General features: G+C 64.1%; 46 protein-coding genes (1 of these 46 running past the window's edge). 18 read left to right on the top strand and 28 right to left on the bottom strand.

All coding sequences use genetic code 11. The features are described 5' to 3' along the window. Window positions 1–190 precede the first annotated feature (190 nt). From ABIE24_RS13515 to speB, 6 genes are all read right to left on the bottom strand, one after another. Complete coding sequence (locus ABIE24_RS13515; protein WP_354500505.1) at window positions 191–388, bottom strand: hypothetical protein; 198 nt, start codon at window positions 386–388, stop codon at window positions 191–193. A 202-nt stretch (window positions 389–590) separates the two neighbouring features. Beyond that, window positions 591–836: a hypothetical protein gene (locus tag ABIE24_RS13520; protein WP_354500507.1), complete on the bottom strand. Its 246-nt coding sequence runs from the start codon at window positions 834–836 to the stop codon at window positions 591–593. A gap of 686 nt (window positions 837–1522) precedes the next feature. Then, window positions 1523–2188: a cyclase family protein gene (locus tag ABIE24_RS13525; protein WP_354500509.1), complete on the bottom strand. Its 666-nt coding sequence runs from the start codon at window positions 2186–2188 to the stop codon at window positions 1523–1525. Continuing rightward, window positions 2166–3563, bottom strand: a complete 1398-nt coding sequence (locus ABIE24_RS13530; protein ID WP_354500511.1) for a purine-cytosine permease family protein — start codon at window positions 3561–3563, stop codon at window positions 2166–2168. The genes ABIE24_RS13525 and ABIE24_RS13530 overlap by 23 nt, the downstream gene beginning before the upstream one ends. 25 nt (window positions 3564–3588) lie before the next feature. Then, complete coding sequence (locus ABIE24_RS13535; protein WP_354500513.1) at window positions 3589–3984, bottom strand: YybH family protein; 396 nt, start codon at window positions 3982–3984, stop codon at window positions 3589–3591. A 25-nt stretch (window positions 3985–4009) separates the two neighbouring features. Further along, on the bottom strand, window positions 4010–4972 hold the full coding sequence (gene speB, locus ABIE24_RS13540; protein WP_354500515.1) for an agmatinase: 963 nt from the start codon (window positions 4970–4972) through the stop codon (window positions 4010–4012). A gap of 100 nt (window positions 4973–5072) precedes the next feature. On the opposite strand from speB, the gene ABIE24_RS13545 reads away from it, so the two are divergent. Then, window positions 5073–5657, top strand: a complete 585-nt coding sequence (locus tag ABIE24_RS13545; protein ID WP_354500516.1) for a helix-turn-helix domain-containing protein — start codon at window positions 5073–5075, stop codon at window positions 5655–5657. 389 nt (window positions 5658–6046) lie between these two features. On the opposite strand, the gene ABIE24_RS13550 is transcribed toward ABIE24_RS13545, so the two are convergent. Together ABIE24_RS13550 and ABIE24_RS13555 are read right to left on the bottom strand one after the other, a co-directional pair. Then, on the bottom strand, window positions 6047–7426 hold the full coding sequence (locus tag ABIE24_RS13550) for an NAD-dependent succinate-semialdehyde dehydrogenase (protein WP_354500643.1): 1380 nt from the start codon (window positions 7424–7426) through the stop codon (window positions 6047–6049). Between the two features lie 262 nt (window positions 7427–7688). Further along, window positions 7689–7904, bottom strand: coding sequence for a hypothetical protein (locus tag ABIE24_RS13555; RefSeq protein WP_354500655.1), 216 nt, complete (start codon window positions 7902–7904; stop codon window positions 7689–7691). Window positions 7905–8483: 579 nt separating this feature from the next. Here ABIE24_RS13555 and ABIE24_RS13560 point away from each other — a divergent pair. Together ABIE24_RS13560 and ABIE24_RS13565 are read left to right on the top strand one after the other, a co-directional pair. Beyond that, window positions 8484–9080: a DUF1349 domain-containing protein gene (locus ABIE24_RS13560; protein ID WP_354500645.1), complete on the top strand. Its 597-nt coding sequence runs from the start codon at window positions 8484–8486 to the stop codon at window positions 9078–9080. 828 nt (window positions 9081–9908) lie between these two features. Next, the gene (locus ABIE24_RS13565) at window positions 9909–10205 is read left to right on the top strand and encodes a hypothetical protein (protein ID WP_354500518.1); all 297 of its coding nucleotides are present in this window, start codon (window positions 9909–9911) and stop codon (window positions 10203–10205) included. Window positions 10206–10653: 448 nt separating this feature from the next. Here the strand turns inward: ABIE24_RS13565 and ABIE24_RS13570 are convergent, their stop codons facing one another. Further along, complete coding sequence (locus ABIE24_RS13570) at window positions 10654–11592, bottom strand: hypothetical protein (protein ID WP_354500520.1); 939 nt, start codon at window positions 11590–11592, stop codon at window positions 10654–10656. A gap of 330 nt (window positions 11593–11922) precedes the next feature. On the opposite strand from ABIE24_RS13570, the gene ABIE24_RS13575 reads away from it, so the two are divergent. Then, complete coding sequence (locus tag ABIE24_RS13575; RefSeq protein ID WP_354500522.1) at window positions 11923–12129, top strand: hypothetical protein; 207 nt, start codon at window positions 11923–11925, stop codon at window positions 12127–12129. Between the two features lie 127 nt (window positions 12130–12256). Here ABIE24_RS13575 and ABIE24_RS13580 read toward each other — a convergent pair whose 3' ends face one another. After that, window positions 12257–13147: a helix-turn-helix transcriptional regulator gene (locus ABIE24_RS13580; protein ID WP_354500647.1), complete on the bottom strand. Its 891-nt coding sequence runs from the start codon at window positions 13145–13147 to the stop codon at window positions 12257–12259. 201 nt (window positions 13148–13348) lie between these two features. Here ABIE24_RS13580 and ABIE24_RS13585 point away from each other — a divergent pair, with 201 nt between their 5' ends. The 4 genes from ABIE24_RS13585 to ABIE24_RS13600 all read left to right on the top strand — a co-directional run bounded on the left by ABIE24_RS13585 (window position 13349) and on the right by ABIE24_RS13600 (window position 17101). Then, window positions 13349–14242, top strand: a complete 894-nt coding sequence (locus tag ABIE24_RS13585) for an aldo/keto reductase (protein ID WP_354500524.1) — start codon at window positions 13349–13351, stop codon at window positions 14240–14242. A gap of 22 nt (window positions 14243–14264) precedes the next feature. Further along, complete coding sequence (locus tag ABIE24_RS13590) at window positions 14265–15308, top strand: NAD(P)-dependent alcohol dehydrogenase (RefSeq protein WP_354500525.1); 1044 nt, start codon at window positions 14265–14267, stop codon at window positions 15306–15308. 14 nt (window positions 15309–15322) lie between these two features. Next, window positions 15323–16312, top strand: coding sequence for an aldo/keto reductase (locus ABIE24_RS13595; protein ID WP_354500527.1), 990 nt, complete (start codon window positions 15323–15325; stop codon window positions 16310–16312). Window positions 16313–16411: 99 nt separating this feature from the next. After that, entirely contained in the window at window positions 16412–17101 is a 690-nt protein-coding gene (locus tag ABIE24_RS13600) for an SDR family NAD(P)-dependent oxidoreductase (protein WP_354500528.1), read from the top strand. A 185-nt stretch (window positions 17102–17286) separates the two neighbouring features. On the opposite strand, the gene ABIE24_RS13605 is transcribed toward ABIE24_RS13600, so the two are convergent. From ABIE24_RS13605 to ABIE24_RS13625, 5 genes are all read right to left on the bottom strand, one after another. Then, complete coding sequence (locus ABIE24_RS13605) at window positions 17287–19470, bottom strand: glycosyl hydrolase 53 family protein (RefSeq protein WP_354500530.1); 2184 nt, start codon at window positions 19468–19470, stop codon at window positions 17287–17289. A gap of 314 nt (window positions 19471–19784) precedes the next feature. Next, window positions 19785–20801 (bottom strand): LacI family DNA-binding transcriptional regulator, encoded by a 1017-nt coding sequence (locus tag ABIE24_RS13610; protein WP_354500532.1) that lies wholly within the window; start codon window positions 20799–20801, stop codon window positions 19785–19787. Between the two features lie 26 nt (window positions 20802–20827). Then, entirely contained in the window at window positions 20828–21739 is a 912-nt protein-coding gene (locus ABIE24_RS13615) for a carbohydrate ABC transporter permease (RefSeq protein ID WP_354500533.1), read from the bottom strand. A gap of 1 nt (window position 21740) precedes the next feature. After that, window positions 21741–22727: a carbohydrate ABC transporter permease gene (locus ABIE24_RS13620; RefSeq protein ID WP_502916282.1), complete on the bottom strand. Its 987-nt coding sequence runs from the start codon at window positions 22725–22727 to the stop codon at window positions 21741–21743. 69 nt (window positions 22728–22796) lie between these two features. Then, window positions 22797–24107, bottom strand: coding sequence for an ABC transporter substrate-binding protein (locus tag ABIE24_RS13625; protein ID WP_354500535.1), 1311 nt, complete (start codon window positions 24105–24107; stop codon window positions 22797–22799). 200 nt (window positions 24108–24307) lie between these two features. Between ABIE24_RS13625 and ABIE24_RS13630 the strand changes: the two genes are divergently transcribed. After that, entirely contained in the window at window positions 24308–26344 is a 2037-nt protein-coding gene (locus tag ABIE24_RS13630; protein ID WP_354500537.1) for a beta-galactosidase, read from the top strand. A gap of 122 nt (window positions 26345–26466) precedes the next feature. Here the strand turns inward: ABIE24_RS13630 and ABIE24_RS13635 are convergent, their stop codons facing one another. Then, the gene (locus tag ABIE24_RS13635) at window positions 26467–28368 is read right to left on the bottom strand and encodes an ABC transporter ATP-binding protein (RefSeq protein WP_354500539.1); all 1902 of its coding nucleotides are present in this window, start codon (window positions 28366–28368) and stop codon (window positions 26467–26469) included. Between the two features lie 296 nt (window positions 28369–28664). On the opposite strand from ABIE24_RS13635, the gene ABIE24_RS13640 reads away from it, so the two are divergent. From ABIE24_RS13640 to ABIE24_RS13650, 3 genes are all read left to right on the top strand, one after another. Beyond that, complete coding sequence (locus ABIE24_RS13640; protein ID WP_354500540.1) at window positions 28665–28856, top strand: hypothetical protein; 192 nt, start codon at window positions 28665–28667, stop codon at window positions 28854–28856. Continuing rightward, window positions 28846–30132, top strand: coding sequence for a glycosyltransferase (locus ABIE24_RS13645; protein WP_354500542.1), 1287 nt, complete (start codon window positions 28846–28848; stop codon window positions 30130–30132). Before ABIE24_RS13640 ends, ABIE24_RS13645 begins: the two co-directional genes overlap by 11 nt. 331 nt (window positions 30133–30463) lie before the next feature. Further along, the gene (locus ABIE24_RS13650) at window positions 30464–31894 is read left to right on the top strand and encodes a PxKF domain-containing protein (protein ID WP_354500544.1); all 1431 of its coding nucleotides are present in this window, start codon (window positions 30464–30466) and stop codon (window positions 31892–31894) included. A gap of 206 nt (window positions 31895–32100) precedes the next feature. Here ABIE24_RS13650 and glgX read toward each other — a convergent pair whose 3' ends face one another. The 3 genes from glgX to ABIE24_RS13665 all read right to left on the bottom strand — a co-directional run bounded on the left by glgX (window position 32101) and on the right by ABIE24_RS13665 (window position 38401). Then, window positions 32101–34185, bottom strand: coding sequence for a glycogen debranching protein GlgX (glgX, locus tag ABIE24_RS13655; protein ID WP_354500546.1), 2085 nt, complete (start codon window positions 34183–34185; stop codon window positions 32101–32103). After that, complete coding sequence (locus ABIE24_RS13660) at window positions 34182–36935, bottom strand: MGH1-like glycoside hydrolase domain-containing protein (protein ID WP_354500548.1); 2754 nt, start codon at window positions 36933–36935, stop codon at window positions 34182–34184. Before ABIE24_RS13660 ends, glgX begins: the two co-directional genes overlap by 4 nt. A gap of 317 nt (window positions 36936–37252) precedes the next feature. Then, window positions 37253–38401, bottom strand: a complete 1149-nt coding sequence (locus ABIE24_RS13665; RefSeq protein WP_354500550.1) for a zinc-binding dehydrogenase — start codon at window positions 38399–38401, stop codon at window positions 37253–37255. A gap of 213 nt (window positions 38402–38614) precedes the next feature. Between ABIE24_RS13665 and ABIE24_RS13670 the strand changes: the two genes are divergently transcribed. Then, window positions 38615–39829, top strand: coding sequence for a hypothetical protein (locus ABIE24_RS13670; RefSeq protein WP_354500552.1), 1215 nt, complete (start codon window positions 38615–38617; stop codon window positions 39827–39829). A 521-nt stretch (window positions 39830–40350) separates the two neighbouring features. Here the strand turns inward: ABIE24_RS13670 and ABIE24_RS13675 are convergent. Next, the gene (locus tag ABIE24_RS13675) at window positions 40351–41277 is read right to left on the bottom strand and encodes a diacylglycerol/lipid kinase family protein (protein ID WP_354500554.1); all 927 of its coding nucleotides are present in this window, start codon (window positions 41275–41277) and stop codon (window positions 40351–40353) included. Further along, window positions 41274–42863: a glycerol-3-phosphate dehydrogenase/oxidase gene (locus ABIE24_RS13680; RefSeq protein WP_354500556.1), complete on the bottom strand. Its 1590-nt coding sequence runs from the start codon at window positions 42861–42863 to the stop codon at window positions 41274–41276. The genes ABIE24_RS13675 and ABIE24_RS13680 overlap by 4 nt, the downstream gene beginning before the upstream one ends. Before the next feature lie 63 nt (window positions 42864–42926). Here ABIE24_RS13680 and ABIE24_RS13685 point away from each other — a divergent pair, with 63 nt between their 5' ends. From ABIE24_RS13685 to ABIE24_RS13700, 4 genes are all read left to right on the top strand, one after another. Further along, entirely contained in the window at window positions 42927–44612 is a 1686-nt protein-coding gene (locus ABIE24_RS13685; RefSeq protein WP_354500558.1) for an FAD-binding oxidoreductase, read from the top strand. A gap of 176 nt (window positions 44613–44788) precedes the next feature. Then, window positions 44789–46558: a SulP family inorganic anion transporter gene (locus ABIE24_RS13690; RefSeq protein ID WP_354500560.1), complete on the top strand. Its 1770-nt coding sequence runs from the start codon at window positions 44789–44791 to the stop codon at window positions 46556–46558. A 259-nt stretch (window positions 46559–46817) separates the two neighbouring features. Beyond that, a complete protein-coding gene (locus ABIE24_RS13695; protein ID WP_354500562.1) occupies window positions 46818–47267 on the top strand; it encodes a hypothetical protein in 450 nt (149 codons plus the stop codon). Between the two features lie 542 nt (window positions 47268–47809). Further along, complete coding sequence (locus tag ABIE24_RS13700) at window positions 47810–48577, top strand: M23 family metallopeptidase (RefSeq protein ID WP_354500564.1); 768 nt, start codon at window positions 47810–47812, stop codon at window positions 48575–48577. A 467-nt stretch (window positions 48578–49044) separates the two neighbouring features. Here ABIE24_RS13700 and ABIE24_RS13705 read toward each other — a convergent pair whose 3' ends face one another. The 3 genes from ABIE24_RS13705 to ABIE24_RS13715 all read right to left on the bottom strand — a co-directional run bounded on the left by ABIE24_RS13705 (window position 49045) and on the right by ABIE24_RS13715 (window position 53495). After that, entirely contained in the window at window positions 49045–49524 is a 480-nt protein-coding gene (locus ABIE24_RS13705; protein ID WP_354500566.1) for a nuclear transport factor 2 family protein, read from the bottom strand. A 159-nt stretch (window positions 49525–49683) separates the two neighbouring features. Then, a complete protein-coding gene (locus ABIE24_RS13710) occupies window positions 49684–52149 on the bottom strand; it encodes a beta-glucosidase family protein (protein WP_354500568.1) in 2466 nt (821 codons plus the stop codon). Window positions 52150–52238: 89 nt separating this feature from the next. After that, window positions 52239–53495 (bottom strand): MFS transporter, encoded by a 1257-nt coding sequence (locus tag ABIE24_RS13715; RefSeq protein WP_354500570.1) that lies wholly within the window; start codon window positions 53493–53495, stop codon window positions 52239–52241. Between the two features lie 110 nt (window positions 53496–53605). Between ABIE24_RS13715 and ABIE24_RS13720 the strand changes: the two genes are divergently transcribed. Continuing rightward, window positions 53606–54316, top strand: a complete 711-nt coding sequence (locus ABIE24_RS13720; protein WP_354500572.1) for a TetR/AcrR family transcriptional regulator — start codon at window positions 53606–53608, stop codon at window positions 54314–54316. A gap of 10 nt (window positions 54317–54326) precedes the next feature. On the opposite strand, the gene ABIE24_RS13725 is transcribed toward ABIE24_RS13720, so the two are convergent. The 4 genes from ABIE24_RS13725 to ABIE24_RS13740 all read right to left on the bottom strand — a co-directional run. Continuing rightward, complete coding sequence (locus tag ABIE24_RS13725) at window positions 54327–54779, bottom strand: hypothetical protein (RefSeq protein WP_354500574.1); 453 nt, start codon at window positions 54777–54779, stop codon at window positions 54327–54329. Between the two features lie 29 nt (window positions 54780–54808). After that, a complete protein-coding gene (locus ABIE24_RS13730; RefSeq protein ID WP_354500576.1) occupies window positions 54809–55030 on the bottom strand; it encodes a hypothetical protein in 222 nt (73 codons plus the stop codon). 14 nt (window positions 55031–55044) lie between these two features. Continuing rightward, window positions 55045–56721 carry a S8 family peptidase gene (locus ABIE24_RS13735; protein WP_354500578.1) on the bottom strand — a complete coding sequence of 559 codons (1677 nt, stop codon included), beginning with the start codon at window positions 56719–56721 and terminating at the stop codon, window positions 55045–55047. A gap of 149 nt (window positions 56722–56870) precedes the next feature. Continuing rightward, window positions 56871–57671 carry the 3' portion of an MFS transporter gene (locus tag ABIE24_RS13740; RefSeq protein WP_354500580.1) on the bottom strand. It continues 786 nt past the right edge of the window, so only the last 801 of its 1587 coding nucleotides appear in the window; its start codon lies off the right edge, out of view — the gene reads right to left on this strand; its stop codon occupies window positions 56871–56873.

Below are 57671 nucleotides of genomic sequence, written 5' to 3' on the forward strand. Positions count from 1 at the left end.
ATGCACCATCGTGGCCGTGTCAACGATGTCTCGATACATGCCGCACGTCCTCGATGTCCCGACACATCTGTCAACGATGTCCTGAAACCAGACACTGTCAGCCCGACCGAATGTCCCGGAAACTCAAGGGTTTCCGGGACTTTTTAGGTTAAGCTGGCTCGGTCATGGTGTCATCATTCCGACCGTCAGGTCAGCTGACTCGCGTCTCGTCCGCTGGGTCGACCTCGTCGAGAGCCAGCGCCGTACGCAGCTTCCGGTCATCCGTGTAAGCGTTGAGGGCTCGCGTCGCTGCGAGCATCAGGCGGATGGCGACCACCGCGAGAGTGATTGCGAGAGCCAGGAGGAGGAGCGGGTAGAAGCTCCACAAGAGGTCGATTTCTAAGGGCATGCCCTGAAGCTATCGGAGAGCAATGGCGGGCACCATAGGTGCGGATGCCGGTCAGGGCGCGGCGGCTGCGGCCTCGAGCGGATAGCGCAGCGCGCGACCATCGGCGATGCCTGAGCGGTCCGAGGTCTCGTGACGGCTCGGTTCCATCGACCCATTGAGGCTTCGGCACCTCGGGCAGTGCTGTGCGCGCTCTGAGAACCTGTTACTCCTTCACCTTCGGTACACAGCTCAGCATCGGCATCTTCTCAGGGTCGATTCTGGCTTCGTTCGTCAGCTCTGCCACCGAATGGTCCGATGCCGCGTTGTCGTTGACGGAGAAAATCTTCCCCGCGAAAGGCTCCGCCGTCGGGTCTCCTTGGGTCGCGCAGACTCCGAAGACATCGTCACTGGCTGGATCGACGATGTCGATGTGACCGGCGACGTGCCACCATCCCGACTCTTCATCCATCCGCGCTCCGCCTGCTAAGACGGTCTCGCCTCGCCCCTTCGCGACAACCAGGTCGTTGAGCGCTGTGAGGAGGGAATCGGAAATCTCTGTGCACTCAGGCTTCACGGGTTTCGCCGGGCGTTCGGCTTCGGATTCGACCTCAGCGGCGGGTTCCGTCGGTTCATCAGAGCGATGTATCAGGTTGGCGAGTTGCCTTTCGCCTCAGGCACAGCAGAAATCCAGAACAACATATTGTCCTCGAGCCTGATCCCCATCCTGATCGTTTGGCGAGCGGTCTCGTCATTTTGTCGTGTGAACCGAAGTTCCTCTTCTAGGGGATCGCTTGCCAGCGCGGTGGAGTTATGCAGGACATCGTAGGAGTGGTCACAGCTAACCAGATGAAGCAATTCTTCAGCGATATCGACTTCACGAGGCGTAAATGAATCGTGAATCGCTCCAAGCGTCCGCTGGACTAACGATCAATGTCTTCGATGGCAGCAGTGGTCGTCCATCGCCGGTTAGCATTGGCCAAACCTGACCCGGAGGCGTTCCCGTTTTCCCACCAGAACCGGCCGCACGATGAGCGTAAGCAACTACGAGCACCCGCTTAGCGGTAGGTCGCGGCCGAACAACGATACGCGCCGCCTGATTGGGCAGCGCGATTCCACTACTGATGGGTCCAGCTGAAAGAACGTCCATCGGGGGCGCTACAGGAAGGCGACCGCACATACTGGAGCTCCGTCTCCGTTGAGGCGTAACGGGAAGAACCCGATGCTCACATGATCCGGGATCAGTTCCAGGCCGCGAATGTTCTCGACGATGAGCCCACCTCCCCCGAGGACGACTTCATGCACAGGGAAGGCTGAGTCAGTTTCTGTCGTAGGATCTGGGCTGAGCGTATCGACGGCAAGGATGCGCATTCCTCTTGCGCAGAGTTCCCGAGCTGCGGTCGGATCCAGCGCGGGATGACTCGTCGCTTGCGGGTCGCCGAACCACCTCGCCCACCCCGTGTCGATTACAACGATCGACGGCACGCGCGCGGGAACGGACGTGAGCGCGTTCAGCTCGTCCCAGCCGTAGCGTGAGCCCGCGTGCAGCTCCGGCATCCTGACCACCAGAGCATCACCCACAAGCTCGTCGAGCGTCACGTCAGCCATCGTCCGGCCGCCGACCACCGTGTGAGATGGGGCGTCGATGTGTGTTCCGGTGTGCGACCCGAGGCGCAGTCGTGTCACGGCTACGCCGTCGTGTTGAAGATCGAGAGCGGCGTCAATACGCACCGTCGGGTCGCCGGGGTAAACCGGCATCCCATCGGTGATCGGGTGACTCAGAGCGCAGAGCATCGAGACTTCATTGGGGGAACGCGGCGGCATCGGCGTTTTGCGTCGCGTCTGCGAGGTGCTTACTAGCCTCGAACGGTGTCCTGGCGCGCCGACCCCAGGAGACGGCGAGGTAGAGCACGAAAGTGAGGAGGAAGGCGGGGATGGTCGCCCCAAAGGGCAGCGGCCATACGTACGCCCACAGGTAAGCCGAAGCGGCGCCGATCGCCCAGGCGAGGACGGCGAGCCAGTTGATCCCGGCTGCGAACCAATATCGCCCGCCCCGCGCCTTAAGAATGTCGGCGTCGTAGCTCCGGCGCGCGATGATGTAGTAGTCGACGATCATGATCGCGAAGATCGGCGCGAACAGTGCTCCGATGGTGACGAGGAAGGTCGTGAACTGGGCGAGCAGGCCGAAGAATGTCGACCCGATGATCGCAATGAGTCCGAGCACGATCGCGGTCGGCAGGAACTTGACTCGGCGACCGGGAAGTGAGTTCACAACGGTGGTGACCATGCCGTAGACGACCATCGTATTGGTCGCCATGACGGACAGGAAGATCGCGACCGCGAACAGCGCCCCGAAGGGCTCGATGATGGTCACGGGATCGAACGGGATCGCTCCGCCTCCGCGCAGCACCACGTAGCCCATCGCTGTCGCGCCGAGTGACATCGAGATCACCGTGGACAGGGTGTAACCGATTCCAGAGCCGATCACTCCCCCGCGCGTTGAAGACGCGAAGCGATTGAAATCCGCGGAGAGGACCGTCCACGAGATGGCGGTGGCGACGACGACATCGAACGCCAACCCGGCCGAGTAGAAGGGCTCACTGGGCGGCGCGATCGTGCCGAAGTCCGCCGGTGCATACGTCGTGAACACCACGAAGAAGATGTACGCGGCGATCGCCAGAATGACCGCAGCGAACCACGGTTCCACCCGAGCAACGCCAGCATGGCCGAAGATGGCGAGAATCACGACAATCGTCTGGCAGAGTACGGCGAAGACGACGGGGCTCGAGAACCCGGTCGATGTCGCGACGATGTAGTTGAGGGCGATACCGGCGAGCATTGCCTGAACCCAGCTCCAACCCATGAGGATCACGACGTTCGCTGCGACGGGAAGCAGGCTGCCGCGGGTTCCAAAAGGGCCGCGGGTTAGAGCCATCGTCGGCAGCCCGGTACGGGTTCCTATTGCGCCAATCGTCACGAGAACCGCGGCGCCGACGGTCGTGCCGCCCACGATGAGCCCGATGACGAGGCCGAACGGCAGGTCCGGCACGAAGAGCGTGCCCGTGAGCAGGGTGGTCACCACCAGGTTCGCGGCCAGCCAGATCATGAGAATCCGACCCAGCGAGTAGGTTCCGCGGACAGGACCGGCGTCATCCGATTGGCTGTCCAGTCGGCGTTCGAGACGGGTGTAGAGCGACATCGTTGGGCTCCTAGGGAACTCGGGGTCAGGGTTGAGGTGAGAGGTGTTCGTGAATAGCAATGAGTCCATCCCTCTCGGCTCGGAAGACGATCGTCTCCCGCTCCCGGTAGGACTCGGGGCCGTCCGGTGTTTGGACGGAAGTGGAGACGGAGTGGGTGAAAACAGCACCACCGGCCAGGAGCTGAACGTGCTGTGCGCTCGACACGCACGACGTCACGCTCCAATCGCCAGCGACCCAATCCCGCCAGAGCCGCTCGTAGGAACTGCGATCATCCAGACGCTCGGGCTCGGTGTGGAAGATGAACGTCGCATCGGGCGCGAACAGTGAGAAATAGCGATCGCCATCCGTCGCCGCAAAGGCGTCGACGATCGCGGATGCTGCGGCGAGGACGTCCTTCTCGCTGGGGGTAGTCGAGATCATTGCTTCCTCCGTCGGATGCGTTCGCTCACCGAGGCGCCATGGCGCTCAGGAGTTCATACACGACGTGACTCGCCGCAACGGCGGTCACCTGGGCGTGGTCGTACGCTGGAGCTACCTCGACCACGTCGGCCCCGACGATCCGCAGATCGGCGAGCCCGCGCAGCATTCGCAGCAATTCTCTACTCGTCAACCCGCCGGCCTCAGGGGTTCCGGTACCCGGTGCGTGGGCGGGGTCCAGCACGTCGATGTCGATCGATACGTACAGGGGCGCGTTTCCGACACGGGCGCGAATGCGAGTGATCGCAGCTTCGACGCCGTGCTCTTCGACGAACTCACTCGTGACCACCGCGAAGCCCAGCCGCGAGTCGTCGTCGAGGTCGCCCTTGGAGTACAGCGGACCGCGGATCCCGACATGCATGCTTGCTTCGAGGTCGATGAGACCTTCCTCTGAAGCGCGGCGAAAGGGGGTTCCGTGGGTCAGCGGCGCCCCGAAGTATGTGTCCCAGGTGTCCAGGTGTGCGTCGAAATGGAGCACTGCGACCGGTCCGTGCTGCGCATGAGCGACCCGCAAGAGGGGCAGGGCGATCGTGTGGTCGCCCCCGATGACGACGAGTCGCTCGGCGTGCTCGCCGAGAAAGCGTGCCGCCGCCTCGATCTCGGCCATTGCGACCGAGATGTCGAACGGATTTGCCGAGATGTCGCCAGCGTCGGCAACCTGCTGGGAACCGAACGGGAACACGTCTTGGGCTGGGTTGTAAGGCCGAAGAAGTCGCGACGCCTCACGGACGTGCGCGGGACCGAATCGGGCTCCTGGCCGATAGCTGACACCGCTGTCGAAAGGTACGCCCACAATGGCGACATCGGCGCGGCCGACCTCGTCGAGTCGAGGGAGCCGCGCGAACGTCGCGATGCCGGCGAAACGCGGTACGACACTCGCGTCCACCGGCCCTTGCGGAACGTTCTGGTCCGCGGTTTCGGGGGGTTGCATATTAGACAACTTTCAGTACTGTATAGACAACTGCTGCGCTTAATGTACGCTGCCGTGAGCCGACCGTCAAGCACGAACCTTCATAGTCGAGGAGAACCCCTTGCGCGCAATCCACCCCGCCGCAGATGACGCGCTCACTCCGATCGGCGCGAAGCTGCGCTCGGCGCGCACCGCTCAGGGCATGTCCCTCTCGCAAGTCGCCGCGACGACCGGACTCAGCAAGGGGTTCCTCAGCCGGGTCGAGCGAGACGAGACGTCTCCGAGCGTCGCGACCCTCGTGCAACTGTGCCAGGTGCTGTCACTGCCGGTCGGCGCACTCTTCACGGAGCCTGACGTTCAGCTCGTTGCGTTCGCGAAGGCACCGAGGATCAACCTTGGTGGCGTTCGAGCCGACGAGCGGCTGATGTCGCCTCGCGGGGAGCAGCGCGTGCAGGTCCTCCGTTCAGAACTTGAGCCTGATGCTCATGGTGGGTCGGGCTTCTACACGATCAACTGCGACGTGGAGGTGCTGCACGTCATCGCCGGCAGCGTGATGGTGCGCTTCGCCGACCGCACGGTGACGGTAGACGCCGGTGCCGCGCTCACGTTCCCGGGTCGCGAACCGCACACCTGGAACGTCACAGGCGGCGCAGCGGCCATCGTGCTCTGGGTGATCGTCCCGGCGCCGTGGAGTGGTTCTGCGTGAAAGCTCTTCAGTTTCAGTCTCCACTCGGTCGCACCGAGAAGCGCGACATCATCACCGGTGTTCTCGGCCCCTTTCGCTGAGGAGAATTCCCAAGCCCGGTTGCTGCGAGAAACGCTCTTCACCTACCTCTACAACGATCGCATGTGGCGCTAGACCACTGAGGAGCTTGCCATCCCTCGGGAAATTTTCTCGACGGACTCGGAAAAATCGAGAAAGTGACAGGTTGACTCTGTCGAAAACGGCGGACCTATCAGCGACCTAAATTGACTACCAGGCGCGGCGGACAACGCAACCAAGCTGACGAGCCCGCCATCGAGGGGCTGCAGGTGGTCCGCTACTAACCGTGCTGGCGCCTTAGACCCCGCACGATCACCGCAGAATCGGAACCCTTAGGCGGTTCGGATCATCTTCTTGTTGACGAACTCCTCGATCGCGAACCGGCCCAGCTCGCGGCCTGATCCAGAGCGCTTCACACCGCCGAAGGGCAATTCGGCGGCGTCACCGAGCACGAGGTTTATCCAAACCATGCCGGCTTCAAGGGCGTCCGCGACGCGCAGAGCCTGCTCCTGGTCTGTTGTGTACACGTATGACCCGAGACCGAACGGAGTGTCATTGGCGAGCGACACGGCTTCCTCCTCGGAGGACACCTTGTAGACCGTGGCGACCGGCCCGAAGAACTCCTCATGGTAGGCGTCCATTTCCGGTCTCACATCAGCGAGCACCGCAGGGGGGAAGAAGTTCCCTGAGATCTCACCCGATGTCAGGACGGTCGCGCCCTGTGACCTCGCGCGCTCCAGCTGCTCTTTGAGTCTCGAGGTCGCCGCCTCCGAGGAGAGCGGGCCGAGCTGCGTGCCCTCGGCCATGGGGTCGGTTGGCTGCACCTTTGTCATCGCCTGCGTGAACTTTTCGATGAATGCCTCGTAAAGGCTGTCGATGATGATGAACCGCTTCGCGGCGTTGCACGCTTGGCCGTTGTTATCGAGGCGGGCGTTCACGGCGTCTTGGACGACCGCGTCCAGGTTTTCGGTGGAGAGTAGGAGGAACGGGTCGGAGCCACCGAGCTCGAGCACTACTTTCTTCAAGTGCTTTCCGGCGAGCTCCGCCACGGCAGCTCCCGCGCGCTCGGACCCGGTCACCGAGATTCCCTGCACACGCGGATCGGCGATGACGGTAGCTATCTGCTCATTGGTGGCATAGATGTTCGCGTACACGTACTCATGTGCTCCGAGTTCTGCTTCGGCGTCGTCGAAAATCTGTGCAATGGCCGCTGCGGATTCGGGGCACTGCGGCGCATGCTTGAGCAGAACGGTGTTGCCCGCGACGATGTTCGGTCCCGCGAAACGAGCCACCTGGTAATAAGGGAAGTTCCACGGCATGATGCCCAGCAATACTCCGAGCGGTGCGCGACGAATGAAAGCGGATCCTGTGCCCTCGGCGAGCTGGATCGGCTCGTCCGCGAGAAAGCCGGCGCCGTTGTCGGCGTAGTACTGGTAGATCGCTGCCGCGAAGTCGACCTCCACCAGAGCCTGGTCCAAGGGTTTGCCCATTTCACGCACGATGATCTCTGCCAGCTGTTCGCGCCGTTCGGTGTGCAGTGCTGCCACCCGCGCGATAAGAGCGGTACGCGCTTCGATTGGGGCCGTGCGCGACCAGTCCCGGTAGGTGTTGTGGGTGTTCGAGATCGCTGCGTCCACTTCCTGATCAGTGAACGTGTCATATTCGCGCACGGTCTCGCCGGTGGAGGGGTTGGTAACTGCATATGAACTCATGTGGTTTCTCCTTCGATCGAATGTCATGGAAAGGACTGGTTGCGCCCATGGGGAGGAAAAGTGTTTCGCTAAAGTGGTCTCCGCCAACGGGTCCCGCTGCCCTTGGTACCAGCATCCTCTCTCGAAACGTGAGGTGGCGCGTCATGCTTTGACGTCCGCGCCCTCCGCGTGTTGAAGTGGGGTGCGGCCAAAATTCGGAGTAGGAGCGGGACGCATTCTGTGCAACAGAGCCGCTACCTGTGATCGGCAGCCGTCATCGTTGTCAGGCGCAATGCGGGTCGGCGATGCCGATGCGCTGGGTGGTGGTGTATTCGGCTATGCCTTCGCGCCCCAGTCCGGAGTGTTTCCCTCCTTCGAAGGGATCGGCGTTGGAGATAGCTATCGTAACGTTCGCAGGATCGATGTTGTGTGTCGTGATGCGGACCGGACCGCAGGCCGAGCGCCAGCACAGCCGCGCTCGATTACATACGGCGGGCATGCGGAGAATGTTCTGGAGGGCTCGGAGTACCGCCAAAGGCGGTTCAAATGGTCATCATTAAGTCGACAGATTCAACTTCATCTGACCCGAATTGACCAAGTAAATTGGAAGCAGCGAACCGCCCGGTTCCCTGTAAACACACGGGAATCCGACAGTTTTCCGAGATTTTCGGTAAACCCGAGTTTAGGTTATTTCCTCCAAGGGGTCGCGTGTACGAATCACGCCAGCCCGAGCAAGCTAGAGTCCCGCCAGATCTGCCGGGACTTCTCGTTTCCCTCGGTGCCAACCCCGCATGCGGGGTCAGTCGGTGCAACCGTCGACATGCCCTTCGGCCGCGGAGGAAGGTATCAGCAAGACCGGCCAGCCCAGTGCTGGGGCTATGTTGCTGGCCTGCTCCTGGCGCGGGGATTCCTCGCCTTTCGCGCTGCTCGTAAGCACGGATGAGGAGCGCCGACTCTGCGGGGGCTACAGCGCAGTGGTAGTGCTCCAGGCGTCCGTTCCACGTGGTGACCGCCGGTTGAGGGTGGGCAGCGAGTCGATCGATGCGAACGTTTCGCTGAGGACGGCACCTCTGAGAGGCTGCTCCCTACGAATAATGTTCCTTGGACGGCAGGACAGTGGACGAACGAGCCAGCCCGCGTGCTGATCGACGAAGATGGTCTCCGCGTCACCGCGCGAGAGGGCAGTGATGCCTGGCGGGTCACGTCATATGGCTTCGTGCACGACAGCGAACACGCGCTTCTGGCCCCCTTGGCTGGTGGTTCCGCCGTTGAAGTGTCTTTCCGACTCGACTTCGCTTCGCAGTTCGACCAGGCAGGCGTGTTCGTTCGCGTGGACGAAACTACATGGATCAAATCAGGTGTCGAATGGAGCGACGGCGAGGAAAGCCTGGGCGCCGTCGTGACCCGGGGAGTGTCTGACTGGTCGTTGTCGCCGGTCTCCGGATGGAGTGGCCGAATCGTTACGGTCCGCGCCAGCCGCAGCGGCGACGCGCTGATCGTCCGTGCTCGGGTTGACGGTGAGCCTTGGCGACTGGTCCGGGTCGCGCCCCTGGACCCGGACGCAACCGTGAAGGCTGGCCCATTCTGCTGCTCGCCCACCCGAGACGACCTCACGGTGCATTTCACCTCTTGGCGTATCTCGCCAGCGGACCGGAGCTTGCACCCGGGAGCGTGAAGAGCGCGCTGGGATTTCGTCTCGACACTCTACTGAGGGTCGGCGCGGCATTCGCGTTGCCGAAACTCGCGCGCGGCTTCTACACTGCGGTGCCGGACACCGCTGACGCCGAAACGTGGACGCCGCCTCTCAATGACGCAGCGATGGCTGTCGCGACCGCACTCGATGGCGCCCGGGTTCCCGTGCTCATGGGGATCGGGGCTGCCAGGTTCCATCATGCTGTTCTCCTGGAGATCGGCACGACCGTCGTCGCCGTGCCGACACAGCGGCGGCACATGGAACTCCCGATGGGGGAGGTGCGGTTCGTCAAGCGGGACGTCGGTAAGTTGGATGCTCGGCTCGAGGCGACCGATCTCGGTCAGATTCTCGTGACGACGCCCGAGCAGACCGCCTACGACCTACTCACCGCCCGAAACTCGGCACGACACCGCAGGAAGCGCATGCGGCAGTTGAGAACCTTCGACCCCAGATTGATCCGGCACGGTTGCGTGCGCTCGCTGCAAAAAAACGACGGAACGTCGCTGTACAGCAGTTCGAACGGACCCTTGACGAGGGGCCTCGGTGAACGCTCGCCGTGCCGATATCCCCGTCCCAGGCGTCTTGTCGGAGACCGACGCAACCCAAGTGGAGGCGGCCTTCGGTGTCGGCCGAGAGCAAGTCGAGAGAGATCATCTCATCAGCCATATGCTCGCATCACTGGCAGGGTCCGTACGAGATGACGTCGTCTTCATCGGCGGGACCGCGCTCGCTCGAACGCATCTGCCGGCTCTCCGCCTCAGCGTGGGCAGGTCCGTCCCTGCCGACGATAACGTCCCTGCGAGGTAGGGCTTGACGGTCGCGGACTTCGTCTCGTACGGCGCGTACGGGCCGCTGCAGATCTGGAGCACGACGAACCTGGAGAATAAGCGATGCATCGCCGTGGTCAGGGAGAACCACATCTCGGTGTTCGAGTGCACAACGCCTCCCGCCGAAACCATCGCCGATTACTCGCTCGGCCCCAACGAGCTCCCGCTCCCGCCGTACGGTGAGCTGACGGACAGCGTCCGATTTATCCTGCACGATGGGGTCGTCGACGTGTACCGACCGACAACCGGGGGCGAGTTTTACGGCGGGGATTGCTGCTGACATGGTCGCTGACGGCGCCGACACGATCTATGACCCCGAGCATTGGGTGGTCGCTTTGTATTTGGACCCGCGCGGCTATATCGGTGCTGTTTCCAACGCTGGCCGAGTGCTCATCAAGACCGGAGGGCGATTAGAGACGTCGCGACCGGAGATGCTCTCGGCCCGCTCGCCGGCGGAATCGGAAACGGCGTCAAGGGTCTCATCTTCGGCCCGGGCGCGCTAGTTGAGGCCGCGAAGGGTGCTATCGCCACAGGAATCGGGGCTTCGGTGAAGAGCACGCTGAACTAATCCTGCCCGCAGGACGATGGCCGGTGATGTCCCGTGCCCGCGGGCCGGTCGCTATGCGTTCGGCCACCGCCCGTAAGTCGGTCCCTCAGGGCAATAGCCCCGACCCGGATGGGATCGCAATATGTCTCGTCGACCGGGTCTATATATTTCGGCGTCCCGGCTAGCCTTGCGACGCGTTCGGGTCAGCGCCGCCTTCGTAGACGTAGACGTCGACGTGGTCGCCCCTGAGCACCAATCGGGTGAGACTGACGGTCCCCATAATGTCCGCGATGGTGTCCTGGCCTCTCAGGGAACACCCTTCGGCGGCGCCCCCACCGTCGCTGATCGGCTGGCCGGCGTGGGAGAGGAGCAGGCAGGTCATGCCGTAGCGAGACTCTCCACTCCAGACGGCGAGGTGGTAGACCTCGGGGCCATAGAAGTCCTCGTAGCGCTTCAACTCACCGGGGCCGATCCCCAGAGCGTCAAGTTTGCCCCCCGGATCGTGCGGCTGATCGGCGGCGGCACCGTCCGACTTCAGTGCGAGCACATGATCCGGTGCAGGAAGGTAGGACCCACCTCCCCGCCAAGAACGGACCGGCGGCGTCTCCGCGGTCGCCGTCTCGGCCGGGATGGGAGTGGACTCATCAGCAAGCAGCTGCGAAATCCACGCGGTGAGGGCCACATTCAGGGCGAGAGCCGCGATGGCGCCGCCGACGATCAACGAGCGGCGGCGGCGCGACCACGGTACCGCGGGGGCACGGTTGATCGCGTCGGAACCGGCGGTCGGACCCGTCGCGGGGTCTTGCTCAATGAGCGACGTTCCGGCACGCTCCTGGTCGGCGAACGCCCCGCCGACAGGCTGAGGGACAGACGTGGAAGCAGAACGGGCCCCTTCGACAGTGTCAGCGACCGGGACGCGTTCCGGGATCGGAGCAGGGACCGGTGTGGCGGCACCGCGGACGGGAGTCGCCTGTCGGCGTTGGGCGGCCTCCAGTTCGGAGAGCCGAGCCTGAGCCGCCGCGTCCCTTGCGATGTCGGCATTCGGTCCGTAGGCGCGTCGCCGCAGGCGCGCCAGCTCGTCCGCTTGTTCGAACTCCACCGACCCCAGAGGGGCATCCATGTCCTCATTGTCCTCCCGCGCACGACACGCGGCAAGGGCGCCCAGACATCGCGAAAACTGGCGTTCCTCAGCGATTCGGGGAGCCAACGATTGCCTGCGCCAGAGGACTATTCGTGCCCAGCGCGAATACCGGTCGCTACGCGGGCACGACGTTCCACCCCAGATCTCTTCGTGGGGGCATCAACGCAGGCGGAATGGGACGGCGCGCTCTCACATCAATGCCGGCCCACCGTCGGACCGGACGAGGCTCTGAACGCCGTCAGAGATGCGTGGATGACGACGTAAGGAAGGCCGCTCTGCATTAGGACCAAGTCATCATTTAGAATGACGATGACCGTTCCGCCCGATGTCGAGGAGAATCTCGAAGGTCTCCGCGCCGCAATATCCGCCGTGATTCCCCCGAAAAACTCCTCCAACCTTCTGATTGGGACCTGGAATCTTCGCGCGTTCGGTGATCTGACGACCGGCACCGTCCGGGATGGTGCTGGCGACACCGTTCGAGAGGACGCAACGAACCTCCACCGGCGCTACCTCTAGACCGCACTGGTTCCAGGCGGTTTCGAGTGCGAAACACGACGAGCGTGATCGTCATCCGTCAGTCAGTGTGAGTGCCGTGGCGATGGCGTTCCCAACAGGTCGCCGGCGGACCACTCGGGTGGGGGAACTAGCTCTGTAGCTCCCGATTCTCCTCAGCAGCGGAGGTCGCGGCCCAACTCGAAAGGAGTTGGAGGCGTTCGGAGGTCGAGGTGTTCGGCTCCGCGGTGCACGTGCAGAAGGTAAGGCCCGGATCGGTGGTCATTTCCATGGAATCGTAGTGCAATTCGAGGAGCCCCACGGTTGGGTGATTGATCTTCTTGATGCCGGTTCGGTGGTTCCTGACGTCGTGCGCGGCCCACCGGGTCCGGAACTCAACGCTCTTGGTGGCTAGCTCACCGACCATATCGGTGAGTGCACGGTCGTCCGGATTACGCCCGGCGTAGCCACGGAGTGCGGCGACAATATCGTCGGCACTGTGTTCCCAGTCCGGATAGAAGTCGCGGGCATGTGGATTGAGGAAGGTGAACCGGGCGTTGTTGGCAGGACGGATGGAGTCGGCAAAGGTCTCGGAGTAAAGCGCACGGGCGAGTGCATTCGTGCCGATGAAGTCGAGGCGATCGTTTCGAATCCAGGCGGGAGCACCGGTGACGGCATCCAGGAAGCGCTGAATGCTCGGACGCACCCGTTGGGCAGATGCGGGCCGACGACGGGGTCGGACACCGGGCGCATGTGCACGGGCGAGGTCGCTGAGATGGGACGCTTCGGCCTCATCAAGTTGAAGAGCCCGAGCAACGGCGCGGAGAACTTCGTCCGACACTCCGGTGAGGGTGCCTCGTTCGAGTCGTGCGTAATAGTCGACGCTGACTCCGGCGAGGGACGCGACCTCTTCTCGGCGCAGCCCGGGTACGCGACGATTTCGGCCGCCTCCAATGAGCCCGGCCTGGTCGGGCGAAAGCTTCGCGCGCCGAGAACGCAGGAACTCTTGGATTTCGGATTGAGCCGTCATACCCAACACCATACGTGCGTGGAACCCATCCAGGGAGGATCTGACAGGACACCTCAGCGTGCACGACGTCGACCAATGGGGTGGTCTGCGAGTGCGTGTATCAACCGTCACTCCCGCGGACGCGGCAGACACGTTTCCATTGAGTAGGTGGAGGGCGAGAGTGACATGACGCACTCGCTCATTCACCGCTAGCACTACACGAAAGGAAATTTCATGCCTCAAAGCCCACTCGTCACACTGAACAACGGGTCGCGGATGCCCGCGCTCGGCCTCGGCGTCTACCAGAGTTCCCCCGAGGACACGTCGGCTGCTGTCACCTCGGCTATCCAGGCGGGCTACCGCCTCATCGACACTGCCGCCGCTTACGGCAACGAAGCGGAAGTGGGCGAAGGCATCCGCCGCTCCGGAGTCGACCGAGCCGAACTTTTCGTGACCACCAAGGCGTGGATCAGCGACTACGGCTACAACGAGACGCTTCACGCGTTCGACAGGAGTCTCGGCAAGCTTGGACTGGATTACGTTGACCTTTACCTGCTGCACTGGCCGATGCCCACAGAGTTCGAACGTACCGTTGCCGCGTACAAAGCATTGGAAACGCTCCTCAATGAGGGTCGCGTGCGCGCGATCGGCGTGTGCAACCACAGCGCGGAGGATCTCGAGAACCTGATCGCCCGCACGGACATCGTTCCTGCTGTCAACCAGATCGAATTGCACCCCTACTTCACTCAGAAGGCGACGCGTGGCGCCGCTACCGACCGCGGCATCGTCACCCAGTCCTGGTCACCGATCGGCGGGGTGATGGTCTACCAGCCCGAGAATCCGAACGACGTGCACAACCCTCTTGAGGACCCCACGATTCTCGTGCTCGCAGACAAATACTCCAAGACGCCCGCCCAGATCATTTTGCGCTGGCAACTCGAGCACGGCCTGTCCCCAATCCCGAAATCCGTCCGCCCAACTCGAATCGCGGAGAACATCGACGTCTTCGACTTCGCGCTCACCGCCGACGAGGTTGCGACCATCGACGCCCTCGACACCGGCAAGCGAGGCGGCCCGGACCCGGCAGCGGTCAACTCGGCCCTGTTCCCTTTCGCCATCGAAGACTGATCTCACCCGAAACAGAAAATCCATGAAAAACGTCAAAGCTTACGCCGCACCATCAGCGACCGAACCTCTCATCCCGACAACAATCGTGCGCCGCGACGTCGGCCCGAAGGATGTGCTGATCGAGATCGCATACGCCGGGATCTGCCACTCCGACATCCACACCGTCCGCGGCGACTGGGGACCCGTCCCGTACCCACTGACCGTCGGACACGAAATCGTCGGCGTTGTCACCGAAATCGGCTCCGACGTCACTCTCCACCAACTCGGCGACCGCGTGGGAGTCGGCTGCATGGTCAACTCCTGCCGCGAATGCGCGAACTGCTTGGCCGGAGCGGAGCAGTACTGCCTGAACGGCAACACCGGTACCTACGGAATCGTCGACCGCGACGGCACGATCACCCAGGGCGGATATTCCACCCACATCGTCGTCACGGAGGACTTCGTTCTTCACGTGCCCGAGAGCATCCCTTACGAAGCGGCCGCACCACTGCTCTGCGCCGGAATCACCACCTACTCGCCGCTAGCGCACTGGAACGCCGGACCAGGCAAAAAGATCGCCGTGGTTGGCATGGGCGGTCTCGGCCACATGGCGGTCAAGATCGCGCACGCGATGGGCGCTGAAGTCACGGTGCTGTCGCAGACTCTCAGCAAGAAGGACGACGGGCTGCGGTTCGGGGCAGACCACTATTACGCGACGAGCGACCCTGCCACCTTCGAGAACCTCGCGAACACGTTCGACCTCATCGTGAACACCGTGAGTGCTCCAATCGACCTTGACGCACATCTGGCCCTTCTGGCGCTGGACGGCACCATGGTGAACGTCGGCGCGCCCGCCGAGCCCCTCCCGCTGCACATTTTCACCCTGTTCGGGAACCGGCGCTCCTTCGCCGGCTCCGGAATCGGCAGCATCCGCGAGACCCAGGAGATGCTCGTCTTCTGCGCCAAGCACGGCATCGCTCCCGATATCGAACTCATTTCCGCCGATGCCATCAACGACGCCTACGAACGAGTGCTGAAATCTGACGTCCGCTACCGCTTCGTCATCGTCACCACCACCTTCGCATAACCGAAAGGAACAACATGAAACTACGCACACTGGGCGACGGACTCCAAAGCTCCGCCATCGGTCTGGGCGCCATGGGCCTCAGCTTCGGACTCGGCCCGGCCACCGATAAAGCCGAAGCCATCGCGCTGATCCGCGCCGCAGCCGACCGCGGCGTAACCCTCTTCGACACCGCAGAGGGTTACGGGCCGTTCGTCAACGAAGAACTCGTCGGCGAAGCGCTCGCGCCCGTCAGAGACAGCGTCCTCGTGAGCACCAAGTTCGGGTTCAAGATCAACGAGAACAACGAAACTGTTGGTCTCGATAGTCGACCAGCCCACATCCGGGACGTTGTGAACGCGTCGCTCAAACGACTCCGGACCGATCACATCGACGTGCTCTACCAGCACAGGGTCGACCCGTCGGTACCCATCGAGGATGTCGCCGGCACGGTCAAGGATCTGATCGCCGAGGGCAAGGTGAAGCACTTCGGCCTTTCCGAAGCGAGCGAATCAACAATCCGGCGCGCCCATGCCGTGCAGCGCGTCGCTGCCATTCAGGACCACTACTCCCTGTGGATGCGTGAACCGGAAACAACAAAGTTCGCCGTCTGCGAGGAACTCGGTATCGGGCTTGTGGCCTGGGGACCCCTTGGTCAAGGTTTCCTGACCGGGGCGATCACCCGCGACCTGAAATTCGACAACGACGATGACCTCAGGAAGGACTTCCCGCGCTTCACCCCTGAAGCATTGGACGCCAACTTCGCGGTTGTCGACTTCCTCAAGGATTTCGGCGCCCGCAGGGGAGTCACGCCCGCACAGATCGCACTCGCGTGGTTGCTTGCGCAGAAGCCGTGGGTGGTCCCAATCCCGGGAGCAACACGGCTGGCGCACCTTGACGACAACCTGTTTGCAGCGCACTTCGACCTGACCGCGACAGACCTCGCCGAAATCGACAAAGCCTTCGCAACTATCAACGTGACCGGAGCACCACTGTCGGAGGGCCTCGACGCAGCGATCGAACGGTGAGCCGACAATCGCCTCGCCGCCAATCTGCCGAAGGGTGTTGACAGTCACTCCCACAACAGAGAGCCCGGAATAGCGTCAAGGTGTGAACACGAACATCGCATGGAACGTCCAGAACTTCGGAATGGAGATCCCGGAAGCATCACAGGACTCGACGGCAAAACCGCCTTGATCACCGGAGGTAACTCCGGCATCGGCTTTGGGGCGGCGAAACAGATGATCGCCGAAGGCGCGTTCGTGTACATCACCGGCCGCGACCAGGAAAGACTGGACCGGTCGGTCTCAGATCTCGGCGACCAGTCGCGCGCGATCCGCGCGGACGCCACACGGCTCAGCGAGATGCAGGGGGTCGTCGAGTCGATCCGCGCCGAACGCGGCTCTCTCGACATCGTCTTCGCCAACGCCGGTGCCGCCTGGTACGACACCATCGAGAATCTGAGCGAGGAGAACCTCGACAAGGGGCTGGCTCTCGACATCAAAGGCACCGTCTTCACCGCTCAGGCGGCCCTGCCGCTCCTCTCCGACGGCGGCTCGATAATCGTCAACACATCCATCACCAAGAACATGGGCGTTCCCACGTTCGGTGTGTACGCGGCCGCGAAAGCAGGGCTCCGGAGTTTCGTTCGGACGTGGATGAACGAGTTACGCGACCGCCGTATCCGTGTCAACGCTGTCAGCCCCGGGGTCATCCGCACCGAGTCCCACGAGAAGGATATGGGAGCGGACGGCGCGGAAGCGTCCGTCAAACGAGTCGTGGAGGAGATGCTTGGACGCTGTGCGACGGTCAGCTAAGAACCGACCGCGGGTGTGGCCCTGAAGGCGTTGGCAGCCCGATTTGCGACTACCTGAGCGTCGCTTCCGGAATCAAGGATTGTATTTCGAGCTTGGCTTCGAAGAACCGATGTGCGACACGATCCCGATGGTGCAACGCCCGGAGAGCTGAGCGGCATCCTGCCGCAACTCTCCGGGCCTCGACGTCAGCGCGGCTGCTTGATTTTCTTGAGCGACTTCACCGCCTTTTCAACCATTTTTGTCGCGTCCTTCACGTCCATCGACGTCACGTTCGAACCTGCGATCACGACTTCGCCGATCGCAACGGCCCGGTCGAGCACGACGAGAGAGGCGTCAGTGTACTGCGAGCGGTCGATGGCCTTCGCGCTGGCAACCTTTGCCGTGAGCCCAGCCGTGTCGACCGGCTCAGCCGTCGACGCGGCGACCAGGCGCACGTCATCGAGCACGCCCCACGCACCGGCCGAGAGCGTGAATGAGGCCGAGATTTCGACATTGCCGTCGGCGCCGACGACCACCTCGGGCAGCGTCGCGGTGTGGAAGGCGTTCCACGTCGTGAACTCCAGTGGCACGCTCCAAGAGCCCGCCGAGGTCGTTGCCGTCAGTGCCCGTGTGTCGGTCGAGGGGCTGTTGGTGCCCTGGGTCGTCGCCTGCAGAGTGTACGAGCCGGCCGGAACACCGGTCAGTGTCTGCGAGGCCGACGTCTGGTAGGCCGCACCGCCCCAGAATGTGACGGCGTATTCGCCCGAGGAGCCGTCGGCTGTGGCCTGGCGTGCCGCGGGTCCGGTTAGTTGCCACGCGCTCATGTCGGCGCTTTCGAAGCCGGGGTTCTGGACGAAGTTGCGCGCCTCGACGACGACGGACGCGATCACATGCAGTCCGGTGTCGGTTGCCCCAGGGATCGAGTAGTTCCCGGGTCCGCGGATCCAGTCGACGGCATCCGACCATTGGACCGAGGGGTGTTCAGTGGTTCCGTCGTTGTAGGTGACGGTCACCGTCGCGGGCAATTCGATGGGCGAGCCATCCGACACTGTCCGTGCCACCTGTTCGACAGACACGATCTCACGCGGTGTGACGGCGCCGGTGTAGACGTACTGGAACGTGCGCAGCGATTCGAGCGGAGTCCCGTCCCACGCGAAAAGCGATTGGTTGTCCCAGGCTGAGCCGCCGTAAAACTCTCCGACGTGCACCGGGTCGTAGTCACTTGCTGCGCTCGTTGCCCAGCCCGACCCGTCGCGCTCCCAGAGGGCGCGGTTCGCCTCGAGCTCGGACGGAGGCCCGACCGGCAGCCATGCCGGTTCCCAGTAGTAGACGCCGATCCCGGCGTCGCCGACGGCGGCAACCGCGGCGATGACGTCGCGGAGTTCGGTTGCCTGCCCCTGCACGCTGACCGGGTATTGCGCCGTGATGCCGCCCGCCCCGATTACGTTTCCGTATCCATCGCCGTCATCGAGGGTGTGTGCCCATGACGTCTCGGCGACGATGACCTTCTTGCCGTAAGTCGTTGCGATGTTGCTCAGCACAGCAGTCAGGTTCTCGGTCGTGCCGTGCCAGTAGGGGTAGTAGGAGCTCGCGAACACGTCGTAATCGACGCCGAATGCCGCCAGACCCGCGGCATAGGTCGCATAGCGACCGGATGTCTCGGGGTTCGTGAAGTGCACCGCGACCAGTGCGGAGGGCAGAACCTCGCGGACGGCGGCGCTGCCGGCGGCGATGAGCGCGGCGAACTGGGCGTCGATCTCGCGGCCCGGTCGAGTGTGCCCGGCGATGGCGTTGTTGGTTTCGTTGCCGACCTGCACCATGCTCACGTCGACTCCAGCGTTCTCAAACGACTGGAGCGCGTCTGCAGTGAAGTCGTGCAGTGCGTCCACCGTCTCGGCATCCGTCAGCCCTGCCCAGGCCTTCGGTGCGAGCTGGCGACCGGGGTCGGCCCAGAAATCGGAGTAGTGGAAGTCGACGAGCACGCTGAGACCTGCGGCGGTCGCGCGCTGCCCGATCTCGACCGCACGAGCCACATCCACGTTGCCGCCGCCGTATCCCATGCCGGACGCGTCGTAGGGATCGTTCCAGACCCGTACACGCACGGAATTCACGCCGTGGTCGGCAAGCACGTCGAACAAGTCGGCGGGAGCACCCGCGGCGTCACGAAAGATCACGCCGCTTTCCTCGAGCGACAACACCGTTGAGACGTCGACGCCATTGGCAAAGCCGGGGGAGAGGCCGTCGACCTTCTCAACGAAGATATCGGCGTCGACCGGTCCGTCGCCTGGTTCGGCCGCGACGGCGGCAGAGGCACCCGCCGGGATCGCGAGCAGAGTTGCGAGCGACGCCGCGACGGCGGCAAGGGTCGCTCTTTTGTAGTGCTTGTGCACGATTCGTGCCCTCTCGTTCGGCAGCCCTCTAGCTCGCCGCCCGGAGGGCGATCGGAGATCCGCGGCGCTGCGGTGTCGTCCCGTCCAAACGGACGTGAACTGTGATCGGTCTCAGTATTGAGGGAGCAGTAGAGAGAGTCAAGCATTGGAGTCAAAGTTATCGCTGGCCCTAGGAGGCAATATCGACTGGGAGCGATCACAGCAAAATAGGACCTCCTTGACGGCACTGCAGACGTGATCCGGGCGCGGGAGAATAGTAGGGACCGTGCTCTGGCTGAGTCGTCCTCAGGCCGATGGCCGCCGCTGAACGAACGTTACGCCGACTCGCGCCGCACCAGTTCAGTCGGCAATGTCATCGCCGCGGCCTGGTTGCCGTCGATGACCTCCAGCAGCAGTCGTACCATTTCGTGGCTGATTCGGTCGAAGGGCTGCCTCATCGTGGTGAGCTGTGGCGATGTCGACACCGCCACAGGTGAATCGTCGAATCCAACGAGCGCCACGTCTTCCGGCACTCGACGGCCGGATGCCTGCAGCACGTCGAGTGCACCGGCCGCCATCAGGTCATTGGCCGCGAACACCGCATCGATCGAGACGTCCCGAGCCAGCAACTCAGTCATACCCTGGGCACCGCTGACGCGGCTGTAGTCGCCGAGGACAACGAGCGACTCGTCGAAGGTGTCGCCGAGCTCCTCGCGGTATCCCTCGAGGCGGCCGATACCACCGGATGTGTCCTGCGGGCCGGCGATGGTCGCGATCCGGGAACGTCCTTGCCCACGGAGGAAGTCCACCACAGTGCGGGCACCCTCGCGGTCATCGGAGCCGACATAGCCGATCTTCCGTTCGAAGCCGAGCGGGATGCCACAGGCGATCGCCGGCACGCGCGACTGCACGAGTTCGGACAGAAAACCCTGCCGGCCGGCGTGCGACGACACAAGCAGCACGCCGTCGACGTGTCCGGAGGTGATGAACTCGGTCACCCGGCGCTGTTCCGCCTCGGTTCCGGCCATGAGAAGCACAAGCGGGAGGTCCCGTTCCTCGAGCGCCTGCGCGGCACCGCGCATGAGCACGGAGAAGTTGGGGTCCTCGAACAGCCGTTCGTGGGACTCGGTGAGCAGGAACGCCACCGAGTTCGCCCGGCTGGTTGCCAAGTTCCTGGCGTGCGGGTTGATCCTGTAGCCGGTCTTCTTGATGGCCGCGTTGACTGCCGAGAGCGAGTCCGGGCTGACCCAGTGCCCGCCGTTGAGGACGCGGGAGACGGTACCGCGCGAGACTCCCGCTGCGGCGGCGACGTCGTCGATCGTCGGGCGGCGACGGGGGGCTGCGGTTGACACGCCACCAGCGTACTGGAACCCCGTCGTCACGCCTTCACCGCGCCGGCGGCGAGATCCACCTTCCAGAACCGCTGCAGGAGCAGGAAGAGGAGGATGAGCGGGATGATCGAGATCAGCGCGCCGCTGATGACCAGCGTGTACAGCGACGGCGCGGTCGCACCCTGGTTGAGCAGGCCGCTGAGACCGACGGTGAGCGGGAACAGGTTGTCGTCGCCGAGCATGATGTACGGCAGCATGAAGTTGTTCCACACGGCCACGAACTGGAACAGAAAGATCGTTACGAGGCCGGGCAGCATCATCGGCATGGCGATGCGGGAGAAGATGTGCATCTCCCCGGCGCCTTCCGTGCGAGCCGCTTCGATGACATCCGTCGGCACGGCCGCAGCCGAGTAGATCCGGGCGAGGTAGATGCCGTAGGGGCTGATGATCTGGGGCAGCAGCACGGCCCAGTAGGTGTTGGTGAGTCCGACCTGCGCCATGAGGAAGTACTGCGGGATCGCGAGGATGACGCCGGGCACGAGTACGCCCATGAGCAGGATCTTGAACACGGTGGTCTTGCCCGGGAAGCTGAACTTCGCGAGGACGTAGCCGGACAGCGCCGAAACGTAAGTCGAGAGGAGCGCCCCGACGCCGGCGTAGAGCGCGGTGTTGAGCATCCAGCGCCAGAACAGACCGTCACGGTACTGGGTGAGTTCGACGATGTTGTCCCATAGGTGTGTGCTGGGGATCAGTGTGAAGGTGGAGAAGAGTTCTGCACCGTTCTTCGTCGACGCCATCAGCACCCAGAACACGGGGAACAGGCAGTACAGGGCACCGAGGATCAGGATGCCGGTGGAGACGATGCTGAGTTTCTCGCGGCGATTCGGTGCCCGGTAGGGGCGACCGGGGAGCGGGGCGCGCACGCTGTCGGGACGGGAGGTCTGGGCGATCGAAGTCATGTCAGTCTTCCTGTCCGAAGGCACGCTTCTGGACGATGCGGAGGAATAGGAACGAGATGGCGAAGGTCGCGATCGCGATCACCATGGAGGTTGCGGCGGCGGAGTAGATGTCGTCGCGGGTGAAGGCATCCCGATAGACCAGCATCAGCGGCGACCAGCTCGTCGACAGGCTGTTTGACAGCGGGCGCAGGATGGTCGGCTCGGCGAAGACCTGGAGCGTGGCGATCATTGAGAACAGGGCCGTCATCACGAGGGCGGGCGCGATGATCGGGATCTTGATCCGCAGCGCGATCTGCACCTCGCTGGCACCGTCAATCTTGGCCGCCTCGTAGATTTCGGACGGTACAGCCTTGAGCGACGTGTAGAGGACGATCATGTTGAAGCCGACGCCACCCCAGAGGGCGATGTTGGCGATACCGAAGAGCACGAGTCCCGACGACAGCATCGAGGGAACGTCCCAGCCGAGCTGCTCGAAGACGAAGTAGAACGGGCTCACGGCCGGCAGGTAGAGGAAGCCCCAGAGCAGCGAACTGATGACAGCCGGAACGGCGTACGGCAGGAAGATCGAGATCCGTGAGAAGCCCGTCGCGCGGGTGCGTTTCGAGTCGAGCAGTAGCGCGAAGAGAAGGGCGAGCCCGAGCATGGTTGGGATGAGTACGAGTCCGTACACCGCGACCCGCCCGATGCTGGCGGCGAACTCGGGGTCGGTGAGGGTGCTGATGTAGTTCTCGAAACCGGCGAAGACCCGCTTCTGCCCGCCCGAGCCCAGGCCGAGTCCGACCACCTGCTTCTTCTGGAAGCTGAGGAAGAGGGTGTAGACGATCGGCGCCAGCATGAACAGCACGAAGAGCAGGATGCCGGGCGCCAGCATCGCGTACGGCGTGAGCACGCGGGTGCGAAAGTTCGACGACCGCTTGCGGCTCGACGTTGCAAGCTTGCGGTCGTCTGCCTTGCTGGAGGTGCGGGGTGGATTCACGAGGGAAGTCACAGAAGTCTCCGGGGGTTCGGGTTGCCGGGGCACACGGGGTGCCCCGGCAACGTCGGACGGCGAAACGGTCTATTTGACCGAGAAGCCGCTCTTGGTGAGGTCGTCGACAGTGATCTTCTGCATGGCGGTGACTGCGTCGGCGAACGCTGCGGCGGTACGTGCCTCAGCTGCCTTGGCGAACTCGTCGTTGTAGGCGCTGTATGCGACGTTGACGTTCGGTCCGTAGGTGAACGGAGCGACCGATTCAGCGGCACGGGCGGCGACGTCATAGAAGTCGTCCTGGTGAGCGAAGAACTCGGGCGAAGAGGTGAGAGTCGCTTCTGCAGCCTTCGTGGCGGCCGGGTAGATTCCGGACGTCTCGATGAGGGCCTGGATGGCTTCCGGGTCGGTGTTGAGCCACGTGATGAATTCGACAGCTTCCTTCGGGTGCTTCGACTGCGTGGTCACTCCGGTGGACGAGCCACCCCAGTTGCCGTTCGAGGCTTCGCCGGCTTCCCAGCTCGGAACCTCAGCAGCGACCCATTTGCCCGTGGTGTCCGCAGCGTTGCCCGAGAGAACTCCGGGTCCCCAGACCGAGCTGACCCAGCCGACCTGCGTGCCGTCGTTCAGACCGGCGTTCCACTCGGGCGTGTACATCGGCTTGTTGTCGATGACGCCTTCTTCGACGAGTCCGCCCCAGTACTCGGCGACCTTCTGGGTCGGCTCTTCGTCGATCTCGACGCCCCACGCCTCACCGTCGATGGACCACCAGGAGGCACCGGCCTGCTGGCTGAGTCCGGTGAACCAGCCGGCGTCGTTCGCCGAGAAGGTTCCGAGGTATTTGGTCGGATCTGCGGCGTGCAGTGCCCGGGCGGTTTCGGCGTACTCATCCCACGTGGTCGGCACGGTGAGGCCGTACTGGTCGAGGATGTCCTGGCGGTAGTAGGCCATCATGGGACCGGTGTCCTGCGGGATCGCGTAGACGGCATCCGACCCGAGAGTGGTGGAATCCCAGACCGATGCGGGGAACTCGTTCTTGAGGTCGTTCGCGCCGGCGTCCGAGATGTCGGCGAGAGCGTCGGAGGAGACTAGCGTCGGGATCTTCTGATACTCGGCCTGGATCAGGTCGGGAGCGCCGCTGCCAGCCTTGATGGCCGTGAGGAGCTTGGTGATGGCGGGGTCGCCACCGTCCTGCTTGTTGACGGTGACCTGGATGTCAGGGTTCTTCTCGTTCCAGATGTCGACCACCTTGTCGAGGTTGGGCGCCCAGGCCCAGTAGTTGAGCTTCACGGGACCGGAGCTGTCGCTCCCGCTTCCCCCAGCATCGGCTGAACATCCGGTGAAGAGCATGGTTGCTGCAGCGACGGTCGCCAGCGCAGTCATGCGAAGTGATGAACGCATTCGTCCTCCTTGTCGAAAGCAAATCCCTGGTGCCAGGGGCGGTCCGCCGCGCGCTTTCGTAGGAAGCACCGCTTTGTACCTGTGAGCGGTTCTAGTAAGACACACAATCTAAATGCTGTCAAACAAGGGTTTTGCGACTGGCCGCAACGGCGGGTTCTGTGATAGAACTGTGACCGCACACAGTCAAAGGAGATGCATACATGTCGTGGATTCCCGGCTCGACGAGCCTTCGTTACGGCGGCGACTACAACCCCGAGCAGTGGGACCGCGAGATTTGGCTCGAGGATGTCGCGCTGATGATGGATGCCGGCGTCAACCTGGTCAGTCTCGGGATCTTCTCGTGGGCGGTACTCGAACCGCGCGAGGGTGAGTACGACTTCAGCTTTCTCGACGACATCATCGGTTTACTTGCCGGCGCCGGCATCGACGTCGACCTCGGTACGCCCACGGCCGCTCCGCCGGCCTGGTTCTGGAAGAAGTACCCGGCGGCGCACCCGGTCACCCGCGACGGTCGCACGCTCGGCTTTGGCTCCCGCGGCATGGTCAGCCCCAGTTCCCCCGAATACCGTCGCGCGTCCGCGGCGATCGCCGACCAGCTGGCGCGGCGCTACGCCGACAACCCTGCCGTCGTGATGTGGCACGTGCACAACGAATACGGTGCCCCGATCAGCGACAGCTACGACGACTACTCGGTGCTCGCCTTCCAAAGGTGGCTGCGGGCACGTTACGGCACCCTCGACAGTCTCAACCGAGCCTGGGGCACCCGCTTCTGGGGCCAGGTCTACGGTGAGTGGGACGAGATCGACGCCCCGCGTGTCTCGGCGAGCGTGTCGAACCAGGCTCAGCGGCTCGACTTCCAGCGCTTCACTTCCGACGCATTGCTCGCCTGTTACGTCGGCGAGCGGGACGCCATCCGGGTGTATACGGACGCCCCGATCACGACGAACTTCATGGCGACGAACTGCCCGTCGGTCGACTACTGGAAGTGGGCGAAAGAGGTCGACATTGTCGCCAACGACCACTACCTCGTCGCGGAGCGCACCGACAACCACGTCCTTCTTGCCATGGACGCCGACTTCACCCGCTCCCTCGCCGGGAACCGTCCGTGGATCCTGATGGAGCACTCCACCTCCGCGGTGAACTGGCAGCCGAGGAACATCGCGAAGCGCGCGGGTGAGATGGCGCGCAACAGCCTGTGCCACGTCGCACGCGGTGCGGATGCCGTGATGTTCTTCCAGTTCCGTGCCAGCCGATTCGGGGCAGAGAAGTTCCACTCGGCGATGCTGCCCCACGGCGGCACCGGCACCCGGATCTGGAAGGAGGTCGTGCAGCTCGGCTCCGACCTCGCCGGGCTGTCGCGGGTCGGCGGATCGCGCGTGACGGCATCCGTCGCCATCGTCTGGAGCATCGAGTCGTTCTGGGCGCTGGATCTCGAGTGGCGGCCGTCGGTCGAGCTCGGCCACCGCGAACGGATCGAAGCGTTCTACACCGCGCTCTGGGGCCTCGGCGTCACGGTCGACTTCGTGCACCCCTCACACGACCTGTCTGGCTACGATGTCGTCTTCGCGCCGAGCCTGTACCTGCTCGCCGAGGACGACGCGGTGAACATCGACGGTTACGTGTCAGGCGGCGGAAACCTCGTCGTGTCGTACTTCTCGGGAATCGTCGGCGACAACGACGAGGTGCCCACCGGTGCCTCGCCTGGTGCCCTGCGCGATGTGCTCGGGCTGTCGATCGAGGAGTTCCTGCCGCTGTACGAGGACCAGACCGTTTCGCTCAGCGACGGCGGGTCCGGCCGGGCGTGGGCCGACGACATCACGTTGGGCACGGCGAGCGCTGTGGCGACGTACGTCGACGGGCCGGCGGCAGGCAAGGCTGCTGTTACGCGCAACTCGCGCGGATCGGGGTCGGCCTGGTACGTGTCGACAAAGCTCGAAGGCGCCGACCTTCTGTCGTTCGTCGTGGCGGCGCTCGATGCGGCTGGCGTGTCCTACTCCGCCCCGGCGGAGGGGCTCGAGGTCGTGACGCGAAGCGGCGAGACCGAAGATTTCATCTTCCACATCAACCATTCCGACGCGGAGGCGCCGTTGCTGGCGGCCGGAACCGACGTACTTACACGTGAAGAGATCGCGGTAGGAGGAACGGTCCCGGCCGGAGGCGTGCGTGTCGTTGCACGCCCGCGCGTCGTCGGGGAAACCGCTGTTCGGACTGACGACATCCACCAGATGGCGCGCTAATTGAGCTTATGACCGTGCAGCGGAGGACCCTGGTTATAGCCTCCAAAGGTAGAGGCGATGGGACACGAAACGCGATGAGACGACTTTCGAGACGCTGGGCGCGGGGGCACCGAACTCAGTGACTAGGTCCGGCTCAGCGCTTTCTCATCGGCCGCAACATTCTCTTGCACGGCGAACTGGGTCCGGTGCAATTCCTCGTACCGCCCACCCATCGCCAGCAGTTCCTCGTGCGTACCGCGCTCCACGATCGAGCCGTCCTCAACCACGAGGATCAGGTCCGCGCTGCGGATGGTGGAGAGGCGGTGTGCGATCACCATCGCCGTGCGTCCGTCGAGCGCCTCGCTGAGCGCCGCCTGCACGGCGGCCTCAGACGTCGAGTCCAGCGCCGCCGTCGCCTCGTCGAGGATGACGACGCGCGGCTGGGCGAGGAGGAGCCTCGCGATGGTCATCCGCTGGCGCTCACCCCCGGACAGCCGGTAGCCACGCTCGCCCACCATAGTGTCCAGCTGGTCCGGCAGGGACCGGATGAGTGGCTCGAGCCGCGCGCGGCGGACGGCGTCCCACACCTCGTCGTCGGACGCCTCTGGCCTCGCGAGGCGCAGATTGGAGAGGATGGTCTCGTGGAACAGGTGGCCGTCCTGCGTCACCATGCCCAGGGTGTGCCGCATGGAGGCGAAAGTGACATCGCGGACATCCGTCCCCGCGAGGCGCACGGCGCCGCTGTCGACGTCATAGAGGCGCGAGAGGAGCTGCGCAATGGTGGACTTTCCGGCACCTGACGTACCAACGAGGGCAACGGTCTGCCCCGGCTCGATCCTGAAGGATACGCCGTGCAGCACCTCCTCGCCGCCGCGGGTGTCCAGCGTGGCAACCTCCTCGAGAGAGGCGAGGGACACTTTGTCCGCGGACGGGTAGGCGAAGCGGACGTTGTCGAACTCAACGGATACTGGTCCTTCGGGGACGGCGACGGCGTCGGGCTTCTCCTTGATGAGCGGGTCAAGGTCCAGCACCTCAAAGACGCGCTCGAAGCTGACCACCGCGCTCATGATCTCCACCCGTGCGTTTGCGAGGCTGGTGAGCGGCGCGTAGAGGCGGGTGAGGAGGAGCGCCAGGGTGACCACGTCACCGGTATTCAGCTGGCCGGCGAGTGCGAGGAAGCCGCCGAGCCCATACACGAGCGCGAGGGCGAGAGCGGAGACGAGCATCAGTGCGGTGAAGAAGACGAACTGCAGCATCGCGGTCCGGACCCCGATGTCGCGGACGCGGGCGGCGCGGACGCGGAACTCCTCGGCCTCCTCGTCGGGCCGGCCGAACAGCTTGACGAGGGTGGCGCCGGGTGCCGAGAAGCGCTCGGTCATCTGCGTGCTCATGGCGGAATTGTGATCGGCGGCCTCGCGGCGCAGCGCGGCGAGGCGGCTGCCCATGCGGCGCGCGGGGACCAGGAAGATGGGGAGCATGATCACGGCGAGAACCGTCACGAGCCAGGACGTGCTGAGCATGACGATCAGGGTGAGGATCAGCGCCACGAGGTTCGTGACCACGCCGGACAGCGTGCCGCTGAAGGCCTGCTGGGCGCCGATCACATCGTTGTTGAGGCGGCTCACGAGGGCGCCCGTCCGCGTGCGGGTGAAGAATGCGATCGGCATCTTCTGCACGTGGTTGAAGACGGCGGTGCGGAGGTCCAGGATCACGCCTTCGCCGATCCGCGCCGAGAACCAGCGTGTCACGAGTGACACGGCGGCGTCGGCCACGGCCACGAGGGCTATGACGACGGCGAGCCAAACGATCGTGGTGACAGCGCCCTGGGCGACGATGACGTCGACCACCTGGCCGGCGAGTACCGGCGTCGCGACCGCGAGGAAAGCTCCCACGGTGGAGAGGGCGATGAAGATCAGCAGCGTGGACCGGTAGGGCACCGCGAACGTCATGATCCGCCGCACGGACTCACGGGAGAAGCCGTGCTTGCCGTCCCTAGCGGTAGAGATTTTGTACAGCGAGCTCCAGGCCGCGCCTTCCATGCTCATTGAGGTTCCTTCCGTGGGCAGAAGGCCCAGCTTAGATGGCTACTTGCCGGCTCCGAGGTAGAAGCCAAGACGGTTGTCCTCGTGGTCGGTGGACGTGGCGGTGTTCCAGCCGTGGAGCAGCCCGAGACGGGCCCAACGCATGCAGCGGAGTTGACGGTGAAGCTTTGAACGTCACCGGAGAGCATCGCGTTGTGTGTCGGCGGCTCTTCGCCGGGGACCGCGAACGCGGGAAGTAGATGAGGGCGGGGCCATTGTCGACCGCCTTGGCGCCCGGGTGCCCACACACGGTATCTCGTATGCCCAAACGGACAGGCTTGTCGCAGATCATGCACCCGAGGATGATCTCAGGTGAGGCGACGACGAAGGCCCGCTGGCGTTCTGCACCAACTTGCTGCGCGCAGCCGATCGGTGAGGAGATGGTCATGGTCGACGAGATGCTGATGGTCTGCGCGGCACACCTTGCTCTGGTGCCGGTCGATGATGGCTGAACAGCTGGGGCGTGGCGGTGCCCGGTTCCTGTTGGCGGTGATCGACGGCGGAGGGACCGTCCCGCCGACCATCGGTCTCGCCGCCGAGCTCGTCCGGCGGGGCCACGAGATGCGCGTACTGGCCGATCCGACGATCGAAGCGTCGGCCAGATCGGCTGGGTGTGCTTTCAGCCCGTGGCGGGATGCGCCCCACGTCAACTCCCGAGCCGAGCAGACGGCCCTGATCGCTGCGTTGGAGGGCCGCAACCCCCTGCGCGCCTATCGGGCGGCCAAGGACTTCGCAGCCGGAAAAGAAATGACCAGGCGCTTCGCCAGTGACGTCGTGGCGACCATTCGCGAATTCCCGGTGGATGCCGTCCTGGCGGATGGCTTGCCGGGAATCCTGATCGGGGGCCAGTCGACCGGCCTTCCGACCGCCGCCCTGCTAGCACAGACCTACGTACGGCCGACGCCAGGCCTGCCCCTGATGGGGACCGGCTGGTCACCAGGCCCGGGGGTGCTTCGCCGGACGAGGGACACGCTGGTCCCGAAGACCGTTACGTGGCTCCTCGGCCGCACCCTGCCACGGCTCAACGCCGTGGTAGCAAGCTACGGACAGCCGCCGCTGTACGACGTATTCGAGCTGTTCGACCGGTGCACCAAAGTTCTGGTCATGACCAGCCCATCGTTCGACTTTGTCGCTCCCCGACTGCCGGCCAATGTCAGATACGTCGGGCCGCAACTCGACGACCCCGCCTGGGCAACGGCCGAGTGGCATTCGCAGGGCACCGACCCGCTCGTCCTCGTCGCCACCAGTTCGGTCTTTCAACACCAGGTCGGCCTGCTCCGGCGCATCGCTCAGGCGCTGGGCAAGTTACCTGTCCGGGGGCTCATGACAACCGGCTCTGCGGTGGACCCGGACGACATTGAGGGCCCACCTAATGTCGACGTCGTTCGAGCTGCGCCACACAGCCGGATACTTCCCGAGGCATCTGCCGTCATCACCCACGCCGGCCACGGTACGACGATCAAGGCTCTCGCGGCCGGTGTCCCTCTGGTGTGCATACCGATGGGTCGCGACCAAAAGGACAACACGGTGCGAGCTCTTCGGCACGGCGCCGCCATACGCCTGAGCGCAAAGTCGACGCCAGACAAGATCGCGGCAGCCGTTGCCACCCTCTTGGACGATCCTCACTATGCGGCAGCGGCTCGCGACTTCGCTCAAATCCTTGCTCAGGAAGCCACCACGACGCCCAGCGCGGCCGACGAAGCTGAAGCCATGGTGGTGCGAAGCTGACCGCATAGGTTACGCCGACGACGGACGACCTGGCGGCCCACCGTTACTCCGGGTGGTCATCCCGTGCGGGTTAGCCAGAACCGAGAGTCGCGTCGCCGTCTAGACCTACGGCGGCGCGTTTAGGGATTTGAACGCTTTGGATGGTCGCGTTTAGCGATATGAACGCCACCCGGCTTCGCGCGATCGGTCTGCCGGGATACCGTCAAGGCGTGAGCAAACCTCACCCGACGTCTCCCATCTAGCGCGAAGGTGTACCAAAATGAATCGGATCCGGATGCGGACGGGCATGGCGACTACGGTTACCGCCCTCACCGCCACAATGATCTTGGCTATGAGCAGCGTCGCGCACGCGGATACGCTTCAGGACACCATTGCCGACACGGGCGCTGGTGTCACGTTGACCGCCGGCTCAGCGACAACTGGCTCCGCTTCCATCAGAGTTGTGGGCAACAACGCCGCCGGCGACCCAGACCCCGGCTGTAACATCGATGTCGGCGAGAGCCCCCTCGTTTTGGACATCCGGGTGCCGGCGGGAATCACAGCTAACCCGGACCCGCTAACGATAACGAGCTGTGGTGACAACTTCTCGGTCACCTTCTCGGCCTCGAGCGCTGCCGTCAGCGGGAACGCCACAGTTGTTGTGCTCTCCGGTCCGGCCGGGGGTGGCACCTACGTGAACCAGGTCAACATCCCGATCACTGTCACTCAACCCGTGCCAACGAACACCCCGCCTTCGGTCGTCGTCACCGGTGTCAGCGACGGTGCCACGTATGAGATCGGGAATGTCCCGGTCGCCGGCTGTGCGGTAGCCGATGCGGAGGATGCAACCACCTCAGTACCTGCGGTCATTTCCGGCACGCTGTCCCACGGACTCGGCACCCAGACGGCGACGTGTGACTATACGGATGCCGGTGGACTCTCGGCGATTACGGCAACGGCGAGCTACGTCATCGCCGACACTGGGAATCCGACGATCGATTACCTCCTCTCGCCTTCCACCCCCAACGTCAACGGCTGGTATGACACGGATGTGACCGTCAGCTTCAACTGTGCTGACGCGGGTTCCGGAATCCAAAGCTGCACCGACGGCACCACCCTCGGTGAGGGCGCGAACCAGTCGGTGACGGGCACGGCGACGGACTGGGCCGGTAACACGGCAACCGCCGCGGCGTCCGGACTGAACATCGACAAGACCGACCCGACCGTAGGGTTCTCAGGCGGTCCGGCGAGTAGCTACTACTTCGGAAACGACGTTGCAGCCCCCACCTGTGTCGCTTCGGACACGCTGTCAGGTGTCGCCTCCTGTACGGTGACCGGCGGCGGAACGGCCGTGGGATCGCACAGCTATATCGCGGTGGCAACGGACAATGCGGGCAACTCCGCCTCTGCAACCCTCGGCTACACGGTACTGGCCTGGACGGTGAAAGGCTTCTACTCGCCCGTCGACATGGGCGGCGTATGGAACACGGTCAAGGGCGGAAGCACTGTCCCCTTGAAGTTCGAGATCTTCGCCGGCTCGGAGTTGACCAGCACGACAGCGATCAAGTCCTTCTCCGCCACGTCCGTGACCTGCCCCGGTGCTACGGCCGCCACCGATGAAATCGAGTTGGTCACTACAGGCGGCACGAGCCTGCGGTACGACGCGACCGCCGGTCAGTTCATCCAGAACTGGGCGACACCGAAGAAGCCCGGTACATGCGCGGTGGTCACCATGACCGCTCTTGACGGGTCGAAGATCAGCGCCAACTTCATCCTGAAGTAGGCAAACCCTGAAGGAGCATCTGTGAGGAAGGGTCCCGGGCCGAATGGTCCGGGACCTTTCGGCGTTCAGCACCGGTATCGCGGTCGTCTGGCGCGACGTGCGCGCCAGGAAGTAGGAACCCAGTGGAAGGGAATATGAGTGCTCTGGCCGGGGCTTCACGAGTCATACCGTGTGGTGGATCGACCTGTGCGCGGGGACGGCCCTCTTTAGATTGAAGTCGCACGCTCGACAGTTCCGAGGACGGCGACGGAACGGGGACCGACCACGATGCGCTCCGTGTCTTCGGGCAACGGGCGCGGCGTGGGTGGCACGTCATCGGGGGCGGGTGCGGCAGTGTCCGCAGCCAGAGCCCAACATCGCGTAGCGGGTGCCGGAGGAAGCTCGAACTGGAGCGGTTCCCAGTAGGCGTTGAACACGACGTAAAGGTGGGTGTTGGGATCGTCGGCGTGCACGAGCTCGAAGGCCAGGGAATGAGACGCGTCGCCCCAATCCGGGCGATGGAGCTCGACGCCGTGCCAGGTGACGTCCGCGCCACCGGGGTAGGCCCAGAAGCGTTCGTCACGATAGAACGGGCTGGAGCGCCGGAAGCGCAACAAGCGTGCAACGAAGTCGAAAAGGCGGCCGTTGGCTTGGACCAGGTCCCAGTCGAACCAGCTGATCTCGTTGTCCTGGCAGTATGCGTTGTTGTTGCCCCGCTGGGTGCGGCGGACCTCGTCGCCCATCACGAACATCGGTCGGCCCTGCGCCAGCAGCAACACCGCGAAGAAGCTCCGCAGTTGTCGCTCCCGCAGCGCTTCAATGGTGCTGTCGTCGGTCGGGCCTTCGGCCCCGCAGTTCCAGCTGTCGTTCTGCGAGCTGCCGTCGCGGTTGTCTTCGCCGTTCGCCTCATTGTGCTTGGCGTTGTAGCTTACGAGATCGTAGAGGGTGAAGCCGTCGTGGGCGTCGATGAAGTTGACGCTCCGCATTGGGTCGCGGTCGGGATCGCCGAACAGGTTCGGACTGCCGCTGATGGCATCGGCCAGATCTCTCGCGGTGCTGTCATCACCTTTGATGAAGCGGCGGACGGTGTCGCGGAAGCGGCCGTTCCACACGGCCCACCGATCCCCGGCGAACGACTCGACCTGGTACAGCCCGGCCGCGTCCCATGCCTCGGCGATGATTTTGGTCCCTGCCAAGATCGGGTCTGTGTCGATGTCCCACAGGATCGGGGGATCGGCGAGTGGTTCGTTGTCCTCTCCCCGGGACAGCACCGAAGCGAGATCGAAGCGGAAGCCGTCGACGTGCATCTCCTGCACCCAGTAGCGGAGGCTGTCCATGATCAGCCGTCGGACGATCGTGTGGTTCGCGTTGAGTGTGTTTCCGACGCCACTGTCGTCGATGTATCGAGCTCGATCCTTGCGATCCAGGAGGTAGTAAGTGGGGTTGTCGATGCCGCGCATCGACAGTGTGGGGCCGGTGACGCCGTCTTCGGCGGTGTGATTGAAGACGACGTCGAGAATGACCTCGATGCCGGCGTGATGCAAAGCTTTCACCATGTCGCGGAACTCCTTTATCGGGCCCGCAGGGCTTTGGTTCGAGCTATAGGCACGGTGCGGCGCGAAGAACGACACGGGCTCGTAGCCCCAGTAGTTGGGGCGGCCACCCGGCGCGGACAGACGGTCGAAGTGGAACACGGGGAGAAGTTCGACGGCGTCCACGCCGAGGTGCTGGAGGTAGGGGATCTTCTCGATCACACCCGCGTACGTTCCTCGGAGAGGCGGGCGAACATCCGAGTTGGGGTGATTCGTGAATCCCCGCACATGCAGCTCGTAAATCGCACTGCCCTGGAGCGGCCGCCGCAGCGGTTCGTCGCCCTTCCAGTCGTACAGGTCCGGGGCAACCACGACACCCCGCATGGCCGTGGCGATGTTCGGTGCCTCGGGCCGTGATGCGCGCATTCGGTCGTAGTCGTCATCGACGACCTCGCGCGCGTACGGGTCAAGAAGGAGCTTGCTCGGGTCGAACCGGAGCCCGTCGCCGGGGCGGTCCGGGCCCCTGACCCGGTAACCGTACTGTTGGCCCGCCCCTATGCCCGGTATGAACACGTGCCAGTAACTCTGCGTGCGGTGGCGAGCGGGATCGAGGACGATTGTCGCGGACGGATCAGACCTGCCCGCGGAGAGAAGCACCAGCTCGACCGCTTCGGCGTGATGCGAATACAGCGAGAAGTTCACGCCCCCGTCGCGCACAGTCGCGCCGAGCGGCGCCGGCGTGCCTCGCTCGGGGTCGACAGCCCGTCTGGCCGCCATCATGGCCCGCTGGGGGATTCGGCGTCCACGCCGATCTTCGTGTCTGGCTCGAGCTCTTGCCCGAGTACTTGCATCATGCGGGCCACCAACGCAGTCCAGCCGGTCTGATGGCTTGCGCCGAGGCCGGCGCCGTTGTCGCCATGGAAATACTCGTAGAACGGGATCAGGTCCTTCCAATGTGGACTCTGTTGAAACATCTCGGTGCCCCCGAATACCGGGCGGAGTCCATTCTCATCGCGCAAGAAAATGCCCATCAGACGTTCGGAGAGGTGCATGGCGATGTCTTTCAGCGGCAGTTCGTCACCCGAGCCGGTGGGATATTCGATCGTGAACTGATCGCCGTAATACGAGGCATAGTGGAGCAGCCCACGGATGAGCAGAAAGTTTGTCGGCAACCAGATGGGGCCGCGCCAATTGGAGTTGCCGCCGAACATGCCGGTGTTCGACTCGGCGGGGAGGTAGTCGACCCGGTATTCCTGGCCGGCGACATTCACGACGAATGGATTGTCGCGGTGAAAAGCAGACACTGAACGGATGCCGTGGTCGCCGAGGAATTCGGTCTCGTCAAGCATCCGGGCGAGGAGTCGGCGCAGCTTGCTCTCATCCAGGAGTGAAAGCAGTCGTCGATTCCCGATTCCGGGTTCCGCCAATGCTGGGAACCGTGCGGCGAGCTGAGGCCGGTGCGTGCGCAGCCACTGCACGCGAGCCATGAAGTCGGGCAGCTGATTGACGTCCTCAGGGCGCAGGACCACACAGGCCGCGAGGGGGAGCAGACCGACCAGCGACCGCACCTTCAATCGTTCCGTGTGCCCGTCCGGGGTTAGCAATACGTCATAGAAGAAGCCGTCCTGGTCGTCCCAGAGGCTTCCTTTCGGGTCGTCGGGATCGTCCATCGCCGAAGCGATCCAGAGGTACTGCTCCAAGAACTTGCTAGCCATCGACTGGTATGACGGGTCGTGGCGCGCCAGTTCGAGGGCGATTTCGAGCATCTCGAGGGCATAGAAGGCCATCCACGCGGTGCCGTCAGCCTGAGCAAGGTGACCTCCGGTGGGCAGGGGCGCGCTGCGGTCGAACACACCGATATTGTCGAGACCCAGGAACCCTCCGCCGAAAACATTGTTGCCGTCCGGGTCCTTGCGGTTGACCCACCACGTGTAATTGAGCGCCAGCTTGTGGAACGCCTCCTCGAGGAAGCGGATGTCACCCGTGCCGCGCGTTTCCTTCTCGGCCTCGTAGAGTCGCATCACCGCCCACGCGTGGACAGGAGGGTTGACGTCGCTGAAGTTCCACTCGTAGGCGGGGATCTGGCCATTTGGGTGCAGGTATCTCTCGTCGAGCATCAGCGCCAGTTGTCCTTTGGCGAAGTCGACGTCGACGACCGCCAGCGAGACCGCGTGGAAGGCGAGGTCCCACGCGGCGTACCACGGGTACTCCCACTTGTCCGGCATGGAGATGATGTCCTCGTTGACCATGTGGAACCACGTGGCGTTGCGCAGGGCCGACCGTTGTTGAGCGGCTCGAGTCGTCACCCCATGCCCACCGAGCCACCTTGTGACGTCGTACGCGTAGAACTGTTTGGACCACAGCAGACCTGCCAGGGCCTGGCGCGTAACCAGCGCAGCATCGTCCCCTATCGTGTCGGGGAGCACATCGGCGTAGAACTCATCGGCCTCCTGACGGCGTTGAGCGATCATCTGCGCGAATTCGGCGCCGGATGGACTGCCCTGTGCACGAAACGACTCCGGGTCAAGGTCGGTGAGGCGCAACTCGAAGCGCTCCGTCGCGCCGGCAGCCACCTCGACCTCGTACTGAACCGCCCCCTTCGTGCCTGGGCCAGTCGTATGGGCGGCCTCGCTCTTGCCGTTCACGACGGCTTCCCCGATGCCGTCTTTGACGTACTTCGTCGCGTTTGGTTCGCCGAACAGCCGATCGGTGTTCGTCTCATTTTCACAAAACAACGCCGGGGGGAGTCCTGCGGCGTACAGGAACCGCACGCCTACCCCGGTGTGGTCGGCGCGTATGACGGTCGCGTCCGCGAAGTCGGCTACCCGTTCGATGGTCGGCCGCGGTTCGGCGCCCTCACTCCACGTGTTTCGGAACCACAGGGTGGGCACAAGCACGAGGTTCGCCGGCTCAGCACCCCGATTGGTGACCTCGATCGCAATCAGGATGTCATCCGGCGTCCCCTTCGCGTACTCGACGGTGACGTCGAAATAACGGTCGTCGTCGAACACACCGGTGTCGATCAGTTCATACTCGTAGTCCTCGGCCCCTCGACGTGCATTGGTGGCGATCAAATCGCCGTAGGGGTATGCCTTGTGCGGATACTTGTACAGATAACGCATGTACGAATGCGTAGGTGTGTTGTCGAGGTAGAAGTAGTACTCCTTGACGTCCTCTCCGTGATTGCCTTCGCCGTTCGTCAGTCCGAACAGCCGTTCCTTGAGGATAGGATCGGCACCGTTCCAGAGGGCCAACGCGAAGCACAACTGCTGCCGGTCGTCGGAGATGCCCGCCAGGCCATCCTCGCCCCACCGATACGCCCTCGATCGCGCGTGATCGTGGGTGAAATATGCCCACGCGTTCCCGTCCGCGCTGTAGTCCTCCCGGACTGTGCCCCACTGGCGCTCGCTGAGGTAGGGACCCCACCTCAGCCAGGGCACGCCGTCGCCCCGCTCGATGAGACGGCTGGCCTCCGCGCGAACGCGGCCGTCGCCCTCGTTGACGTCTCGGCCGACGTTCTGCTGTCCCATGGACGTCCCCCTGATTCTCCTGAACTCGAGGGTGCCCTGATCGAGCAGACGCCACGTCATCCGGACGGGATGATCCGACGAATGGAGAGGATCCCTCTGATCGATGGAGCCTGTCCACGGTCAGTTCGGACACCAACTGCCGTGGAAAACTGCGGGTGGACCGCCAGTAGTCCTGCTTGAGTGCCCAGGTTAAATGGCGAACGGTTGCTGTGCTCGTTGGCCACCCCGTCGAGCCCGACGTTCACCACTCCGAAAGACGGGCGCCTGTTGTTCTTTCGCGGCTCCGAGTCCCTGCCGGAGCTGCAGCAGGTGGCGGTTCAGTGACTCGATGCTGCAGGCATCGTGATGATCGCGCGGGCTGTGATTTCCCCGCGAGCGAGTGCCTGGTAGGCCGCATTGGCGTCGTCGAGCGCGTACCGTCGGGTGACGAGTTTGCTGACGTCGAAGTCCCCTGATGTGACCAGCCTGGTCACGGCGGGAAGGTCGACTCGGGTTCGGCCTCCGAACGATCCGACGAGGGTGTAGCCGCGCCGCACGAGGGGCGTTATCTCGATCTCGCCCGTCGCGGCTCCTGCAGCGATGCCAATCGCGACCATCCGGCCGCCGTCCGCCAGCATCCTCGATGTTTGACGAAACGTGGTCGGGTTGCCGAGCGCTTCGAATGCAACATTCGCGCCTCCGCTCGTGTACTCGCGGACACTTTCAACGGGGTCATGGTCAAGCGCGTTGACGGTATGTGTCGCTCCGAGCTCTCGAGCCTTGTCGAGTTTTTCCTCGGAGATGTCGACCGCGACGATGGTGGTCGCGCCAGCCGCCTGAGCCATCTGGATCAGGCTCAATCCGACACCTCCCGAGCCGACAATCGCGACGGCATCCCCGGGCTCGACCTGACCCGCGCGGAACACGGCACCATACGACGTGAGGCCTGCGCAACCCAGAATGCACGACGTCTCCAGATCCACCGACGCGTCGAGGACGGAAAGGGCCGAAACGGGCACCACCGCGTACTCCGCCAAACCACCCATCGAATACATCGCCAGGAACGAGCCGTCCGGCATGCTCAGCCGACTGGTTCCGTCGTACAGGGTTCCTTTCAATCGATTCTGGCCGAAGAAGTTGGCGCACATGTCATCCCTTCCTCGAAGGCAGGCTGGGCACGTGGTGCAGGGCATGATGAAGGCGCCGACAACGGGGTCACCGATGTTGAGGCCGTCCACGGCGGCGACGCCGGCGCCGAATTGCACGATGGTGCCGCTGATTTCATGCCCCATGACGGCGGGACGAGGAAAGGAGACCTCTCCCTTCATGACATGCAGGTCCGAGTGGCAGACCCCACAGGCCGCAACGCGAACGAGGGCTTCACCGGCTCGCGGCTGCGGAGTCGGGATGGTCTCGATTTGCAGGCTGGGCGAATTCGCCGACAGCACGGCGGCTTTCATGAATTTCGGAAGTGGCGGCATTGCCATCTGTCCCTCTCGTCTGGCGGAACGCAGCCGCACCCCAGTCTGGAGGCTGCGGGACGTGTAATCAAGAGCACGGCGGTACCTCGCCGACCTCTGGCAGAGCATTCGGTTCGTGTTGACCACGGGCCGTCGGAGTTCGCTCTGACAGGGCGACGTCCCGGGGTGGCGCGCTCAGCAGACCCAGCGCTACTGTTCGACGAACGAACGGAGCACACCATGTCTGGCGTAATAATCGCCGCGGCCGCAGCAAGGGCCCGGCTGGAACCTGTACACGGAGTGAAGGCGTTCCGCTCGAATTCTTCATCGGCGATAGCTAGCCGCGCTGGCCAGTACCTGGGAATGTCTGCGCACGCGCTCGGCCCCAAGGAGTTGGCGCAGGCCGTGCACGACGATAGTCGTGAACTTGGAATCCCGCGCGTAAAAGCGCCGGGCCCTGATCAGCGTTGGGCCGATCAGAGCATACTGGACCGTCTCACCAATCGTCTGACAGGCGCTTCAACAGACCTCTTTGGTCGGTTTAATGACGGGGAGTATGAGCGGGATGCGGCGCAGAGACTTTGGCGAAACCTATCAGTCGCGAAGGATCCCGACACCCTCGTGGCGCTTTTGAACTTGCGACAACATTCGGACCACGACCTTGAGGCCGTCGCCGCCGCCGCTGGTCTGGCAATTCTCTCCGGAGGCTCACTCGAATTGAGCAACGTAGTCCTGAAGGACTTCGCTGAGTCGACAGACGACCTCATAAGGGGAATCGCTTCAGCAATCGTGCGGCCACCTCGGCCGTTGCCTCCGCCTGTCGTGGCGGATACGAACACAGCACCATACGATACGCCCGTTAGCACCACGATTCACGGGACCTGGGACCTCGTGACCAATAACGGGTGGTACGAGCCTCGATCTGATCTACACGATCACCTTCGGTCCACAACCAAAAATCTATACGACGACGAGGCCTACTTCATCTGGAGCGGCGAATACTCAGCCGCGGCACGGGCGCAGGGAGCTGCCGACCTCTACCACTGGCAGAACATCGTATCAAGTGCGGGATGGATAGACACCATCTACGCGCACAGCCACGGCGGTAACGTCGCGCTCGACGCCGCAGCCGCAGGCCAGCGGATCAAGATGCTTGTGCTTCTCCACACGCCAGCGATACACCGCCCCGACAAAGAGTGGAAGAGCATCAATTCGAACGTCCAGAGTGTCATCGCGATGCGGACGCGCATGGATCTCGTCGTGCTTGCTGACTCCCTCATGAGTCGAGAAGCGCGACAGAAATTTGACGGCAGGAAACTGCCCCATTTCCCCATTACGAACACCTGGGCGAGGCGCGAGGCCTGGTTCTCTCACTCGTTTTTCGTCGACGCCCAAAACTGGATCGACTACAAGCTGGCCAAAAAGGTGAAATCGCGATACCGCCTGATTCGGTAGTAATCACACGCAATTATTGAGACGGCGGTTCACCCCCGGCCAGCGCGGGCAAGAAAACAGCGAGCGGCGCCCCTGTGTTTTCGGCATCACTAGCCCCGTGCCGTCCATTCGCCTGGCAGGCACGATCGTCAGCCGCAACGGCGAGCAGACTTTCCGGCCGGACCACCCCAAACCGCCAGGTCCATCCGCGTTGGCGCCATCCCCACTTCACCGCCGACGCGGTCCGCCGGCGGCTCGCCAATGTGGGAAGTCTGGGCTTGGATGCATTGCTGTTCCAGTCCTGGGACGGTGAAGCGTCCATGAGTGACACCGGCTCGTGGCGCGCGCAACCGCGTCGTAGCTTTCCACGAGGTGATCTTCCAGCGACTATCGCCCGGCGACGTCCATTCGGTCAGGTAGACGGCCGTCCCTGGCCTGCAGTGCGGCAAGGACCCTGCGCCAGTTCATCGACCCTGTGCGGGTCTGACGCCTCCTGAGCAAGAAGCGCTGGAGCGCTGAGGTGCAGGACTTCGCCGCTCTGCTCAGCCGACGGTGACAGGGCGGAACACAGGTGAGCCCGGTGGCACGAGAACCTTGATCGCCCCCGGAAGCACGTGGACGTCCGCCGGTAGCGGTCCGACCTTCTCCCCATCGGCATAGACGTTGAGGGGTTTGTTGGCCGCGATCCTCACCCGGTGACCGCGGAGCTGCGTCACCCTCGGATGACCCAGATGCTTGCCCTTGTACGATCGGAGGAACGTGGCGATCACCGCGCGTGCTGGCGTCCGCCCCATGAAGACCACATCGAGCTGCCCGTCGTCAGCGAGAGCATCCGGGCATATTCTCATTCCGCCGCCGTACTGGCCCACGTTTCCCACAGCCACGAACCAGCCTGTGAACGTCCGGTCGTCGGAGTCGACAGCCAGTGTGAAGGCGACGTCACGCCATTCGAAGAGTGCCCTGACGCCTCCGTACACGTAGATGAGCGGGCCCAGGTTTAATCGCGAGCGGTTGCTGTGCTCGTTGGCCACCCCGTCGAGCCCGACGTTCACCACTCCGAAAAACGGGCGCCCGTTGACCATCCCCAAGTCCATGACAATCTCATCGAGGCGCGCCAAACCGCCCACCGCAACGACCGGATCAAGGGGCAGCCCCAGCCGTCGCACGTTGTCGTTGCCGCGGCCACCTGCCAAAGGCAGCAATACCGCTGAGGATTCGCGCGCGCCGGCCGCCGCCGCACCGAGAAAGCCGTCGCCACCCAGAACGGCGACAATCGTCGAGGAGTCTGCTGCCCGTGCAGCTCGCTCTGCATCGGTGAGGCTGCGGGCGATGTGCACGGAGGTGGTATGGCCGTCGTCGCGGAGTGCGCGGTCGACGGCGGGCCACAGCCGAAGCGCACGTCCGCGCCCCGCCGTGGGGTTCACAAGGAGGAGTACATTCCGCGTCGTCGAGGCGCCGGCCGGTGTCATGGTGTCGGCCCTTCGAAGTGTTGCCCGTGCGGCAACTGACGCTGGGCAAATGCGAGGATTTCCTCGGCCCGTTGCCTGGCCCGAGCGGCATCGGCGGGCACCAGCCCGAGGCGGGTGCGCCTGAACAGCAAATCGTCTGCGGAGGATGCGCCCTCCGCGAGGACGCCGAACAGAAGCTCGGCGCCGGTCACGCTCGTTCCAGAGAAGACGGGTTCGCTGAGCGAGGGATCCAGCCGGGCCAGGCTGTGCACAATCTCTGCCTCGGTGCCATATTTCCGTACCAAGCGCTCCGGGGCCCTGGTGGCGGCCAGCCGTTCCGGTTTCGCGGCCCCGACGAGAGCGAGCCGTCGCGTGGGCGACGTCCTGTCCAGACCCAGTCGACCGACAGCGGCATCCACAGCGTCTTCCGACATCCTCCGGTAGGTCGTCAGCTTGCCACCCACAACGGTGATCGGCTTTCCTGGCGTGTCGACAACGATGTGGCGACGTGAGATGTCGGATGTTCCGGAGCGCGCACCTCGTTTCGCACCGACGAGCGGTCGAAGCCCCGCGAATGCTCCCACGACATCATCCCGGCTGAGCGGGTCAGCCATCGTCGTGTTCACGACCTCCAGCAGGAAGTCGATGTCCCTCTCAGCAGCCAGTGGACCGTATCCGTCGCTCGTGCCGTCTTCGTCGTCCGTCAGACCGACATAGGCGAGCCCGCTGCCCTGCGGGAGGACGAAGACGTGACGGCCGAAAGCGCCCGGAACGGCGACGGTGTACGCCATCCGTGGATTGCCCAGCCGCTCGGCGCGCACGACGAGGTGTGTTCCCCGGCTCCGAGTCATTGGTAAATCTGGTTCGAAATCGGGGGCCCAGACACCCGTCGCGTTGATCACCGCCCCTGCCGTGAGCCGCAGGATTTCTCCGGTGCGTTCGTTCACGGCATCCACGTGCGTGCCGCTCGCGCTCGTGACCCGGGTGTCGCGCAGGATGTGGGCGCCGAGCCGGGCCGCTGTCCGGGCGACGGCGAGCACGAGTCGCACATCGTCTTCGAGTTGCCCGTCCCAGTACAGCAGGCCACCCCGCAGCTTTTCCGCTCGAAGCCCCGGCACAAGCGCATGGGCGGTTTCGCTGCTGACGACGCGCGGACGCGGCAGTACCGCACTCCGGAGTCCGCTGAGCCGACGGAGTATGTCGTAGACCGCGACGGCGGCTCTTACAGACCCGGATCCGAGGCGGGATCCGTCACTCGTGAACGGTACGAGAAAACCGAGCGGTCGGGTCAGATGCGGCGCGATTTCGGTCATGAGCCACCGTCGCTCGACGGCGGATTCCCAAGCGACGGCAAAGTCCAGCTTCGCCAGGTAGCGAAGACCGCCATGCGCCAGTTTGCTACTGTATCCGCTCGTCCCGCTGGCCAGGTCACGGCTTTCCAACAACGCCACCGAGAGCCCGCGACTCGCGGCATCCAGGGCCACACCGGCTCCGGTGATGCCGCCGCCGATCACGATGACGTCAAGGCCATCTGTCGTCACAGAGTTGAGCGAGCTGGCTCGCGTCGCGTCGTTGATCCAGGTCGAGTCTGCACCGATAGGTTCCATGGTTGCCCTGTGGCTCCGGCTGACCGGGACCCGATGGTGGCCCGGTATGGAACACTGTAACCCATGGTGGCCGACCTCTCAGGGACGATTTCGCATTCCGTCTGGTACGGGTGGGGCGACCCGTCCCGGGCCAGGCCCCTGAACGCCGGCGGGCTTGCCTTTCTGCGCAGGCGGCTGAAACTCGCATCCGTCGAGCCCGTTCACCCTCCCGTCGATCTGTCGGACGTGAGACTGCGACCAGGCTCCCTCGGGGCGGATGCCCTGGATCAATTCTCGGCAATCGTCGGAGCCGAGCACGTTTCGACGAGTGCCCAGGAGCGCATTCTCCATGCCGGCGGAAAAAGCACCTCGGATCTTATCCGCCGTCGCTCAGGCGACGCCGGCGATGCACCGGATGCTGTGATCTTCCCCGGCTCGGGCACAGACGTGCGGCAGATCCTCGCGCTGTGCGACCAGGAGGGGATCGCTGTCGTTCCCTTCGGCGGTGGCACGAGCGTGGTCGGCGGCGTCGAACCGCTGAAGGCAGATTTCCGTGCCGTCATCGCCCTTGACCTTGGCCGCATGGACCGGGTTGTCGAGGTTGACTCCATATGCCTGACGGCGACGTTCGAAGCAGGCATCCGCGGCCCCGCGATGGAGGCGTCTCTCGGGAAGCTCGGATTCACCCTTGGCCACTTTCCCCAGAGCTACGAGGAGGCATCGCTCGGGGGATACCTGTCGACGAGGTCGGCCGGTCAGGCTTCCACCGGCTACGGCCGGAGCGACGACATGGTGAAGGCTCTGCATGTGGAGACTCCACGCGGGCCGCTCGAACTGGGCGGGCTGGCACCGGCAACAGCGGCGGGACCGAACCTCCTGGACGTGTTCGTCGGAAGCGAAGGAACGTTCGGTGTCATCACGGAGGCGACCATGCGAATCCACCGCGCGCCGAAACACCGAAGCTACGGTGCATGGACGTTCGGCTCGTTCGAGGCCGGGGCCGAGGCACTGCGTCGCCTGGTCCAGGACGGAGCGAAAGGTGACATGCCAGAGGTGTGCCGGCTTGCCGACGCCCCGGAGACGGAATCAACATTTGCCCTGTCAGGCGGGTGGAAGTCCAGCTTGCTCCGGATGTATCTTCGGTTCCGCGGGCAGGGGAGTCCTGCGCTCGCACTGTTCGTATGGGAAGGTGCAGACAACCAGACCGACGCTCGACGGCGGCGGTGCGCGACAATCCTCCGCAGAGCAGGAGGGGTGTTCGTCGGGCCGGTGCCGGCCCAGGCGTGGGAGCGTGCACGATTCAGCGGACCATACCTGCGCGACGAACTGCTGACCCGTGGCGTTTACGTCGAAACGGTTGAGACGGCCACGTCATGGAACCGCGTGAAATCGACCCACCGCGATGTGGGAAAGGCCATCGGCAGCGCACTCATGGTCAACGGCGCCGGCGCACACGTCCAGGCGCATATCTCTCATGTGTACCCAGACGGAGCCTCGCTGTACTTCACTTTCCTGGGTGGGCTCGAAGCCGACCCTCTGGCACAGAATGCGCGCGTGAAGAAGGCCGCCAGCGACGCCGTCATGCAATCCCGTGCCACGATCACGCACCATCACGCCATCGGTGTCGACCATGCTCCGTACCTTGCCGCTGAGATCGGAGAGGTGGGCGTGGACATTCTCGCCGGAATCAAGGGTGTTCTCGACCCACGAGGGATCATGAATCCCGGGAAACTCATTCCCGGCCCGAAGACTCCTCAGATACCGGGTTGAATCGCTTCACGGGGTCCGGTAGCGCGCGTTTTCGGGCGATGGGTGGTTCGCCGAGGGCATCCTTCCTGGCGTCCTCTTTCTGCTTGTCGTGCGGGGCGCTCGAGATGGAGTGGCGCTGGCCTGCCGCTTGTGGACGGTCTTCCTGCGCACGACCGACCCCCGACTATGCTGTGCGTATGTCCGGGGAGAGTGTATGGGCGGGTGTGAAGCTACTCGTGCCCGGTATAGGGGTCGCGACGGCCTATGACCGTCGCTGGCTGTGGGCGGATCTGCGAGCCGGCGTGGTGCTCACCGCCGTCCTCATCCCGGTGGGCATTGGGTACGCGCAGGCTTCCGGTCTGCCTGCCCACACTGGTCTCTACGCCACCATCGTCCCTCTGCTGGTCTACGCATTTGTCGGCCCGTCGCGGATCCTCGTCCTCGGCCCCGACTCAGCACTTGCACCAATCCTTTTGGTTGCGATTGTGCCGCTCGCTGCTGGTGACGAGCAACGGGCTGTCGCCCTCGCCGGATTGCTCGCGGTTATGGTCGGGGTGCTGCTCGTGATCGGGGGCGTACTGCGGCTCGGTTTCGTCACTGATCTGCTGTCCGTTCCGATCCGAACGGGGTACCTCAATGCCCTCGCGCTCGTCGTGATGATTTCCCAACTGCCCGCACTCCTCGGCGTCGACATCGGCGCGGATGAACCACTGGGCCAAGTCTTCGGGGTCGGGGCCGGGTTGGCCGGGGGACAGGCGGTGCCTCTGGCGGCTGGCTTGGGGTTAGGCTCGCTCGGGGTGATTCTGGCCTTCCGTTGTGTGCCTCGTCGAAGATGGCCGGGCGCACGGGTGACCGGGATCATCGTCGCCGTGGCGGCCGCGGTCGTCGTGACCGTTGTGTGGCAGCTGCAGGACGAGGTGCCCGTCGTCGGCTCTATGCCGAGTGGCCTCCCGGCTCCCGCCTTGGGCGGGCTGGCCTGGTCCGACGTCGGCCTCCTTGCCGGGCCGGCAGCGGCAGTGGCGCTGATCGCATTCGCGGACACGGTCACGATTTCACGTGCCATGTCCGCCCGGCGCGGCGAAGCTGTGGGGGGCAACCACGAGATGGCAGGCCTGGGGATTGCGAACATCGCCGGCGGCCTGCTCGGTGGATTCCCGGTGTCCGCCTCGGGATCACGTACCCCCGTTGCCGAGCAGGCCGGGTCGAAGACCCAACTGACCGGAGTCGTCGGCGCGCTCCTGATCGTGGTGTTCATGTTGGGGGCGCCCGGGGCCACCGAGTATCTTCCCGAGGCCGTGTTGGCCGCCGTGGTCATCTCGGCAGCGCTCGGCTTCCTGGATGTCGGGCACTATCTACGGCTGTGGCAGATGGACCGAACCGATGCGGTGCTGGCCACGGCAGCCTTTCTCGGGGTCTTCTTCGTCGGGGTGCTGGAGGGCATCGGGTTGGCGATCGGGCTCGCCTTCGTGGCCTTCGTGGTGCGGGCCTGGCGGCCATACCGCACCGAACTGGGTTTGATGCGCGGTCGGCGTGGCTACCACGACCGGAAACGCCATCCCGACGCCGAGCGGGTGCCGGGGATCCTGATCCTCCGCTTCGACGCACCTCTTTTTTTCGTCAACGGCGGGCTCTTCAACCAGTGGGTCCGCCGAGAGGTTCAGCGGTCTATCCGTGAGGACCAGCGGAGCGGTCGAAAGCCGTTGGGCACGCTCGTGTTGGCTTCGGAGCCGATCACGGATCTGGACACCACTGCCGCCGAGGAGCTCGTTGATCTGGACGACTGGCTGGCTTCGCGCGGGATCACGCTCGTGTTCGCCGAACTCAAAGGACCGGTGAAGGACACCCTCGAGCGCTACGGGTTGAATGGCCGATTCACGGACGAGCGGTTCGCATCGACCGTGGGTGCCGCGGTGGACGCCATCACCGGTGAGTTGCGACACGACATCGACGACACTCCGGACGCCTGACCTCGGAGCGAGGCGGGTCGCCCGGGTGCGGCGCCCAGTATGCGCTCGACCTCACCAAGCGACGTTCCGGTTGCGAGGACACGCAATGCTTCGTTGATTTGTGACAAAGGCAGTAGGCCCGTGGCGTGACAGCAATTTGCGACTAAAGCTTTGCTCACGAACCTCCAGACGCTATCTTTCTTGAAAGGTACCCTTCGGCGTTCCAGAACGTCCGTCCCAACGACGAGGAGAAAGCGAGAGCGAGGTGCAGAGTACTGCGATGAGCCCTGTTCCGCTCGATCGTCTGTCTGCATTCAGTCGTCTCTTGATCATCTCTTTCCTGGTCGGTTCGGTGCTCGTCGGGTTTCTCGCATTGCACGCCGTGAGCGGAGCGCATGGAATGGAAACCATCGCTTCGTCGAAAACGCACTCTCACGCGGGTGATGAAGCCGCGCATCAGGCAGCCGTGACAACTCCAGGCGTCACCTCCCAGTCTGGAGCGATCGATCAGGATGAGGCCTGTAATCAACGATGCGCTCTGGATAACGCGTTGATCGCAATGTTCAGCGCCCTCCTTCTGGTTCTCACTGCCCTCACGGTCCTGGCCAGGCACCCTGACATCCGCCGTCGGCTTCTTGCAACATTGCGGTGGTCAAGTCACGCCGTCGCTGCTGCCAGACAGCATTCCTATCTTCCCTCTTTGACCGTTCTCTCTATTAGTCGCACCTAAGCCGAACACTGTTTTATCTCTGCTGCCGCCACTTTTCTTGTAGGCGTGGCTCACAGTGTCCTCGACTTTGACTGGAACAGATCGATGAATCGTCCCTTGTAGATCTGCGTTGATGGCGAGAATGCGGATGCCGTCAAGATGGCCGGAACAGTCCTCTCGACACAGTCCGAAGAATTCCATCCCTTGCAAAACCTCCTCGGGTCCCTCTGGCCCGTGCGACTTGGGCGCGTTCGCGCGTCCAACGGAGAGCCGCCTTTAACTGCCGCTCTCCACTGGGTGGGGTCGTATGCCCCGGCGACCCCACCCTCTCTCTTCCGCCGCCCGGCGATGACACCAAGGACCCCATGACCAACGAAATGGCCGCCCCTCAACCCGTAGGAAGCGCATTACCGACCCGTCGGAGCAGGCGAGCTGAGGCTCGACTTGCGACCACGCCTCCAGTTCGCGTCTCGCCCTCGAATCCGAAACGCGTACCTCGTCCAGTCGGATCGACGTCCCGAGCGCAGCGGTTCCGACGCCTTCGAGCAGCGATGACCGTGGGGGTGGTCATCCCGGCGATTTTCGGGACGTTGGCCCTTCCCGCCTTTGCCGTCCCGGGCGAGGAGATGCCACTGCAAGGCAACGCCATGCTCGGCGGTGACGTTCAAAGCTTCACAGTTAGCTCCGCTGCACGTCAGAAAGAGTTCATGCGAGACGGCTACTCGGCGACCACCGTTGAGGAGCTCGCGGCGGCGGCTGCAGCCAGAGCCGCTGCCGCTGCTGCTGCTGCCGCGGCGGCGGCTCAAGCCGAAGCAGCGAAGGCCGCGGCGCAGAAAAAATCGAGCAAGTCGGAACTCGGCACCAGCGACGCCATCCACGATTCGGTGCAGAACAACATCTTCACCGGTGCCGCAGGGGAGTGGCACCGACCAGTTTCCGGACCGATTTCATCTCCATACGGTCCGCGACGAATCATTTGCAACGGCGGAGGATGTTCCAACGGTTTCCATGACGGCGTCGACTTCAGCAACACGTGCGGCACTCCGGTCCGCGCCGTGTCAGCGGGACGCGTCACCTTTGTCGGGAGTGCCGGTGCTTATGGGCAGAGGGTGATCGTCGACCACGGCGGCGGCGTCGAGTCGATTTACGGGCATCTTCAAAGTGGGTCCTTTCACGTGTCCGTCGGCGACTCGATCGGCGCGGGAACCGCTGTGGCCAATGTCGGAGCCACGGGCGTCGTCTCCGGCTGCCACCTGGACCTGAAGATTCGCATCAGTGGGTCCTTCACCAACCCGACACCGTTTCTTCGCGCCCGCGGCGTGTCCATGTGACCTCGCCACCACTGCGCGCGAGCCCCGCGGAATTCGTAGGCGGCAACATCCATTTGGCACCCGATTTGGGCCCCGGCTCTCTGCCCACTTATACCCTCCGGGGGTACCATGAGGGCAAATGAGATGAACCGATCACCGAGTGGAGGAGTTCGCCATGATGTGGGGATACGGCTGGGACATGAGCGTGTCATGGCTGTTTGGGTTGCTGCTAATTGCCGGGATTGTGCTACTCGTCCTGCTTACGGTCAGGGTGTTCGGCAGAGGAAGCAGTCGGAGTGAAGGTCCTTCCGCAGCGGCGCCGGTAACCGGACCGAGTCGGGCCCGTCAGATTCTCGACGAGCGCTTCGCCACAGGCGAGTTGACAGCCGAGCAGTATCGGGAACAAATCCGTGTGCTTAACGAGAACCCGTAGTGGTTACGTCCCCTTGAGTGATGTGGTTTCCGGATGTTGGTCGTCCCAACAGGTTTTATGCTCTGCCTTCGAATCGCTTCAGGACCTCGCCGGTCCACGGTGCGATCCAGCGACGAATAAGTTTCCATTCGCCGTCAATCTTTCCGACGATGTCACGGTAGTAACCCGTCCAGTAGAGGGTTGCAGAATGTGACTCGATGTCGAAGGCGGTTGCGGAGGTATAGCACCTAGCTGCCCAGTGATCGGGGCGTCCCTCCGGATCCGGGCTGAACAGGCGTGCCGTCTCTCGATGCTGGTGGCCAGGGAACTTGGGATCGCCATGATATTTCTGGATGAGCTGAAGCAAGCCGTCCCGACCCTGCACCTTCCAGGTACTTCCGTCCGGCTGATCCTCCCAAGCCTCGGCTCCCTCTGCGAAGCTTCCGAGCCAGGCCTCTGTATCGCCGGTGTCGAGCGCCCAGAGGTATTGACTGAAGAGATCGTCGATGGCTATCCGGTCCTCGAGACTGGGCCCCTGAATGCCTGAGTCGGCCATGCTTATCTCCTTCGCAGATTCTTAAGGCCCGTCGCGAGCCCCGCCTCGAACAATAGGGACGGTGTCCGACCTCGCAGAGGAGGCTCGCCCATCGTCGCAGCCGGGAAAGGAGACCCATGTCCTTGACGGAGCCCAATCAGGGGCACGGCATCACCCTGGTTAGTGAGAAATGTCCGCCGAGAGAGGGGTGTCGGTGACCGACGAGCCGACGTGCACGGCGAACGTGCCAGGTTCGAGTTTCCATCCGGCATCCCAGTGTTCGAACGCGCGCGTCGCGACCGGAATGCTCACGCGCTGCGACGCGCCGGCGTCGATCTGCACGGTGGTGAAGCCTGCCAGCCATCGGGCGGGGCGGTCGACCTCGGTGTCCGCGCGGCTGAGGTAGACCTGCACGACGTGCTTGCCCGAGCGCTCACCCGTGTTGGTCACCGTGACCGACACGTCGACGCTGCCCTCTTGAGGGCGGCCGCTCTCGGACACTCCGAGTTCGGACAGTGCAAAGTGCGTGTAGCCGAGCCCGAAGCCGAACTCATAGGCGGGCGCTACGCCTGAGCGCAGCCACGCGCGGTAGCCGATGTGCACGCCTTCGCTGTAGACGAGTTGCCCGTCGACGGGGGTCACCGAGCTGACCGGCACGTCGGCTTCCGCCGCCGGCCAGGTGGTCGGGAGGCGTCCGCCCGGCTCGACTGCCCCGAATAGCATGTCCGCGAGGGCGGCGCCGAACTCCTGGCCTGCGAAGTAGGTGAGCAGGATGCTCTGCACGTCGTCGCGCCACGGAAGCAGCACGGGCGATCCCGCGTTGACGACCACAATGGTCCGCGGGTTCACGGCGGCGACGGCGCGCACGAGTTCGTCTTGCCGACCGGGCAGTGCGAGGCTGGAGCGGTCGAAACCTTCGGACTCGACCTGCGCGTTGGTGCCGACGACCACGATGGCGACCTCAGCGGCCGAAGCGGCCGCGACGGCTTCGGCGATCAACTCGTCCGGGTTCGACTCGTCGGCCTCGAAGCCGACGGTGACGCCCACGATGCCGGCGAGCCCGCCCTGGCCCTCCTCGACTTTGGCGAGCTCGAACTCCACCTTCAGCTCGATGGGAACGCCGGCCGTGGCCGTGACGGTGCCGCTGACGGCGGGAGGTGCCAGCAGGCTCGCCCCGAGATCCATCCCGACCGCCTCGGCACCGTCTTCAACAAGGAGAACGTCGTCTGCGTACACCCGTCCGCGGCCGACCGCGCTGAACCCGAACAGAACGTCGCCCGATTCCGGCGGAGTCCACCGGGCGCTGATCTCGATCACGGTGGCCGTGGTGGTCGGTGCGTCGCCGCCGAAGTAGATCAGGGAGGTGGCGAGCCGGTCCTCGGAGAAAAGTTCCGTACCCGATGCGTCGAGGAAACGGACGAGCGCACCAGCATCCCCGGTTCTGGGGTTCGTCATCTCGGCGAGCGTGATCTCGGCGATGCCGCGCTGGACGACCGCGCCGCGGGAGTACGTGACGGTGGCGTTCGGCAGGGCAGCGCGGATGCCGTCGATGGGCGTGACGATGCGTGCGGGGAGAACGGTGGCGCTGCCGCCGCCCTGAGTGCGGGCGTTGAGCGCGTTGTGGCCGATGACTGCGACACTGGACAGCAGGGTGACGTCGAGCGGGAGCGCCCCGTTCTCGTTGCGCATCAGCACGCTGCCGGCCGACGCGGCCTCGCGGGCGAACGCGACTCCATCCTCCACCGTCACAGGCGTGGCCTGAACGGGGGCGAAGCCTTCGAGCGCGCCGACTCGGGCCGCCAGACGCAGCAGGCGAACGACCGTGCGATCGATTGCCTCCTCGGCTACGGCACCGGTGCGAACAGCGTCGACGAGGGCCTTACCCCATGCGCCGTTCGGCCCGGGCATCTCCAGGTCCTGAGAGGCGGATGCCGCAGCAACGCTGCGAACGCCCGTCCAGTCACTCACGACAACGCCGTCGAATCCCCACTCGGAGTTCAATGGGGTCTCGAGCAGGTCGTGCTCGGTCGAGGTCGTGCCATTGATGGAGTTGTACGAGCTCATCACGAGCCACGCCCGCGATTCAGTGATGGCTTTCTCGAAGGCAGCGAGATAGACCTCGCGCAGGGTGCGCTCATCGACAACGCTGTTCGCTGTGAAGCGCTCTGTCTCGTACTCGTTCGCGATGTAGTGCTTCGGAGTGGCTCCGACACCGTTCTCTTGTACGCCTCTCACATAAGCGGCAGCGAGGTCGGCGGTGAGCAGAGGGTCTTCGCTGAACGCCTCGAAATGGCGCCCGTTGTACGGCGAGCGCTGAAGGTTGATCGTTGGGCCGAGTACGACGTCAACGCCTTTGCGCCGCGCTTCGACCGCGGACGCGGCACCGTAGCGAGCCGCGATGCCGGTGTCCCACGACGACGAGAGCGCGGTAGCCGAGGGCAGATTCAGTGACGGCGATCGCTCGTCCCACACTTCGCCTCGCACTCCGCTGGGTCCGTCGCTGACGAGAATCCGGCGCAGGCCGATCTTTTCCATCGGCCACGTCGTCCAGAAGTCACGGCCGGTCATGAGCTGCACCTTCTCCTCGAGGGTGAGGCGTCCGGCGAGCTCGGTGAGTCGGGAGGTCTCGGCAGCGGAGTCGTACATTGTGGGTCCTTCGTTCGTGATTCGAGTTCCGATGCCGCGGCTGGAGGTTGGCGGCGAAGAGTAGAGGTTCGGGAGCTACCTGCGCTGGATCAGCGCACTCCCTTGACACGGAATGCAGCGATGGCCCCAAGGACGCCGAGCACTGCGCCTGTGAGGAACAGCCCGGGGTAGCCGACAGCGGCAACCACTCCGCCCGCGGCCGCGGGAACGAGCGATTGCGGGAGGGCCTGGGCGATGTTCACCACACCGAGATCCTTGCCGCTGTCTTCAGAGCTGGGCAGCACATCGGTGATGAGCGCGAGGTCGACGGCGTAGAACGAGCCGATGCCCGCCCCGATGATGAACTGGGCTGCGTAGACGACAGGAAGAGCCGGCGCGATCGCGAGGACGATCAGGCCCACGACGGCGACGAGCGCGGCCGCGAAGACGAAGATCTTCCGGCGGCCGAAGCGATCGCTGAGCCAGCCGGCGACGAAGGTGGTGGAGACAACGCCGAGGACGTTGAAGAGCGTTGCGTAGAAGACGGCGTTCGCGGCGTCTGCTTCGCTCACGCCGAGGTTATCGATGAGGAAGAGTGCGAGGTAGTTTGTCGCGGTCACGGCTGCTGCGGTGAGCAGGAAGCGCATCAGCCAGGCCCAGCCGAAGTCGGGGTTCTTGCGAGGGTTGAACACGAATGAGCCGAAGAACTCCTTGACGCCGAACGCGGTGCTCGGCTTCTCGACGAGGACGCGGTCTTTGAAGACGAGAGCAAAGACGATCACGACGGTGCAGCCGATGGCGCCGGGCACGAGTACCTGCGGCGTTGTTGCGGTGAAGAGCTGCACGATGAAGACGCCGATGACGAGCGAGCCGTTCTGCGCCACGCCAACAGCGGCGGCTACCCTGCCGCGGTTCTTCGGGCGAACCGAATCGGCCATGACCGCGAGGAGTGCGGCGATGGCTGCGTTGAACGATGCCTGCACAAGCATCCATGCGACGACGAGTGAGAACACGTCGGTGGCCTGAGTGAGCAGGATCAGCGACAGGTATCCCGCGACGATGCCGCCGATGATCCAGGGGCGGCGCATGCCGAAGCGGCCGCGTGTGCGGTCGGAAAGTCGGCCTGCGAGCGGGTTCATCAGGAGCGCCATGAGGGCGCCCAGTCCGAGCGCAAGGCTGAGCACCGCGGCGGTGTCGTCTGGTGCGACTTCGTTGACCTTGAGTGCGAGTGACACGATCACCGGCGGCAGCAGGGCGACGAACAGACCGATCAGCGCGATCGGCATTCCGATCTCGGCCCGGCGGGACCCCGCGGGTCGATCCGTCGCTACGACGCGCGATTGCACTTCAGTGATTTCGATGGCCACTATGCCTCCACAGAGAAATGGCCGCCCTCGTTGGCAGCGCTGATCGACACTAGCACGGAACTAACCAATGGTAGGTTTTGCGATCTCGTCCGGGTCGGTAGTCTCAGGGGATGGGCGACGCAGAGGCACCAGGCGGGCTGGATGCACCATTGGCAGGGAACGCGGCCGGTCGTAGCCACTACCGGTACGCCAAGGGCGCTGCGAAGCGCCGCGCAATCCTGGACACCGCGCTCAGGTTGATCGCCCAGCAGGGATATCAGGCCTCAACGCTCCAGGAGATCGCGGACGCGGTCGGACTGACGAAGGCGGGTGTGCTGCACTACTTCGACTCCCGCGAAGCGCTGCTCGCCGAAGTGCTTCGGGAACGGGACGATGCGGCCCAGGCGCGCTTCAGCGGGCCTCCCGGAGATTCCCTCGACCTGCTGGCGGCTGCCGTCACCGAGAACGAGACCACCCCGGGTCTGGTCGCGCTGTACTCGCGGCTGGTCGTTGATTCGGCAGCCCCGGACCACCCGGCTCACGATTACATCGCCGATCGCTATCGCCGCACAGTCGATGCGATGGCGGATGCCGTCAGGGATCGGCAGTCGGCGGGCACACTGCCGAGCTCGATCGACCCCCTTGTTCTCGGCCGGCTATTCACCGCCATCAGCGACGGGCTCCAGCTGCAGTGGGCCTACGACGACACAGTGGATATGCGTGAGGCATTTGATATCGCCCTCGCTTACTTCGAGGGCACCGCGAAGGCAGAGCCGCACGTGCCGCGGACGGCGCCGACGGCCGACGCTCCGGAGCCTTCAGGCCGCGTCGAACCCTCCTAGGAAACGCGGGCTAGGTGCCCTTCGATCCGGACTTGCCTGTTGCTGCTCGAGACCCGGGCCGAGTGGACTGTCTTTCCGAGGACGATCCCTGGTCGCCCCCAGCCGCCGACTCTTCCACCGGCAGAGGGACAGTGCCTGCGGACGCATCGGTGTCGGAGCGCCTTGTTGGCGATCCGGGAGCGACAGCGTCGAGCGGCAGCGGCGTGGTGCCGGCTGCGGCCGCGGCTGTGTCGGTCCTGGTTTGTGCGTGGGACGGTTCGGGCGCGACGGCGTCGATTGGCAGTGGGATGGTGCCAGCGGCAGCAGCTGCCTCGGTGTCGATGTCGGGTTGCCCTTGACCTGATTCGGATGCGACGGCATCCAGAGGGAGCGGGACTGTGCCGTCCGCGAAGGCGCCAGCTTCCTGGGTGGTCGACGTGTCTGGATTGACTGCATCCAACGGCAACGGGGTTTCCGCATCCATGGTGGCTCCTCGTTCATTCACTCGGATGGTCACGCCAGCTGCGCGGAACTGATCCTGCCGCTGGCTTCGATGAAGACGTGAACCTTGCGGTTCGTCTTGGCGGCGTCGCTCAAGAGAACGAACACCCTCGTGACGCCGGTCGGGTCTCCTTGGGCGATGATCCGCCATCCGAGTCCAGAGAGGTGCGCCTGAGCATTCTGAGACAGAGAGTGCGCGAAGACCGAGTTGACTGTGAGGTTATAGTTCCACATCGACGTGCTCCTAACTATGCGAGTTGTGCCGAACTGATTCGGCCGTTGGCTTCCGTGAAGACGTGCACGGTCTTACCCGTGGCGGCTGCCTCGCTGAGCAGCTCGAACGGCCGGGTGACGTCTTCGGCACTGCCAGGGGCAACCACTCGCCAGCCGAGGCCCGAGAGGTGTGCCTGAGCGTTCTGGGAAAGGGAGTGGGCGAAAACCGAGTTGACGGTGAGGTTGTACTTCCATCCCGCCGTCAGGCTTGCCGCCCGCTGCACGGCTGCATCCGCGTCGAGGAACCGGCCCACCGGCTTGTTCACGTCAGTGACCACGGTGGAGCCGGTATCGATCAGGATGCTCCGCACTTCAGCGTGGGTCAGCGCGGGGTGCACCGCCAGCATCAGCGAGGCCGTCGCGGCGACCTTCGGCGTGGCGCCGGATGTCCCGCCGAACCCGTTGCGGTAGGCGTTGTCACCGGAACTGCTGCAGGTGAGGTCGTGGCTTCCGTCTCCGGGCGCGCACACGGCTATGCGGGCATTGAAGTTGCTGAACCACGCCCGCCGATTCTCAGTTGCGTGATACTCGGTTGCGCCGACGAGGATCGAACCCGAGTCAGGGATGGCGTTGCCTTGATCATCGATACCGGCGTCGCGATCCCCATTGCCGGCGGCAACACACACCACAACGCCCGCCGCAATCGCCGCGCGAATCGCGGCGTTCACCGACGGAACCATCTCGTAGTTTCCGTACGATCCCGTCTGCACCTCGAGGATGATGACTTTGCGCCTGCCACCGCTGTCGGCCGTGCGGACCCAGTCGATGCCTCTCGCCCACTCATTGCCCCCAAGGCCTGTTCCGGGTCCATCGTTAGCCTGGATCGGCCACAGAGCAGAACCGAACGCGATCCCGGCGATGCCTCTGTCGTTGTCGGCCGCTCCGGCGAGACCCATCACGCCGGTGCCGTGCGAGATATGGGCTCCGTGCGACACATTGGTGCCGCCGTCGAACGAGTTGTAGGCACGATTCAGTTCCAGCCGGGCAGCGAGATCCTCATGACTGGTCCGGTAGCCCCAGTCGATGTCGGCGACCACGACGCCGGCGCCGGATGAGCGGGCCCAGGCGCGGTTGACCCGGCAGCGAAAGATGTACCACTGATTCTCGAAGCCAGTGGTCTGGTCAAGCACAACCTGATCGCTGCTGCCAACGAGTGGTTCGTTGAGGGGAGTCTGCGGTGGGATCGCTCTGGGGACGGGGACTGCGCGTTGCACGTCGGGGAGGCGCTCCAGTTCCCTGGCGATCGTCACGGTGTCGGCGTCGGGTGCGAAGTGCAGCGTGACGAAGCTCAGGAAGCTGGGAACGCCGGAGCCCGATGGCGCGTTGGTGCTCTCATCCTCACGTTCGGAGCGCCGGAACGTCGGCTCGGCCTGCTGCAACCCGTACTGCTGGAGTGCACGGTTCAGCTCGGAGAGATCCGCGTTCGCTCTGCTGCTGATTTCGGCCGCCGCCTCATCGGTACTCTGCGATACGGACGCTGCACCGACGCCCTCCCTCAGTTGGATCTCAACAACGCCCGGCTCCCAGGCCGACGCAGACAGGTCGGGAGGCAAACCACCGCCGGAGGCGAAGCGCTTGACGCCACTGTCGGGCGGATCCGTGTCCAGGTGGGGTTCAGTCCCGCCCGAGTCGCTTGGTGTCGTGCCTGACATCAGAATCCCTTTCTGGCAGGGATCGCGATCGAGCGATCGCGCCCTTTTGCCGTCGTCGCTGTTTCTCAGCGGGTCATCCTGGACGCGGGTTCGCGGCTTTGTGCTCGCCCCGCGTCAGTCCATTCCAGCGCCCCGGCGTCACTGAGCCGTCACCCGAGAAGGGTTCCTTCGCCGGCCCTACTGGCCACTGGATCAGGGAGTCGACGCATCCGGAACCCGTTGAGCAGTCCGGCGAGACCGGCGATGATCGGGACCAGGAGGGCGATCTGGAGGGCTATGGGTCGCGCGTCGGTATTGATGCTGACGACCTCCTCCTGGAATTCCTCCGGCTGGCCGACGAGGAGTTCCTCCAGGGCAGCGTTGGACAGGAACTGAGCATCTTCTTCCAGCGCCTCGGCCACCTGTTGCTTCTCGTCGTTGGGAAGCACGTCGCTGGACATGGCCAGGCTGGTAAAGATGAGGGAGAGTGACGCAAGCATGATCGCGCCGGCGAAAGCGAGGCCGAATGACAGGCCGAACGATCCGGCGGCGGAGTTAACGCCCGCCGCCTCGCTGACACGTTCATCCGAGATCGGCGACAACGTGTAATTGTTCAGTTGGGACACCAGCAGTCCCAGGCCAACCCCCGAAATGATCAGCGGACCGAGAAGCCACCATCCGGAATCCGCTCGGGGCACCAGCGGGACGAGAACGACCAGTCCCGCTGTCAGAAGCAGGAACCCCCACAGGATCAGGGTCGCTGGGCGCCACCTGCCGGCGCGCTTTCCCGCGAGCATCGCGACGACGAACATGCTGAGCGACAGCGGCGAGATCGAGAGACCCGCCTGGAGAGCGTTGTAGTTGAGCACCATCTGGAGGTAGATCGGCAGCACGATCATGGTTCCGCCGAGCGCGATCTGCTGCAACATCTGCCCGGTGACACCCAGCCGGAAGAGCTTCGAACGGAACAA

The sequence above is a fragment of the Mycetocola sp. 2940 genome (genome assembly GCF_040548835.1).
Taxonomy (GTDB): domain Bacteria; phylum Actinomycetota; class Actinomycetes; order Actinomycetales; family Microbacteriaceae; genus Mycetocola_A.

What these genes read in the sequence shown, in the direction of transcription:
- ABIE24_RS13575 (WP_354500522.1), top strand. Translation starts at nt 11,923, where the DNA reads ATGACCGTTCCGCCCGATGTCGAGGAGAATCTCGAAGGTCTCCGCGCC.
- glgX (WP_354500546.1), bottom strand. Translation starts at nt 34,185, where the DNA reads ATGATGGCGGCCAGACGGGCTGTCGACCCCGAGCGAGGCACGCCGGCG.
- ABIE24_RS13580 (WP_354500647.1), bottom strand. Translation starts at nt 13,147, where the DNA reads ATGGTGTTGGGTATGACGGCTCAATCCGAAATCCAAGAGTTCCTGCGT.
- ABIE24_RS13705 (WP_354500566.1), bottom strand. Translation starts at nt 49,524, where the DNA reads ATGGCCGACTCAGGCATTCAGGGGCCCAGTCTCGAGGACCGGATAGCC.
- ABIE24_RS13555 (WP_354500655.1), bottom strand. Translation starts at nt 7,904, where the DNA reads ATGCCCGCCGTATGTAATCGAGCGCGGCTGTGCTGGCGCTCGGCCTGC.
- ABIE24_RS13515 (WP_354500505.1), bottom strand. Translation starts at nt 388, where the DNA reads ATGCCCTTAGAAATCGACCTCTTGTGGAGCTTCTACCCGCTCCTCCTC.
- ABIE24_RS13730 (WP_354500576.1), bottom strand. Translation starts at nt 55,030, where the DNA reads ATGTGGAACTATAACCTCACAGTCAACTCGGTCTTCGCGCACTCTCTG.
- ABIE24_RS13685 (WP_354500558.1), top strand. Translation starts at nt 42,927, where the DNA reads ATGGTGGCCGACCTCTCAGGGACGATTTCGCATTCCGTCTGGTACGGG.
- ABIE24_RS13720 (WP_354500572.1), top strand. Translation starts at nt 53,606, where the DNA reads ATGGGCGACGCAGAGGCACCAGGCGGGCTGGATGCACCATTGGCAGGG.
- ABIE24_RS13725 (WP_354500574.1), bottom strand. Translation starts at nt 54,779, where the DNA reads ATGGATGCGGAAACCCCGTTGCCGTTGGATGCAGTCAATCCAGACACG.
- ABIE24_RS13650 (WP_354500544.1), top strand. Translation starts at nt 30,464, where the DNA reads ATGAGCAGCGTCGCGCACGCGGATACGCTTCAGGACACCATTGCCGAC.
- ABIE24_RS13525 (WP_354500509.1), bottom strand. Translation starts at nt 2,188, where the DNA reads ATGCCGCCGCGTTCCCCCAATGAAGTCTCGATGCTCTGCGCTCTGAGT.
- ABIE24_RS13735 (WP_354500578.1), bottom strand. Translation starts at nt 56,721, where the DNA reads ATGTCAGGCACGACACCAAGCGACTCGGGCGGGACTGAACCCCACCTG.
- ABIE24_RS13665 (WP_354500550.1), bottom strand. Translation starts at nt 38,401, where the DNA reads ATGGCAATGCCGCCACTTCCGAAATTCATGAAAGCCGCCGTGCTGTCG.
- ABIE24_RS13615 (WP_354500533.1), bottom strand. Translation starts at nt 21,739, where the DNA reads ATGACTTCGATCGCCCAGACCTCCCGTCCCGACAGCGTGCGCGCCCCG.
- ABIE24_RS13625 (WP_354500535.1), bottom strand. Translation starts at nt 24,107, where the DNA reads ATGCGTTCATCACTTCGCATGACTGCGCTGGCGACCGTCGCTGCAGCA.
- ABIE24_RS13590 (WP_354500525.1), top strand. Translation starts at nt 14,265, where the DNA reads ATGAAAAACGTCAAAGCTTACGCCGCACCATCAGCGACCGAACCTCTC.
- speB (WP_354500515.1), bottom strand. Translation starts at nt 4,972, where the DNA reads ATGCAACCCCCCGAAACCGCGGACCAGAACGTTCCGCAAGGGCCGGTG.
- ABIE24_RS13585 (WP_354500524.1), top strand. Translation starts at nt 13,349, where the DNA reads ATGCCTCAAAGCCCACTCGTCACACTGAACAACGGGTCGCGGATGCCC.
- ABIE24_RS13550 (WP_354500643.1), bottom strand. Translation starts at nt 7,426, where the DNA reads ATGAGTTCATATGCAGTTACCAACCCCTCCACCGGCGAGACCGTGCGC.
- ABIE24_RS13660 (WP_354500548.1), bottom strand. Translation starts at nt 36,935, where the DNA reads ATGGGACAGCAGAACGTCGGCCGAGACGTCAACGAGGGCGACGGCCGC.
- ABIE24_RS13680 (WP_354500556.1), bottom strand. Translation starts at nt 42,863, where the DNA reads ATGGAACCTATCGGTGCAGACTCGACCTGGATCAACGACGCGACGCGA.
- ABIE24_RS13640 (WP_354500540.1), top strand. Translation starts at nt 28,665, where the DNA reads ATGCCCAAACGGACAGGCTTGTCGCAGATCATGCACCCGAGGATGATC.
- ABIE24_RS13520 (WP_354500507.1), bottom strand. Translation starts at nt 836, where the DNA reads ATGGATGAAGAGTCGGGATGGTGGCACGTCGCCGGTCACATCGACATC.
- ABIE24_RS13570 (WP_354500520.1), bottom strand. Translation starts at nt 11,592, where the DNA reads ATGGATGCCCCTCTGGGGTCGGTGGAGTTCGAACAAGCGGACGAGCTG.
- ABIE24_RS13690 (WP_354500560.1), top strand. Translation starts at nt 44,789, where the DNA reads ATGTCCGGGGAGAGTGTATGGGCGGGTGTGAAGCTACTCGTGCCCGGT.
- ABIE24_RS13670 (WP_354500552.1), top strand. Translation starts at nt 38,615, where the DNA reads ATGTCTGGCGTAATAATCGCCGCGGCCGCAGCAAGGGCCCGGCTGGAA.
- ABIE24_RS13630 (WP_354500537.1), top strand. Translation starts at nt 24,308, where the DNA reads ATGTCGTGGATTCCCGGCTCGACGAGCCTTCGTTACGGCGGCGACTAC.
- ABIE24_RS13645 (WP_354500542.1), top strand. Translation starts at nt 28,846, where the DNA reads ATGATGGCTGAACAGCTGGGGCGTGGCGGTGCCCGGTTCCTGTTGGCG.
- ABIE24_RS13710 (WP_354500568.1), bottom strand. Translation starts at nt 52,149, where the DNA reads ATGTACGACTCCGCTGCCGAGACCTCCCGACTCACCGAGCTCGCCGGA.
- ABIE24_RS13600 (WP_354500528.1), top strand. Translation starts at nt 16,412, where the DNA reads ATGGAACGTCCAGAACTTCGGAATGGAGATCCCGGAAGCATCACAGGA.
- ABIE24_RS13530 (WP_354500511.1), bottom strand. Translation starts at nt 3,563, where the DNA reads ATGTCGCTCTACACCCGTCTCGAACGCCGACTGGACAGCCAATCGGAT.
- ABIE24_RS13695 (WP_354500562.1), top strand. Translation starts at nt 46,818, where the DNA reads ATGAGCCCTGTTCCGCTCGATCGTCTGTCTGCATTCAGTCGTCTCTTG.
- ABIE24_RS13675 (WP_354500554.1), bottom strand. Translation starts at nt 41,277, where the DNA reads ATGACACCGGCCGGCGCCTCGACGACGCGGAATGTACTCCTCCTTGTG.
- ABIE24_RS13635 (WP_354500539.1), bottom strand. Translation starts at nt 28,368, where the DNA reads ATGAGCATGGAAGGCGCGGCCTGGAGCTCGCTGTACAAAATCTCTACC.
- ABIE24_RS13535 (WP_354500513.1), bottom strand. Translation starts at nt 3,984, where the DNA reads ATGATCTCGACTACCCCCAGCGAGAAGGACGTCCTCGCCGCAGCATCC.
- ABIE24_RS13595 (WP_354500527.1), top strand. Translation starts at nt 15,323, where the DNA reads ATGAAACTACGCACACTGGGCGACGGACTCCAAAGCTCCGCCATCGGT.